The 57,671-nt window shown below is 46.6% G+C and carries 51 protein-coding genes and 5 tRNA genes (1 of these 56 running past the window's edge); 11 read left to right on the top strand and 45 right to left on the bottom strand.

Features of this window, described 5'->3' with window-relative positions:
* From DW835_RS05445 to DW835_RS05430, 4 genes are all read right to left on the bottom strand, one after another.
* Positions 1-353 carry the 5' end (the start) of an O-antigen ligase family protein gene (locus DW835_RS05445; RefSeq protein WP_118730807.1) on the bottom strand. Its footprint begins 1,300 nt before the window's first position, so 353 of the gene's 1,653 nt are visible here — the first part of the coding sequence; the start codon lies at positions 351-353; its stop codon lies beyond the left edge, outside the window.
* Between the two features lie 75 nt (positions 354-428).
* On the bottom strand, positions 429-1,469 hold the full coding sequence (locus DW835_RS05440; protein ID WP_182430253.1) for an AI-2E family transporter: 1,041 nt from the start codon (positions 1,467-1,469) through the stop codon (positions 429-431).
* An 88-nt stretch (positions 1,470-1,557) separates the two neighbouring features.
* Positions 1,558-2,304, bottom strand: coding sequence for an RluA family pseudouridine synthase (locus DW835_RS05435; protein ID WP_118730805.1), 747 nt, complete (start codon positions 2,302-2,304; stop codon positions 1,558-1,560).
* Positions 2,305-2,377: 73 nt separating this feature from the next.
* The gene (locus tag DW835_RS05430) at positions 2,378-3,802 is read right to left on the bottom strand and encodes an RsmF rRNA methyltransferase first C-terminal domain-containing protein (RefSeq protein ID WP_118539928.1); all 1,425 of its coding nucleotides are present in this window, start codon (positions 3,800-3,802) and stop codon (positions 2,378-2,380) included.
* 200 nt (positions 3,803-4,002) lie between these two features.
* On the opposite strand from DW835_RS05430, the gene DW835_RS05425 reads away from it, so the two are divergent.
* A complete protein-coding gene (locus DW835_RS05425) occupies positions 4,003-5,175 on the top strand; it encodes a glycoside hydrolase family 5 protein (RefSeq protein WP_118539927.1) in 1,173 nt (390 codons plus the stop codon).
* Between the two features lie 15 nt (positions 5,176-5,190).
* On the opposite strand, the gene DW835_RS05420 is transcribed toward DW835_RS05425, so the two are convergent.
* On the bottom strand, positions 5,191-5,751 hold the full coding sequence (locus DW835_RS05420) for a TIGR01440 family protein (protein WP_117465343.1): 561 nt from the start codon (positions 5,749-5,751) through the stop codon (positions 5,191-5,193).
* Between the two features lie 77 nt (positions 5,752-5,828).
* On the bottom strand, positions 5,829-6,980 hold the full coding sequence (locus DW835_RS05415) for an SLC13 family permease (RefSeq protein ID WP_118539926.1): 1,152 nt from the start codon (positions 6,978-6,980) through the stop codon (positions 5,829-5,831).
* 80 nt (positions 6,981-7,060) lie between these two features.
* On the opposite strand from DW835_RS05415, the gene DW835_RS05410 reads away from it, so the two are divergent.
* From DW835_RS05410 to DW835_RS05400, 3 genes are all read left to right on the top strand, one after another.
* Positions 7,061-7,648, top strand: coding sequence for a manganese efflux pump (locus DW835_RS05410; RefSeq protein WP_118539925.1), 588 nt, complete (start codon positions 7,061-7,063; stop codon positions 7,646-7,648).
* 58 nt (positions 7,649-7,706) lie between these two features.
* Entirely contained in the window at positions 7,707-9,209 is a 1,503-nt protein-coding gene (locus DW835_RS05405) for a spore germination protein (RefSeq protein WP_243037059.1), read from the top strand.
* Between the two features lie 61 nt (positions 9,210-9,270).
* Positions 9,271-10,800 (top strand): hypothetical protein, encoded by a 1,530-nt coding sequence (locus tag DW835_RS05400; RefSeq protein WP_118669155.1) that lies wholly within the window; start codon positions 9,271-9,273, stop codon positions 10,798-10,800.
* Between the two features lie 230 nt (positions 10,801-11,030).
* Here the strand turns inward: DW835_RS05400 and DW835_RS05395 are convergent.
* Positions 11,031-11,102 (bottom strand) — tRNA-Gly (locus tag DW835_RS05395).
* Positions 11,103-11,273: 171 nt separating this feature from the next.
* Complete coding sequence (locus tag DW835_RS05390) at positions 11,274-11,996, bottom strand: hypothetical protein (protein ID WP_118669156.1); 723 nt, start codon at positions 11,994-11,996, stop codon at positions 11,274-11,276.
* A 261-nt stretch (positions 11,997-12,257) separates the two neighbouring features.
* Here DW835_RS05390 and DW835_RS05385 point away from each other — a divergent pair, with 261 nt between their 5' ends.
* From DW835_RS05385 to dinD, 3 genes are all read left to right on the top strand, one after another.
* Positions 12,258-12,440, top strand: a complete 183-nt coding sequence (locus DW835_RS05385; RefSeq protein ID WP_118669157.1) for a hypothetical protein — start codon at positions 12,258-12,260, stop codon at positions 12,438-12,440.
* Positions 12,441-12,492: 52 nt separating this feature from the next.
* Positions 12,493-12,702: a DUF4177 domain-containing protein gene (locus DW835_RS05380; RefSeq protein ID WP_172594829.1), complete on the top strand. Its 210-nt coding sequence runs from the start codon at positions 12,493-12,495 to the stop codon at positions 12,700-12,702.
* A 168-nt stretch (positions 12,703-12,870) separates the two neighbouring features.
* Positions 12,871-13,764 (top strand): DNA damage-inducible protein D, encoded by an 894-nt coding sequence (dinD, locus tag DW835_RS05375; RefSeq protein ID WP_118669158.1) that lies wholly within the window; start codon positions 12,871-12,873, stop codon positions 13,762-13,764.
* 199 nt (positions 13,765-13,963) lie between these two features.
* Here dinD and DW835_RS05370 read toward each other — a convergent pair.
* From DW835_RS05370 to DW835_RS05330, 9 genes are all read right to left on the bottom strand, one after another.
* Positions 13,964-14,034 (bottom strand) — tRNA-Gly (locus DW835_RS05370).
* Positions 14,035-14,087: 53 nt separating this feature from the next.
* A tRNA-Phe gene (locus tag DW835_RS05365) sits at positions 14,088-14,160 on the bottom strand.
* 151 nt (positions 14,161-14,311) lie between these two features.
* Positions 14,312-15,511 carry a DUF3810 domain-containing protein gene (locus DW835_RS05360; RefSeq protein ID WP_118669159.1) on the bottom strand — a complete coding sequence of 400 codons (1,200 nt, stop codon included), beginning with the start codon at positions 15,509-15,511 and terminating at the stop codon, positions 14,312-14,314.
* Between the two features lie 8 nt (positions 15,512-15,519).
* Positions 15,520-16,902: an MATE family efflux transporter gene (locus tag DW835_RS05355; RefSeq protein WP_118669160.1), complete on the bottom strand. Its 1,383-nt coding sequence runs from the start codon at positions 16,900-16,902 to the stop codon at positions 15,520-15,522.
* A 284-nt stretch (positions 16,903-17,186) separates the two neighbouring features.
* Positions 17,187-18,323 (bottom strand): DUF3048 domain-containing protein, encoded by a 1,137-nt coding sequence (locus DW835_RS05350; protein ID WP_118669161.1) that lies wholly within the window; start codon positions 18,321-18,323, stop codon positions 17,187-17,189.
* Between the two features lie 176 nt (positions 18,324-18,499).
* The gene (locus tag DW835_RS05345; RefSeq protein WP_118669162.1) at positions 18,500-19,339 is read right to left on the bottom strand and encodes a carbohydrate ABC transporter permease; all 840 of its coding nucleotides are present in this window, start codon (positions 19,337-19,339) and stop codon (positions 18,500-18,502) included.
* Positions 19,336-20,265 carry an ABC transporter permease subunit gene (locus DW835_RS05340; RefSeq protein WP_243037058.1) on the bottom strand — a complete coding sequence of 310 codons (930 nt, stop codon included), beginning with the start codon at positions 20,263-20,265 and terminating at the stop codon, positions 19,336-19,338. The genes DW835_RS05345 and DW835_RS05340 overlap by 4 nt, the downstream gene beginning before the upstream one ends.
* Before the next feature lie 56 nt (positions 20,266-20,321).
* Positions 20,322-21,659 carry a serine hydrolase domain-containing protein gene (locus DW835_RS05335; RefSeq protein WP_182430252.1) on the bottom strand — a complete coding sequence of 446 codons (1,338 nt, stop codon included), beginning with the start codon at positions 21,657-21,659 and terminating at the stop codon, positions 20,322-20,324.
* Between the two features lie 27 nt (positions 21,660-21,686).
* Positions 21,687-23,264: an extracellular solute-binding protein gene (locus DW835_RS05330; protein WP_022312530.1), complete on the bottom strand. Its 1,578-nt coding sequence runs from the start codon at positions 23,262-23,264 to the stop codon at positions 21,687-21,689.
* A gap of 307 nt (positions 23,265-23,571) precedes the next feature.
* On the opposite strand from DW835_RS05330, the gene DW835_RS05325 reads away from it, so the two are divergent.
* The gene (locus DW835_RS05325; RefSeq protein WP_118537145.1) at positions 23,572-25,773 is read left to right on the top strand and encodes a helix-turn-helix domain-containing protein; all 2,202 of its coding nucleotides are present in this window, start codon (positions 23,572-23,574) and stop codon (positions 25,771-25,773) included.
* A 4-nt stretch (positions 25,774-25,777) separates the two neighbouring features.
* Here DW835_RS05325 and DW835_RS05320 read toward each other — a convergent pair whose 3' ends face one another.
* Positions 25,778-27,472: an EAL domain-containing protein gene (locus tag DW835_RS05320; protein ID WP_118669164.1), complete on the bottom strand. Its 1,695-nt coding sequence runs from the start codon at positions 27,470-27,472 to the stop codon at positions 25,778-25,780.
* Positions 27,473-27,728: 256 nt separating this feature from the next.
* Between DW835_RS05320 and DW835_RS05315 the strand changes: the two genes are divergently transcribed.
* Together DW835_RS05315 and DW835_RS05310 are read left to right on the top strand one after the other, a co-directional pair.
* Entirely contained in the window at positions 27,729-28,163 is a 435-nt protein-coding gene (locus DW835_RS05315) for a MarR family winged helix-turn-helix transcriptional regulator (protein WP_022312542.1), read from the top strand.
* Entirely contained in the window at positions 28,164-28,940 is a 777-nt protein-coding gene (locus DW835_RS05310) for a sulfite exporter TauE/SafE family protein (RefSeq protein ID WP_118537144.1), read from the top strand.
* On the opposite strand, the gene DW835_RS05305 is transcribed toward DW835_RS05310, so the two are convergent.
* From DW835_RS05305 to DW835_RS05180, 26 genes are all read right to left on the bottom strand, one after another.
* Entirely contained in the window at positions 28,932-29,528 is a 597-nt protein-coding gene (locus DW835_RS05305) for a TIGR00730 family Rossman fold protein (RefSeq protein WP_118537143.1), read from the bottom strand. The two genes, DW835_RS05310 and DW835_RS05305, sit on opposite strands and share 9 nt — an antisense overlap.
* 98 nt (positions 29,529-29,626) lie before the next feature.
* Positions 29,627-30,529, bottom strand: coding sequence for a LysR family transcriptional regulator (locus DW835_RS05300; protein ID WP_118730803.1), 903 nt, complete (start codon positions 30,527-30,529; stop codon positions 29,627-29,629).
* Between the two features lie 383 nt (positions 30,530-30,912).
* A complete protein-coding gene (locus tag DW835_RS17925; protein WP_022312546.1) occupies positions 30,913-31,074 on the bottom strand; it encodes a hypothetical protein in 162 nt (53 codons plus the stop codon).
* A gap of 5 nt (positions 31,075-31,079) precedes the next feature.
* Positions 31,080-31,940 carry a hypothetical protein gene (locus tag DW835_RS05295; protein WP_118537141.1) on the bottom strand — a complete coding sequence of 287 codons (861 nt, stop codon included), beginning with the start codon at positions 31,938-31,940 and terminating at the stop codon, positions 31,080-31,082.
* A gap of 182 nt (positions 31,941-32,122) precedes the next feature.
* Positions 32,123-32,698 (bottom strand): metallophosphoesterase, encoded by a 576-nt coding sequence (locus DW835_RS05290; RefSeq protein ID WP_118537140.1) that lies wholly within the window; start codon positions 32,696-32,698, stop codon positions 32,123-32,125.
* 41 nt (positions 32,699-32,739) lie between these two features.
* A complete protein-coding gene (locus DW835_RS05285) occupies positions 32,740-33,261 on the bottom strand; it encodes a hypothetical protein (protein WP_118537139.1) in 522 nt (173 codons plus the stop codon).
* Positions 33,258-33,854: a hypothetical protein gene (locus DW835_RS05280; RefSeq protein WP_118669166.1), complete on the bottom strand. Its 597-nt coding sequence runs from the start codon at positions 33,852-33,854 to the stop codon at positions 33,258-33,260. Before DW835_RS05280 ends, DW835_RS05285 begins: the two co-directional genes overlap by 4 nt.
* Positions 33,855-33,871: 17 nt before the next feature.
* The gene (locus tag DW835_RS05275) at positions 33,872-34,168 is read right to left on the bottom strand and encodes a nucleotidyltransferase domain-containing protein (protein ID WP_118537137.1); all 297 of its coding nucleotides are present in this window, start codon (positions 34,166-34,168) and stop codon (positions 33,872-33,874) included.
* A gap of 130 nt (positions 34,169-34,298) precedes the next feature.
* Positions 34,299-34,382, bottom strand: a tRNA-Leu gene (locus DW835_RS05270).
* A 35-nt stretch (positions 34,383-34,417) separates the two neighbouring features.
* Positions 34,418-34,499 (bottom strand) — tRNA-Tyr (locus DW835_RS05265).
* Positions 34,500-34,708: 209 nt separating this feature from the next.
* Positions 34,709-36,598 carry a glycosyltransferase family 39 protein gene (locus DW835_RS05260; protein ID WP_182430251.1) on the bottom strand — a complete coding sequence of 630 codons (1,890 nt, stop codon included), beginning with the start codon at positions 36,596-36,598 and terminating at the stop codon, positions 34,709-34,711.
* Positions 36,599-36,785: 187 nt separating this feature from the next.
* Positions 36,786-38,834 carry a glycoside hydrolase family 13 protein gene (locus DW835_RS05255; protein ID WP_243037057.1) on the bottom strand — a complete coding sequence of 683 codons (2,049 nt, stop codon included), beginning with the start codon at positions 38,832-38,834 and terminating at the stop codon, positions 36,786-36,788.
* A gap of 484 nt (positions 38,835-39,318) precedes the next feature.
* Positions 39,319-41,124, bottom strand: coding sequence for an ATP-dependent zinc metalloprotease FtsH (ftsH, locus tag DW835_RS05250; protein WP_118730800.1), 1,806 nt, complete (start codon positions 41,122-41,124; stop codon positions 39,319-39,321).
* 30 nt (positions 41,125-41,154) lie between these two features.
* Positions 41,155-41,679: a hypoxanthine phosphoribosyltransferase gene (gene hpt / locus DW835_RS05245; RefSeq protein ID WP_022313253.1), complete on the bottom strand. Its 525-nt coding sequence runs from the start codon at positions 41,677-41,679 to the stop codon at positions 41,155-41,157.
* Between the two features lie 20 nt (positions 41,680-41,699).
* A complete protein-coding gene (tilS, locus tag DW835_RS05240) occupies positions 41,700-43,193 on the bottom strand; it encodes a tRNA lysidine(34) synthetase TilS (protein ID WP_118730799.1) in 1,494 nt (497 codons plus the stop codon).
* 42 nt (positions 43,194-43,235) lie between these two features.
* On the bottom strand, positions 43,236-44,429 hold the full coding sequence (locus DW835_RS05235) for a SpoIIE family protein phosphatase (protein WP_118730798.1): 1,194 nt from the start codon (positions 44,427-44,429) through the stop codon (positions 43,236-43,238).
* Positions 44,430-44,560: 131 nt separating this feature from the next.
* Positions 44,561-44,869 carry a septum formation initiator family protein gene (locus DW835_RS05230; RefSeq protein ID WP_118503031.1) on the bottom strand — a complete coding sequence of 103 codons (309 nt, stop codon included), beginning with the start codon at positions 44,867-44,869 and terminating at the stop codon, positions 44,561-44,563.
* 402 nt (positions 44,870-45,271) lie between these two features.
* Positions 45,272-45,559: a sporulation protein YabP gene (gene yabP, locus DW835_RS05220; protein WP_117465441.1), complete on the bottom strand. Its 288-nt coding sequence runs from the start codon at positions 45,557-45,559 to the stop codon at positions 45,272-45,274.
* 96 nt (positions 45,560-45,655) lie between these two features.
* Positions 45,656-45,895, bottom strand: coding sequence for an RNA-binding S4 domain-containing protein (locus tag DW835_RS05215; protein ID WP_022313248.1), 240 nt, complete (start codon positions 45,893-45,895; stop codon positions 45,656-45,658).
* An 86-nt stretch (positions 45,896-45,981) separates the two neighbouring features.
* Positions 45,982-46,332, bottom strand: a complete 351-nt coding sequence (locus DW835_RS05210) for an HU family DNA-binding protein (RefSeq protein WP_255713168.1) — start codon at positions 46,330-46,332, stop codon at positions 45,982-45,984.
* A 75-nt stretch (positions 46,333-46,407) separates the two neighbouring features.
* Positions 46,408-47,781, bottom strand: a complete 1,374-nt coding sequence (locus tag DW835_RS05205) for a PEGA domain-containing protein (RefSeq protein WP_118730797.1) — start codon at positions 47,779-47,781, stop codon at positions 46,408-46,410.
* An 81-nt stretch (positions 47,782-47,862) separates the two neighbouring features.
* A complete protein-coding gene (locus DW835_RS05200) occupies positions 47,863-48,864 on the bottom strand; it encodes a CotS family spore coat protein (RefSeq protein ID WP_118730796.1) in 1,002 nt (333 codons plus the stop codon).
* A 79-nt stretch (positions 48,865-48,943) separates the two neighbouring features.
* On the bottom strand, positions 48,944-50,293 hold the full coding sequence (locus tag DW835_RS05195; protein ID WP_022313244.1) for a CCA tRNA nucleotidyltransferase: 1,350 nt from the start codon (positions 50,291-50,293) through the stop codon (positions 48,944-48,946).
* A gap of 93 nt (positions 50,294-50,386) precedes the next feature.
* Positions 50,387-51,208, bottom strand: a complete 822-nt coding sequence (locus DW835_RS05190; protein WP_022313243.1) for a Cof-type HAD-IIB family hydrolase — start codon at positions 51,206-51,208, stop codon at positions 50,387-50,389.
* A 182-nt stretch (positions 51,209-51,390) separates the two neighbouring features.
* Complete coding sequence (locus tag DW835_RS05185; RefSeq protein WP_117465377.1) at positions 51,391-53,031, bottom strand: peptidylprolyl isomerase; 1,641 nt, start codon at positions 53,029-53,031, stop codon at positions 51,391-51,393.
* A gap of 76 nt (positions 53,032-53,107) precedes the next feature.
* Positions 53,108-54,781: a M3 family oligoendopeptidase gene (locus DW835_RS05180; protein ID WP_118730795.1), complete on the bottom strand. Its 1,674-nt coding sequence runs from the start codon at positions 54,779-54,781 to the stop codon at positions 53,108-53,110.
* Between the two features lie 305 nt (positions 54,782-55,086).
* Between DW835_RS05180 and DW835_RS05175 the strand changes: the two genes are divergently transcribed.
* Entirely contained in the window at positions 55,087-56,130 is a 1,044-nt protein-coding gene (locus DW835_RS05175; protein WP_118730794.1) for a hypothetical protein, read from the top strand.
* Between the two features lie 239 nt (positions 56,131-56,369).
* Here DW835_RS05175 and DW835_RS05170 read toward each other — a convergent pair.
* Positions 56,370-57,671, bottom strand: a 1,302-nt coding sequence (locus DW835_RS05170; protein ID WP_243037056.1) for a flagellin, incomplete at its 5' end; no start/stop codon positions are given.

Below are 57,671 nucleotides of genomic sequence, written 5' to 3'. Positions count from 1 at the left end.
GCAATCCCGTATAGAGCAGCAAATTTATCCGTGGTGTTCAAAGCCTGCCAGATGCTTTTCGGAATAGTCCGAAATTCCGGAAGCTCCTGTTTCTGCTTTGCCACAATGAGGCGAAGGATCAGCCACAACACAAATACCGGAAGCAGACATTTCCCCGCATAAGTCATAGTCTTAATAAAAAAATTCTCCTTGTCTGTTCCGATCTGGGCATAGCCCCTGTTGTACAACGGCAGTACAGCCAATATCACAAACAGATACACGCTGATCACGATATCACACAGGAACCGGCTGAAATTGCATAGCGTTTCTGCCACCGATTCCACAGAATTTTTCCCTTTTGTTTTTTTTGCCATAGATCCGTCTCTCCTAAGCTTCCTTTGTCTAATACTTTTATGATAGCTTTCGACACTTCTTTCGTCAATCTTTTCTCATTCCTGTTGTTCCTGCTCCCTCTGGCGGTCAAACATCCGGGCGAGACTGTGATAAGTCTCATAAATGAGCACAAATCCCAGGGGTCCCTTAATGATCCCCCAGACGCCGAACAGCCGGATTCCCGCATACAGTGACACCAATACGGCTATGGGTGACACTCCTATTTTCCTGCCGATAAGACGAGGCTCCATGATTTCCCGCAGGAAAATACAGACCAAATACAATACACCGCAGACAATGGCTCTTCCCCAATTTCCTTCCAAAATCTGAAAAACTCCCAGCGGCACCAACACGATGCCCGTTCCGATAAAAGGCAGCGCATCTAAAATCCCCGCCAGGATCCCCCACAAAATACCATGATTTATTCCGGCGATTCCTAATGTTGCCGCAGCTGTCATGGCAATCGTGGTCATAATGATCCCCTGGGCCTTTACAAAAGTGGCAATATAACGGACGATCCCGCAGATCACCTCCAGAAGTACATGACAGGCCTCCTGATCCAGCAGACGGTTCATAATACCGTCATAGTCTTTCGCCAGCAGCACCGAAGCGATCAAAAACGTCACCAGAAATCCTCCCAGCTCCGCGAACCACTGCACATACTGCATAGACTGGGAAAGCATTCCCGGCAGAATATTTTCTTCCAGTGAATCCAGCCCCTCCTGTAGTCTGCCACTGACCGTATTTTCCAGATACGCAGTGTCCACACCAATAATCTCTCCCACGCTGCGACACAGCCCCCGGACGACTTCCAGCCACTCCTGCTCCCGCAGTTCCAGATTGCCGATCCATACCGGCAGGCTGCCTAGCATCCAGGACACCAGAATCCAGAGTAACCCCACCAACAACACTGTTGCCACGATGAGAAGCACTATGGCACTGAGGGGTCTGGGAAAATGCAGACGCTGATTCATCCGCTTCATCATTGGCCCAAAAATTGTGACAAACAGCATGGCCAACAGTACCGGTGCCGACAGAGGTGTCAGATATTGCAGAAAAAAATAGACTGCCCCCGTTACCAGAAGCAGTACTATCATCTTTTTTCCTATTATTTTTTTGCCAAATTCTCCCCAATCCATGCCGCACACTTCCTTTTTGGGATTAGTGTGTGCCGGACAGGCTTTTTTATCCTTCGAAAATATCCTCCGAAGGAATTTTTGTAAATTTTTCAAATGCAGGATTCTGCGGTTTCACCCGGAATGACATCTTTTTGCCGTTGCCGGGATGGGTAAAATCCAGAGAATATGCGCAAAGTGCCACGCCGCGATATGCCGGACTCCCCGCCGTTCCGGCGACTGTAGTGTTCCCGTATTTGGTATCTCCCAACAACGGCCATCCCGCATGGGCAAACTGCACGCGGATCTGGTGGAACCGTCCGGTCTCAATGCAGACATCTGCCAGTGCCAGCGGCATAGGCTGATTAATTTTCTCCAAAATGCTATAATGCAGTTTTGCGATCTTTGCGTCCGGAAAATTCTTCTCTCTGCCGGTGACTGCCACTGCCACGCTGCCCTCTTTCCGTAGATAATCCACAAGCTCCCCTTCCGAAGCATCAGGATATCCACAGAGTACCGCATAATACTGTTTATTCAATGTGCCCGCCGACAATTGTTTCGTCAGAACTGCTGCCGACTTTTTCTCTTTGGCGAATACCAGCACACCCTCCACCGGCTGATCCAGTCTGTGGACTATGCCCAGATATGGCTCTCCTTTTCCCGGTCCCAGCCTCCCTGTGTCGGGAAGCTTTGCAAGATGGGATTTCAACTCGCTGACCACATCCGGTTGTCCGATCCCGGCGGACTGTACCGCCAGTCCTGCCGGTTTGCGGATGACCAGTATGCTGTTATCTTCATATAATATTTCCGTTTTCATAACCTATTCCTCTGTCATCCCCCTAACCGTTGTTCCGGATGTTAATCTATACCGTTGCATCTCTATTACCTAATCACTTTCTCAGTCCTTTAGGATAATGATTCTTCATGACGCCTCCGGCCAGCTTCCCCCAGCCAAGGCTACAGCCGTCCACGCAGATCAGATACCAGCCCTTCTCGCCTTCCGCGGAAAAAGTCTGTCCCTTCAGATAAGCAGCGGCTTCCTCCTCAGACAGCTTCCACACATGCTTCACATCCTCCGGGCGCAGTGCCAGTGCTAACGCGTGCGCCGGTTCAAAACGGTTCTTTTTCAAGGTGCCCAGATGCAGTCCGGGACGCAATACCTTCAGTCCTTTCAACCCGGGCATTCTCTCCGGCATGCGGTACAGGTTATCACCAAATGCCAAAAAGCCTTCTCCGGCAGTGCATAGTCCTGCTTTGATCGTCTGCTCCTCCGAAAAAGTCTCTTTTGCGAAGTTAAAATACTCTGCCCAGTCCTTTGTCAGATTCTTCGCCGGAATTCCCTTCTCTGGTCCGGTGGCACTCACCGGCTGACAGCCTTCCGGAAGCTCTCCCTTTTTCTGTAATACTGCGGCATAATGCCCCTCGCCACGTAACTTATGGGGCCACAGGCGCAAGGTGCCTTCGATACCCGGCGCCGGGTTCTCCACACAGCCCGGAATACCGTCACACCCCTCCGGGATCCCCAGTGTTTTTTTATCTATGGGGACAATCTCGAATTCCTCATGCTTTGCCAGGAAACGGCTGATACTTCCCTCATTTTCCGCAGGTGCAAAGGTGCAGGTAGAATACACCAGTCTGCCGCCGGGTACCAGCATCCGGGCGGCACATTCCAGAATGCCGTCCTGTCTGTCCGCACAGAGCTGTACATTCTCCGGGCTCCATTCCTCACAGGCCACTTCATTCTTCCGGAACATTCCCTCTCCGGAGCAGGGTGCATCCACCAGGATCCGGTCAAAATATTCCTCGAAAATATCCGCCAGGTGCTCCGGCGTCTCATTCAATACACAGGCGTTGCGGATGCCCATGCGCTCCACGTTCTCCGAGAGTATTTTCGCCCTCGCCGGGTGGATCTCATTCGTGACAAGCAGTCCTTCTCCCTCCATCGCTGATGCGATCTGGGTACTTTTCCCTCCGGGAGCAGCACATAGATCGAGGATCCGCTCTCCGGGCTGTGGTGACAGTAGTGTCACAGGTGCCATGGCACTGGGTTCCTGAATATAATAAAGTCCCGCTTCATGCCAGGGATGTTTTCCCGGCTGGTCCTCTTTGGTATAGTAATATCCGTTCTCCGCCCAGGGAACCGGCTGCAGCTGAAAAGTCTGCTTAACTTTTTCTGTTATGACAGACATGTCATCCTTTTTTAACGGATTCAGACGCAATGCCTGATATTTTTCATGCTCAAAGCTTGCCAGGAACTCTTCATATTCCGATTCCAAAAGTCCCTGCATTCTCTCTGTAAATGACTGCGGAAGCATAAGTTTCCTCCATCTCTGTCCTCTATTCCGGACTCTGTTCCCATTAACTGTATCACAGCTCCTATTCGGGGGCAATCATTTCTTGCCAACCGTAACCCGGGCAACTATAATATTTCCTGTAAGTGTTTGTATTGTTGTAGTTCTGAAAGAGTAACCCATTGTTTATATTTTTATTATTTTCATTAAGAAAAGAGGTTCCTATGTCTATCTTCAAAAAAACACTGAGCTGTGCCGTTCTGGCGGCTCTGAGTACCTGTGCACTGGCCGGCTGTGGCAAACAGGATGCAGCCAATGAAACCGCAGCGACCTCCTCTGAGGCACCTTCCGCTGCCATCACCGAGACCATCTCCGAAAGCACAACCGCTCCCGAACAGACATCCGTCCCCGAAACAGTCGAAGCCCAGCCTGTGGAAACTGAACCCCCATCTTCCGAAGCACTCTCCGTGGATGCCTCCACGCCCTATGGGCAGCATGGCGCTCTCCATGTAGAAAACGGTAAGCTGACAGACGAAAACGGCAACACCGTTCAGCTTTACGGCATGTCTACCCACGGTATTGCCTGGTTCCCCCAGTATATCAATTATGATTCCTTCCGTACCCTGCGGGACGACTGGAATACTAACTGTATCCGCCTCGCCATGTATACAGCGGAATACGGCGGTTATTGTGCCGGCGGTGATAAGGAACAGCTGAAGCAGCTGGTAAGAGACGGTGTATCCTACGCCACAGAGCTTGGAATGTACGTGATCGTAGACTGGCATATTTTAAGTGATTGCGACCCGAATCAGAACAAAGATGAGGCGATCGCCTTTTTCCGGGAAATGGCGGAAGCTTTTGCCGACAACGACAATGTGCTCTATGAGATCTGCAATGAACCCAACGGCGGTACTTCCTGGGACAGCATCAAGTCTTACGCAGAAGAAGTCATCCCGGTGATCCGGGCGCAGAAGCCGGATGCCGTAATTCTCGTGGGAACACCAACCTGGAGTCAGGAGATCGACAAGGCTGCCGCTTCTCCGCTGGATGACAGCAATGTAATGTATACGCTACATTTCTACGCAGGCACCCATAAAGACGACCTGCGGAACCGCTTAGAGACCTGTGTTCAGAACAATCTTCCGGTCTTCGTCAGCGAATTCGGTATGTGTGAGGCCTCCGGCAATGGTGCCAACGATTTTGTTTCCACCACCAAGTGGCTGGATCTGCTGAACAAGTACCAGATCAGCTTCTGTTGCTGGAATCTCGCCAACAAAGACGAAAGCAGCAGCGTCTTCAAGGCTTCCAGCACGGCACTTTCCGACTGGACCGACGATGATTTCAATGAATCCGGACGCTGGATCCGTGACTACTTCCGCGGAATGCCACAGAAATAGCCACATATCATTTCTTTACAATAATTCTTCGTCATAAACCGCTCTGCCGCCACCAATGAATTTCGGTCTGGTGCGGGCGCATACCACATGGGCGTCTCCGATCTGTCCGGACCGGAGGCGCACCGGTACTGCCACATCTCTCAGATGCATTCCGATCAGCGTATCCCCGATATCCATTCCTGCTGCCGCCTGAATATGTTCCACAGCCACCGGATGCTCGAAGGCTTTATACGCCGCCGTCGCAAAAGATCCGCCTGCCTTAGGCTGAGGTACCACATTTACCATGGGATAACCATATTTTACCGCAGCCTCTTTTTCCAGAATCAGTGCGCGGTTCAGATGCTCACAACACTGCGCAGCCAGATATACCCCGGCTTCCTGCGTGGCCTGGTAAATACCGCCGAAGACCATCTCCGCCAGCTCCGGGCTGGAATAGGTACCGATAGTAGCACCTCCCACCTCACTGGTAGAACAGCCTACCACAAACAGCTCTCCCTGCTCCAGCCTCGCCTTTTCCAAAATCTCCTTGGCCGCCAGATAAGCCTCTTCTGCAATGATTGTCATATCTTCTGTCATGACGAATACCTCCCAGATTATTTTTTAGTTATTGCCATCTTTTCTGCCTTTCCCGGCAGACAGACTGCTTTCTATAGTTACAGCAGACAGTTTTCCAATACCAATATCATTAAAAAAACGATATTTGCTATGGTAAACCATCCAAAATACTTCTTTTTCTCTCCCGGAATCTGTCTGGCCACCTGTTTATAAGAGATCAGACTGGCCATGGATGCGATCAGCGTCCCCAACCCTCCCAGATTCGTACCGATGATCAATGCCGTTATATTTTCCGTAAATCCGGATAACAGCAGGGCCGCCGGAACATTACTGATCACCTGACTGGCAATCACGGCTGTCATCACTTCTCTACCTCCGATGATCTTCTGCAGGAAATCACAGAAAGCAGGCATTCTTCCCATATTTCCTATAAAAATAAAGAAGCCCACAAACGTCAGCAAAAGCGAATAATCCACTTTTATAAGAGTACCACGATCTAAAAGGAGAACCGCCAATGCCACAGTTCCCAATGTCACCGGATAAGGAATCATATGAGCCACAGTCAGCAGACACAACACAAATAACAGCAAATATGCCGGAAGTAAATATTTCTTTTGTTCCAGCTTCTCATCTTCTGTCAGCAAAACTTCTGCTCCCCGGACTTCGATTCCGCTTCGTTTTGCCACAATTACCACACAGATCATCAGTAAAAGCAGTGACACCAGAGAATAAGGCAGCATCAAAAGTATAAATGTTCCAGCGGACATCTGTGTTTTCCCATATAAATACAGATTCTGCGGATTTCCGATCGGCGTCAGCATACTTCCCAGATTGGCAGCTATCGTCTGCAGAACGATCACAGGTACTGTCAGTTTTTTCACAGCTTCTTCGCCTGTCAGCTGCAGCACAATGAAGGTAAACGGTACAAACGTTATCAATGACACATCATTGGTGATGATCATACTGAAAAAGAAACACAAAAGTACCAATACCTCTGCCAACTGTATGGTATTCTGTGTATGCCTCAACAGCGTTTTTGCAATATTACGGAAAACACCCAGTTTCTGCAAGCCTGCCATCACCGTCATCAGGCAGAAAAGGATCGAAAGTGTGCGGAAATCAATATATCCTACATATTCTCTGTCCGGCGGAATCATCACCGCGGACACTATTGCCAGCAGGATCGCTACGGTCAGAACCGTCTCTCTTTTTAGGAATTCACTCAGTTTTCTCTTTACTTCCATACTCATTTGTTCCTTTGCCCCACAACCTCACAAAATAATTTCAGAGGAATATAGTAAAATTAAGAATATTTTCTACGGAGCATGTTATGTCTATTCTGCCCCCTCTGCTCTTCGGCATCTCAGCCAGTCTGGATGCCCTTCTGGTAGGTATGGCTCTGGGCCTCCAGAAAGTCCCTCTGCCTGCCAGACATAATCTGCTGATCAGCACAGTCACCCTGATCGGGACTGTGATCTCTATAGGTCTTGGCAACCTGTTGTTACCCTTGTTTCCCATCGGCATCGGTACCCGGATCGGAAGCAGTGTACTGATCCTTTTCGGTCTTTACTACGTGGGAAAATGGCTGCTTTCCAGATGGTGCTGCAATTTTTCCCCGGATAATAATCTGTGCCAGAAAAAGAAAAAATTTGCCGGGCACCGGGAATTATCCCTGTCGCAGATACTGGCGCTGGGCTGTGCCCTTTCCATGAACAATATCGGCATCGGTTTCTCCGCCAGTATTACGGGACTTCCTTTCCTTCCGGCATCGGTGTCCACCTTTTTCTGCTCCTTCGGATTTCTGGCTTTCGGAAGCCGTCTGGGCAGGTCTGCTTTCCTGCAGCAGATCGGGGAATATACGGATCCCGTCTCAGGTTTATTGTTGATCCTGCTGGGGTTGTGTCAATTATACCACTGATCCGTATAGTTCCGAAAAACTTGGGGAATCTATCTGAATAATAATACCATATACCTGTTTGGCAGTCTATGCAAGTGATCAGAAAGGATTCCCCACTATGGTACAACGCTCCTTATCCACAAATCTATCCAAAAATACGGCACTTTTCCACGCTCTGCTGCCACTGGATGACAGTTTTGACCTGATCACCCGTGACCTGAAGCTGGGAAATACGCCGGCTTACTGGATCGGTGTCAATGGTTTTTGTAAGACGGAGATCCTTCAACAAATTTTTTCCGACTTGCAGGACCCCCTCTATACACTGGATTCCGAAATCCGGGATCTCCCTCGCTATGTGCAGAGCAAACTGGGGTATGCCCAGGTGTCACTGACTTCCTCTATAGATACGATTCTGCAAAATATTCTCAGTGGCCCCTCTGTCCTTCTGGTAGAAGGTTTTGCACAGGCCGTGATCATCGATGTCCGTACCTATCCTGTCCGCAGCATTTCCGAACCTGACACCGAACGGATCACCCGTGGTGCCCGGGACGGTTTTGTGGAGACGTTGTTGTTCAATACCAATCTGATCCGCCGGAGAGTGCGTTCTCCGAAACTGACATTCTCTATCTGTTCTCTGGGTGCAGAAAGCCGCACGGATGTAGCTATCGCCTATCTGGCGGATCAGGTCAATGAGGAATTATTAGATACCTTAAAGAAAAAGCTTTCCCAATTACAGATCACTTCCCTGACCATGGGCAGCAAAAGTCTGGAAGAACTCCTGATCAAAAAACGCTGGTGGAATCCTCTGCCCAGTATCCAGCTGACGGAACGGCCCGATGTGGCCTGCAGCTATCTGTGCGAAGGGCATATTCTGCTCATCGTGGACAACTCCCCTGCCGTTCTGCTGCTTCCCGGTACGATCTTCCAGTTTACCCAGAGTGCGGAGGACTATTACAACAATCCCCTGACCGGAACCTACTTCCGCATGATCCGTTTTCTGTGCATCCCGGTCAGTCTCCTACTCCTTCCGGTATTTTTACTTCTCTCCGCCTACTATCCCGAGATTACTGCCTCGCTACAGCTCACACCCGTCAGCGATCTGTCACCCTTCCGCCTTTTTTTCTATGTGCTGGCGGTGGAGTTCCTGCTGGATCTTTTCAAGTATTCAGCGGCACTCAGCTCCAGCCGCGTCTCCGGTGCTCTGTCCATTGTCGGCGGACTATTAATCGGTGACATTGCTGTCAGTCTTAACTGGGCCTCCACGGAAGTCCTCTTCTATGCTGCTGTCACCATGCTGGCGAATCTGTCCCTCTCCAGTATCGAATTTGCTGATGCTCTGCGGATCTATCGAATTCTCCTTGTGGTCACCACCGGATTATGGGGTCTGCCCGGCTTTATTATCGGTCTGACGCTTGTGTCACTCTCCATGATTACCACACCAACCTTCGCGGGCTTCAGCTACTTCTGGCCCCTCTTTCCTTTTAACGGCCCGGCTCTCCGAAGCCTCCTGTTCCGCCGCCCCACCTATAAGGCACAGCCCAGTAAAGTCTGGTCCCGCGGACATGTGCACCACACAAAATAAACGTTATAGCGTTATTCCCCCTTCTGTGGTACAATACCATTAACTCATGAAAAAATAACAGATGGGAGCATTTATGAAAAAAGCAACTATTTTAACCTTGATAACCTTATGTATTTTATCTTTTGCTTCCTGTGGCAAGCAGGAAACCACATCCGGCAATGAATCCATCACTGCTACTGTTGAATCCGCACAGGCAGAAACCACAGTGCCGGAGGAAACAGAAACAGAAGAATCAAAAACGGTGTCACTCCCCTGGATTCCACTCTCAAGTTTAGAAACACATCCGGAGTTAAGAGCAGCCTTTGAGGAATATGTAGAAGTAACAGGAACCACAGGCAACAAAGAGGGTAACTTATATACGAATCCATTAACAACACGGCCAGACCAGAATATCACGTTACTTTTAGCAATAAAAAATCAATATTTTCGAGGCTATATGATGGTAGTGTCGTCTGTTTTAGAGCTTGGTGAAATGGCAATAGAATATTATGCAGATATAGATGCAGATTATGCGAATGCTCCCTATGCAACTATCAATGCCTACTTTGAATTGCTTCCAGACCAAGAAGAAAGACAGTTTGATGAAGATGTCCCCCTTTCAAGAGCACAGGCAATGACGTTAATAATGAGAGCAATGACTCAGGTAAATGAAGCACAGGCACCAGAAACAGACAGTGACTTCACAGCAAAAGTAGGAGAAACACAATATACCAATTTTGCCGCACCAATGGATGAATATGCCTATGTGAATACTTCGACTGGTTTAAATGAAGAGACTTTTACGTCAGCAATGTCAAGAGGAGAGTACATTTATCTGTTAGCAAACTATTATAGCCAAGACTACCAGGCATATATGGATAACAATGGTTTTAAGAATAACACCTATCTTGAAGATGTAGCAATATCAACAGTATCCGATGCAGGAGACATCAGCTTTACAGAAGCAATCTCTGATCCGGGTAAGGGAGTTCCATCTGATATGTATAAAGCATTTGAAATAGCTACTAATATGGAGTTAATTTCAGAATCAGACTTAGAAGATTGGGATGCAGCAATTACAAAAGGTGAAGCGGTCAGATTATTTACGACAATGTCATTCATGTATTATCATGTAGCAGGTGATGGTAGTTTAATGGATGAAATTGCCGAGAACATCATTTATCCTGATGTAAATCCGGAGGATGTAGATCCCAAGGCAACCAACATAGATGGAGACATCGCCTTTGCCCTTGGAAAACAAGAATTTAATGAAGTGACAGAAGAATATGGTGGTTATGAACCGTGGACGGGATATGCACAATCTCAAGGAGCAGATGGAACTATAGGTTGGTGCTGGGTTTACGACACTGGCAAAGGAGCAGGTTCCGAAGAAAGCTATGCCGTTTACATGAAAGAAGGCTCCCCACGATATGGAGAAGTTTTCCACGTAGGAGATTACTTACCTGATGGTTCCCTATTCACAGGAGCCAACCATCAGGAATATCGTATCGCTGAAAACAGGATATTATTAAGAATGTATGAAAATGGTGAATTGGGTGGAACAATAGTAACAGAAGATGAAAATGGCATGTTACATATCATAGTAGAATAGAAAATAGAATGGGAAAGTCACCAGTGGCTTTCCCATTCATCATTTTAGAAAAATACAAACCCCGATATATTATGTCACCCACTGTACGATCAGACACAGGTATTGCGAAACACAGAATTTATTAGAAAGAAGTGCTGACCGGAGCGGAGCGTAGACATCGAACTTTCGAGCCCTGGCAGGGCTCAAAAAAAAGAACGATACCGATTTGGTATCGTTCTTTTTTTCATGAGAGCGCGAGACGGGGATCGAACCCGCGACCCCCTCCTTGGCAAGGAGGTGCTCCACCGCTGAGCCACTCGCGCATAATGTACAGGTCAAAACCTGTATCTTGAAGGTATGAAATTAATTGTGTTGACATTCATCCGCAATCTGATGAATGTCTGCTGTGTGTCTCACAGCAAAGACTATATTACATGATGAATGCCAAACTGTCAAGAAAATTTTTGAAATTTTACGAAAAATTTCACCACATCCTATTTATCCGTAGTAAGATGGCTGTATTCTCCCTTTCGATTATAGGAATCTGTCAGGTAGCTTTCATCCGTAAGAATGCATTCGATCTCCTGATCGTCCTCTTTGTACTGGCTTCTCTTCCGCAGATCCTCTTTAGTATGCTGTTGCTTTGTCTGCAGGAAATCTCCGCTATGGGATCCCAGGAATCGTCCCGGCAGCCGGTCCATCAGTCTTCTGGCTACCTTCTGTACCTGATAACGCACTTTCTGCAACGGTGTTGTCGGCACAGCCTCTCGTGTCTCTATCGGCTGGAAATAGGTATGCGTCGCCGCCGTCTCCACCGCCGCCCTGTTCAACGTAGTCTTCACGCCCACAGAATTTCCCGTAACAAGCGTCTCCTGACCCGCGATATGATTACCGCTGCCATCCTTCTGCGAACTTATCGCATCATTGGATTCTTTACTGTCTCCCCAGATCTTCTGTAAGAGCTGTTTTCCACTATTCCCAATATTCTGTACCCAGGACAACAGGTTTCCCTTAGAATTCTCCTGCAAGGCTTCTGTAGCCATCTGCGCCGTCTGCGCGGCTCCGGACTTAGCCCCCATACTGCCCGTATCCGTATTTGCCCCATGTTCATGAAGGCATGATGTTACATGATGAGAATATGTGTCATGTCCGCTTCCGACTCCACCGACCTGCATAAGCCCCTCCGTTCCTGTTTCCGGGTCTACCTGTTCTATCATGTATATCGGAGGTATTCACTATTTTATTCAGTCTCCCGGGGCACCTTGTTATAATTGGTCATCCGCACACAGCTCTTTCACGTACTTATCAACAAAGCATCATTCTGCTTAGACAAGATCTCTTGAAAGTCAAACCTAATTTTGGGTTTTATGTAATTGTTCCAGGTCAAAAAATGCTGCTTTTTTTCTTGACACGGGAACATATGTTTTCTACAATTATTGTAGTGCAGCTCTACTAATTTAATTGGAAGGAAACACCTCATGGGTGATTTACTCAATGTCGACATGAATTACCTTATTGGAAAAAAAGAATCTACTGAAATTATTCCGGATAGCTATTATCTCAATCCAGAAGCCCGTGACATGGCTCAGTTCCTCTTCGAGAATCCGGAATACAAGGTCCTCTTCGATGCCTCACGGAAAGTGAAGCCGGAGGACATTTAGTTTGTAAAAGAGATGATCGAGATCGGGGCGCACAAAAGAAATGGGAATCACTATGAATCAGTATGTAGTATTACAAGTGACACTTAAGGAGAAACTTATCGGAACTGCATCCAAGAATCTGAAGGAGCTCGAGGATGTGATCAACGCCCAGGCTGCAAAGGGATACCGCCTGCACCACACTATTACCACCGCTTCTGCCAATAGTACCGGCTTCGGCGGCGGAGACCGGATCCAGGCTACTATGGTATTCGAGAAACTCTGATGTTGTTGCACCGGTGCAATTTTTCAAAAATATAAATTTTAGGAATAACTTGACAAGGCTTGCACATAATGGTATTATTCCGCTAATTAGCGAATGACTGGTGTCCGGTCGCGAAAGAGTCTTGGAATTGTATTCCAGGGCTCTTTTTACATACAAAGGAGAATTGTAATGAACGAACAAGAATTTGAAAAACAGTTAAATGCTTTGCACGACCGCGTGCTCTCGAAAGCTCTTTCTGACGAAGAGAAAAATAATTATACCGAGTCACTATTTGAATCTATTCGTCATGTAAATAAATACGGGCAAGAATTTTGGTATGCCAGAGATTTACAAATCGCTCTGGAATATACTGAGTGGAGAAACTTTTGCAAGGTTATTGAAAAGGCAAAAGAAGCCTGCCGAGGTAGTAATAACGCGGTATCTGACCATTTTGTTGACGTCAACAAAATCGTAAATGCTGGTGCCACCAGTAAGGATATCGGAGATATTCAACTTTCACGATATGCTTGTTATCTTATTGTGCAAAATGGTGATCCTCGAAAAAAGGTTATTGCACTTGGACAAACCTACTTTGCAGTAAAAACCAGACAGCAAGAACTAATTGAAAATTATGAAAATCTTTCCGAAGATCAAAAACGTATCGCCATCCGGCAGGAAATGAAAGAGCATAATAAAATGTTAGTAGCTGCTGCCAAGGATGCTGGTGTTGAAACTACCCTGGATTATGCTATATTTCAAAATTACGGATATATGGGACTATATGGTGGTTTAAAGGCTAGCGATATAAAGGAGCGTAAAGGCTTAAAGAAATCACAAGACATACTCGATTACATGGGATATGAAGAATTAGCTGCCAACCTCTTCCGTGCTACTCAGACGGAAGCAAAACTCCGCCGTGAAAATATTCAAGGCAAACAGGAAGCGAATAAAACCCACTTTGAGGTTGGTAAAAAGGTGCGTGACACCATTAAAGATCTTGGTGGCACAATGCCGGAAGATTTGCCTACACCGGAAAAAAGTATTCAGCAATTAGAGAGAGAGCAAAAGAAAAAATTGAAATAAAAAATCAGCCCAGTGCACCAACACCAGCGCTGATTACCGGGCAAACCGATAAATCACCTTGAACAAGTTTTTAATTATGAAAAATATAATGCCTGGAGACTTTTGTTTGATAAAAAGGATACTAAAGAGAATCGACGTACCTTTTTGGAATGGATGCAACATGAAAATTAAAACCCTTGAAAAATCAAGGGTTTTTAAAAGCGGGTGATGGGAATCGAACCCACGTATCCAGCTTGGAAGGCTGGTGTTCTACCATTGAACTACACCCGCATGTTTATATATGAAGCAGGGCGGCCATTTTAAGAAATGGTGTCCTGCGAAAATGCCCAGAACCGGAATCGAACCAGTGACACGAGGATTTTCAGTCCTCTGCTCTACCAACTGAGCTATCTGGGCCCGCGACTTAATCCTACTTGCAATCTTGTTTCATGACTGCTCTGCGTCACAACAATCGTAGTCTACACAAATTTCGTCCAAATGTCAAGTACCTTATCAAAAAAATTTTAAATTTTTGCAATTATTCCTCTATCTCCTACAAATGATACGGTTAAAACTCCTCTTTTTCCCCGTACCATTGCAGTAAAAGCTCCACCACCCGGTTGTAGCTGATCATGCCATCCGAAACACCATTCAATTTCAGTGAAGCATTGGTCAGGGTATCTGAAACACTGTCCACCGTCTCCGTATTCACCACAGCTTTTCCGTTGATTCTCTCCCATTGCTCTTCTGTGACAAAGATATTGTCCTCCTGCACCTGCTGTAATACCTGTAACGGATGTACCGCCTCTCTGGCCGCCGCATAGCTGTCCGGATCCGCCAGTCTTGTCTTATGCAGATCGTTTGCCACATAATTCAGCACACTTAAGTAACCCGCATATTGAAAAGTATTGTCATCCGACTCTACGCAGGCCAGAAATGCAATAAAATTCGCCTCATCCTCATAGATATACCCCCGGATGTGAGCCAGCTCATGACACATGGTTGCCGGTTTTTCCATGATGTACATGACATCATTGTAATTTGCCTCCATGGAAAACGGGAAATAATAGCCACACATATACATCTGACACATGAAATCCGAGAAAAACATAGCCTTCGGCCGGGGATAATAACCATCCAGCTGGTCATACCTTTTCCCCAGGCTCTGCATCACATCGATGGCTTTATCCTCCATATCCACCGCATTACCCCGGCTGTCCACACCACCCGAGTACACCACGGCACCACTGTCATCCCGTTCCATGACCTCACTGAGCTCATTACAGTGCCGGACGATATCATTATAGATCCGAAGCAGTTCCTCCGTTCGTTCCTGTGTTGTCTGCTCCTGCGCTTCCTCTTCACCGAAATATTTCTCCGAAAATGTAGACCCATGATAGATCATGGTACAATTTAGCGTCATAATGGCAAATACGGCAAGCAACGTCCAAGCAAAAAAAACAAAATATTCCTTCACTCCCCGGCAGTACTTTTCCGAATGTCTGCACGCCGGAATCAGCAAACTGCATCCCAGCACAACCGCAGCAAGCACCACCAGAATCCCTGCCACAATCAACCATTCGCCCACGGAAAAGGGAAACAACCCTGTAATCCTTCCGTAGGTATTGACCCAGATTGGGAAAATATAATCAATATAAGCATCGCTGAGGCTTCTGCTGCTCCAGGCAACGACCTGAAGCAGTAAAAGAACTGCAACGATGCTTAAATAAACTCGAAAACTTTTCTTATGGGATTTCTTTTTCTCCATAGTACTCCTTAAGCGGCTTCCTCTTTTCCCACCTTGATCCTGGTCTTCTTCCAGATACCACAGCGGTACAGAACATACAGAATCAGGGATGAGATGCTGTTACTGATCACCACGGAATACCAGACGCTGCGTACACCCATATGTAGCACACTTTCACAGAACCATAGCGTCAGGAAACGGAATACCCACAATCTGGTCACATCAATAGCCATGGTCACCTCCGTGTGTCCGGTTCCCTGGAACAATCCGGATGTCGTATTGTACACACCATTGGTAAAGCACCAAAATGCCATAACACTTAAAAAGTCTGCCGCCATGCCCACAACTTCCGCATCCTTGGAAAAGATTCCGACAATTGCCGTGGAAATCATATCTCTTGATAAGATCATACCACCTATGAACAAAAATACAACCGATATCCACATGGAAAACCGATATCCCTTCTCCGCACGGTCCTGCTGCTTTGCTCCCATATTCTGCCCCACGATAGTGGCCGTTGCCGAACCAATGGCATTGGAGGGTAGCGTGATCAGTCCATTCACCTTGTTGCCAATACCGTAAGCCGCCATGGCTTCCGTCCCGTAGACAAACACGTTTTTACTCATCAGCAGAAATCCCAGCTGCATGGTACTTCCGCCGATAGCGGTAGGCAGACCGATCTTAAGGATCATTCCCAGTTTTTCCCTCTGTAATCGCATGTACGCACGGTTCAGGCAGATATCATTTTCCTGTCTGCACAGAAGTCCGAAAGCCACCATGGCCGGAATCGCTTTCGCCAATAGCGTAGCCAGTGCTGCACCGGCAGTTCCCAGATCCAGGATGATCATGAAAAACGGATCCAGGAACAGATTCAGCGTAATACCTCCCAGATTAAGGAACATGGGGCGCACCGTATCTCCCTGTGCCTGATGTACTGCGGAAAAAATGTTGACCATATATAAAAAGGGCATATCCCAGATGACCACCCGCAGATAAACTCTTGCATAATATGCAGTTCCTCCGTCAGCTCCCAGCCAGTTGATGATAGCGGGTGTTCCCAGAAAACACAGTGTGGCACAGACCACGGCAAATCCCATGGCACAGGCAAATATCTGATTTGCCATGGATCTGGCATCCTCTTTTTCCCCGGCACCGATATACTGCGCAATGAGGACTGCACCGGCCACAGTGATGCCGCTGCCGAAATTCGTAATAATATTCTGCATCGGTGTCACAAGATTGATTGCCGCCAGCTGCTCTGTTCCAATTTTTCCCAGCCAGTAAGTATCCGTCAGGTTATACATCGTCTGCAGGAAGCTGTTAATCACTACGGGAATTGCCAGAGACAGGATCGCTCTGATCAGATTTCCGTGCAATATCAGATCCGGATTATATTTTTTAGCCGTTTTCATCGCCATCACTCCTAAGTTGTTCTTATCTATGTCTTTCCAAATCTAAGTCGTATTATACGTCAATTTTTCAGTGGTTTCCACGGAGATTTTAGGGTTATATGTATTAAAACACTTTTTTATTATCTTTTTTATTTACATCATGGAAAGGCGCATCGCCAGACGGCAATGCAGATTCTTGTGCAGGCACAAATCAGTACTTGGCTCATCGTATACGCAAAAAAACCCTCCCACAGCATCTGCCTGCGGAAGGGATCTTTTTCTTAATTCTGAAGTCATGGTCAGACTTATTTGATTACAAGGCTGCTCCAACCATCGCTGGGGATCAGAGAGATATAGGTCTTACCGGTATTGATCTGGATCTCCTCACCGGTCTTCGCATCATAGTAATGTGTAATAGCGTTCTCGGAAGACTTGGTCCAGGTAACTTCGATAGCCTTACCCTGAGTAATGTAGTAACCGGAGCGTCCGGAGTCGATGGCATTGTAGATCAGGTAGCCTTCACCCAGTTCTGCAAAAGTGGTATCCTGCAGAATAACGTTCTCGAAAGTGAGCTGTGCATTGCTGTCAGCATCCTTGTGTGCAGAACCATACTCATAGTAATCATAGGTTCCGGTCTCTTCGTTGTACTTCAGAGTAGAACCGTTGTGCTTGAAAGGAAGCTCAATGGTAGTAGCGCTGATAGCATCACTTCTATCATCAAAGGTAACTTCTCCGTCTGCAAATTTGAAGTGAGGTCCCTGATAGTAATCATTGTAAGTAGTGGTATACTTGGAATTTGCAAAACGCTGCTTCAGACCGTCATAGGTCTTGCCCTTCTGGCTGTTGGTATAGGTATCATAAGTAATATACTCGGTAAACTCAGTTGCCTTACCATTGTTGAAACGGGCGAAACCACCACTGAAGTTAGCGGAATAATCTTTTGCTACCCAGTCATTGATGAAGTAAGGGCCACCATCATGGCAGAGAACTGCGTTCCACTCAGCTGCCAGCATGAAGTTGGTAGGACGTGCACTACGAATACTACCCAGCTGCTCGATCTTCTCCCAGTCCTTTACGACTACCATGAAACGTGTAATTCTGTCGTTCAGAGTACTGTTCATGATCTCATATACAACATCTGCATCTGCGGTGCCGAAATGAGGCAGTGCGGTTCTCTCGTTATCTACCATTACCGCGATGGGACGCTGATCCTTCAGATCCTCATCGATCCACTCGTTGGTAAGTTCGCTGCGATAGGAGTGCTCCGGTGCAACTTCATCCGCGGAAGACTCAGTTGCGGCAGGCTGCTCTACCTCCTTGGTATCGGTAGCAATAGGCTCTGCTTCTACGGTCTGGATCGGAGAAGAGATCGGCTCACTGTTTCCACAGCCGGTCAGAACGCCTACTGCAATTAAAATTGCTGCAAGTACTTTCTTTTTCATGAATGCTTCCTTTCATCTGTTTGTTCTATCCGGTCTCTCGACCGGCACTCTAAAATACATTGTATCCCTAAAGTCCTATGTTTGTCCACCGAAAATTCTTAAGATTTTCTTGAGATTTTCTTTCATAAAAAATGACACCTGGCAATTATATGCTGGTGTCATTTTTGTTTTCTTTATTATTCCTTTACTGCTCCGATATTTACACCCTGTACAAAATATTTCTGGCAGAATGGATAAATGATCATAAACGGCAGGATTGCTACGATAACTGATGCATTTTTTACTGTATTTTCTGTAGCTCCTTCTATCGCTGACGGCAGATCACTTCCCATGATCAATGCACGCAGCTTCATCTGGAAGTTATACAGATTTGAATTCGTGATATACAGCTTATAATTGGTGTAATCGTTCCAATATCCTACCGCATACATAAGTCCGATAGATGCAAGTGCTGCTTTCGACAGCGGTAATACAATCTTGTACAAGATCCGGAAATGTGAACAGCCATCAATCTCTGCCGATTCCATCAGGCTCACAGGAATTCCTTCAAAGAAATTCTTCATCAACACCAGATTGTAGACATTTATGGCAGGCAGCAGAATTACCCCCCACAGATTATTTGTCAGATGGAAATCCTTCATAACCAGATAAGTCGGGATCATACCTCCATTAAATATCATTGTAAACAGCAGTACATTGGCAATAAATGCCCGCCCCGGCATCTTCCACTGGATCAATACATACGCTCCCAGCACAGAGATCAGCAGTCCCATGACCGTACCCATAACAGTAGTATAACAGGAGATTAGAAACGGTCTGAACATCGTCGGATTGGTAAAAATTGTTTTATACCCTGCGAACCCGAACTGCTCCGGAAACAGTTTCATGCCATAAGCCGTCTTCAGATCAAAAGAGTCCACCAGTACTTTATATACCGGGATGATCATCACCAGCGAAAATACTGTAAATATCACGATCAATACGATATCAAAAATTTTCACTTTCTTTTTCATCATACAATACCTCTTCCCCTCGTCTTATGGCTTACCCTGTTACATACCAGCACCAGAATACAGCTTATAATAGAGGAAAACATACCGACCGCTGTGGTATATCCATAGTCCGGTATTGCACCGGAGTTAAATGTCTGCGTATAAATATAAGTCTGCAATACATCTGATACTTTGATCACTGCATCATTCTGTAATACAAAAACTGACTCAAACAGATTCATAACCTTCGCCAGATTCAATACAAGTACCGTTACGATCGTATTGTTCAACGCAGGCAGGGTAATATAAATCATCTTCTGGAAACGGTTTGCCCCATCCATCGACGCTGCTTCATACAATTCCGGGCTGATTCCTGCCAGCGTTGCCATGAAAATAATCGTTCCCCAGCCGGTATCTTTCCAGACATTGATTATGTAATACGAAAATCTCCACCATTTCTGGTCTCCGAGGAAATAGATATTATCCGTGATCAAGTGTAATTTCATCAGAACATCATTGACCAATCCTGCGGATGTCGGAGACAGGATCATGGAAAATATGGATGCTGCCACTACCCAGGACATGAAATGCGGAATGTATACAATCGTCTGAAATACCTTTTTCAATTTTAAAAAAACTAATTCATTTAACAATACGGAAATGATCACCGCAGCACCGGTATTCAGAATCAGCTTTGTAATACTCAGCACCAACGTATTGCTGAACGCCTTCCAAAACCCCGGCATACTGAACATTTTTACAAAGTGCTTTATTCCTATGAAAATCGGATCATTGATTCCTTTATATGTAAAAAAGGCATAACGGATACCAAACATAGGAAGATAATAAAATATCAAAGCTGACACCAATACCGGTGTCGCCATCAGATAGACTCCCCGATATGCACGGGCGTGCTTGAACAGGGTTCCTCCAGGCGTCCTCTTAGGCAAAGTTTTTCCTTTTTCTTTCACATTCAACGTTTACCCTCCGTTCCGGCTGCTCTATCTCAGCTATTCAAAAATCCCATATATTCGTTGTACTTTGTCTCTTCTGTTTTATTCATATGTATGGTCAGTCCATCTTCCGAGAAATAGAGGCGGAAGCGGATGGACGCAACACTTTCTCCGATCAGCCAGCAAAGGATAAACAGCGTATGTTGATCTATCCAGGCTCCGGAAGAAGCACATTTCTCCTTGTATATAGGGAACTCTCCCTCTTCCAGATGTCCGATTCCAAAGGGAAGCTGACATTCTCTTCCTTCTATTTCATACGAGAGTACTCCTTTTTGATCCGCATCGGAAAAAGTCACACCACACCATGTAAATCCATACTTATTTCGGAGCAGCGGATATTTTTTCCCGAAATCTGCACAAGGTTTTCCTTCAAATACCGTACGCAGCACAGGCAACGTTGTTTTCTCCACATCGTTTTCCGGGAAACAATCCTTCAGCAGCACTTCTCTCACTGCGGCAAGTATCATCTGCTCGGCTCCGCCCATACCCTGTGTATCTGCTGTCGTTACAACGACGAGATCCATTTCCGGAACTGCCAGCATTATCTGACCGCCCAGCCCCAGCATTGCAAAAGTCCCCTCCATCGGGATCCAGAACTGATATCCATACCAGCGATCATCGCCATCAAGCTGTGTTGCCGTTCTCGGTTCTGTCGCTCTCGCTGCATAGGATCCCTTTTCCTGCTTTAACAGCATACAGCCGGTACGCAGCAGATCCTCGGGAGTAGCCATCAGGCCACTCCCTCCCATAGAGGTTCCAAAGGGATCCTCTATGATATAAGACTCCTCGCTGAAGCCATTCTGGCGCAGCAACTTTTCTTTCAGGTAATCCAGCATCTTTTCACCGGTCAGTTTTTCTACCAGCGCACAGAGCACATGGGAGGATGAGGTATCATACATAAAGAGAGTTCCGGGTCTGTGGGTGGGTTCTGTCTGGAAAAAGCTCCTCACCCAGTTTTCCGTTGTGCTGGTCTTGTTATAAGTTGTCATATTGTAACATGTCTGCATTTTCAACATATTTTCTATCGTCATCTCTGCCAGCCAAGGATGCACTCTCCCGGGCAGATATTCCGGGAAATAATCACAGATAGGATCCTGCAGGGAAATTTTCCCTTCCTGCTCCAGCAATCCGATTGCCAGTGAAGTAAAACTTTTAGTCACAGAAAACATTCTCTGCAACTTATTACGGCAATAGGGTGCATAATATTTTTCAAACAATAGGTTCCCATGTTGTGCGATCAGCACACTGTGTAAAGGAATTTTTCTTTTTTCCACTTCTTTTACAAATTCCTGCATATTCTGTTCCGTCAGTTCTCTCATTTTAGCTGCCATACCATAACCTCCCATGCTGTCGCCTTTTTATTTATTATTCAGGGAATCTACGATTGCCTGAGACCATTCGGCTCCGCCTTCCTGTTCAAACCGCTTGTATCCCTCTTCCACAGAAACACCCTGTACCACGCAGTCCGCAATAATAGAGTTCTTCAGGCTGGTCAGATCGCCGTTATACTGGCTCATCATATCTGTTGTTACCGGCAAAGGTGCCGTCTTGTTATTGGCATTAAAGATTTCCATCGATTCCTCTGTATATTTCTTTACGGGAACCAGTCTCTCGGTCAACGGACAGATATTGGTATCTCCCATAATGATGGTCGTATACTGTACTCCGGGCTGGGAACGCATCTCCATCATATGGAACTCTCCATCCTGATACGTATTGCCACATACTGTTTCTGCCTGTCTGGACCAATGAACGCCTTCTACTCCATAGATCCACAATGTTTCCATGTCTCCATCATCAAAAATGCTTTCCAGAAAATATTTGAATACGCCTTCCGGATTCTTACAGGAAGAAGTAATCGCATACACCGGTGCACATCTCTGCCAGTATTTTCCAACCTCTGCGATAGGCGGCATAAATACCAGTTCGCTGTCCTGTCCATTCGCAGCCAGTCCATCCGACAGCTGATCAGACCATCCGCCTGCCCAGTAAGTAAATGCTCCGAACTCCCCTTCCATGAATTTGGTACGGCAGTTGCTGGTCGCATTCGTCAGAGATTCCTTATCGATATAACCCTTGTTGTAAGCATCCTGTAATCTCTTGATCGCTTCCTTCATGGAATCCTCGGTAAATCCATCTCTCCATACGCCATCCTCTCCCTGATAGAAAGAAGGATATGCATCCTGATAGAATTCCGGCAGATAATTGGTATAAGGAGCTTCATTTCCTACAAATCCGGCTGCGGATACACCAATGGTATTTCCATTGATACCGTCTCCATCCGGATCACCGTTGCTGAAAGCATCCAACATTTCCAGATACTCTTCATACGTCGTCGGAATGTCCAGTCCACAGTTATCCAGCCACTGTTTTCTGAGGAAAGTCATACATCCGCCACCTCCGCCAAGTGCCAGTCCGTACAGATGTCCATCCAACATATTGCCTTCTACGACACTCACATCCGTGTTGGGATTCTTCTTCAGCTCTGAATTGTTCCAGGCATCCGTCATATCCCAGAGAGCTCCCTCTCCCGCATATCCGGAATAATAGGAAGATCCAAGGATAACGACATCTGGCCAGTTCTCCGGTCCGCTGGCAAAGGTCTGTCCCAACACATCATAGTAGGCATTGTGATCCGGTTGGATGACTTCCAGTTCGATTCCTGTCAGTTCTTCCCATTTATTGACCCATTCTTCCTGACCGTCTGCCAATGTCGCCTGGAAAGTTCCGTCTACCATAATCGTAATCTTTTCCGGTTTCTCTACATCATCTGCAACATCTGCAACATCCCCGGCAGTATTTCCTGCCTGTGCATCGCTATCTGTCTTTCCTGTATCATTTCCCGTATTTTCCGCAGAGCTCCCACACCCTGTAAATATCATGGAACATACGGTAACCGCAACCAGTGCGACTGATAATAACTTTTTCTTTACCATAAATAACCTCCGTCCATATTCTGTTATCTTCTCTGTTGTTTCTTGTTTCTTATTTTGTTTTGTTTCTTTGCTGCTTGATTTGTTGATTATTGTCACTTCGGCGCCGGAAGTATCAATGTGCTTTCATTATATCTGTCATTTTGCACAATTTAAAGTCACATATTTCAAGATTTAGTGTATATATTTTTTGTTATTAGAGGCTCATTTTTTATGTCAATGATACACATTTTATTTTATTACATTCCATTTCATTGCCTTTTTCACCTATTATGATACTATAATAATATCTCTCAGGAGGGTTTTTGTTATGAATTCCAGAAAAAATAAATACTTCATAAAATTGATAACATCCTACAGTCTGCTCTTGGTCATTGTGCTCATTCTGGGAATTGTTTTCCATTTTATTCTTTCGCATAATGCAAAGCAGGAACTATTGAATGAAAATATGCTTTCTCTTAAAAATGTATCCGAGCAATACAGCAACTGCTATGCGAATATTTATCTGATTTCCAAGCGAATGGCAAATAATTCCAGCCTTTCCCGCCTGGCGGAAGCCGATCAGGGGGAACGAGCGTTTTATTATAATGCCTATATTACCAAACAGGCTCTGGTAGATATGTATTCTGACTATTCACTCCAGCCAATTCAGACCTATTATATCCATCTGCGTCATACAGACTACATAATCAGCTATAATGATTTTGAGAATCTCTATTCCTTTTATAAAAACAATCAAATGCTGGATCCCTCAAAATATGAGGAATGGAAGGAGACTCTGGAATCCTCAGACAATTATAACCATTTTCTTTCTCTTGACCATTTTGCGACCGAATATACACCACACAGAAAAAACTATTGTTATGCTGTCTCTCTGCAGAATTATACCTTCAAAAATATCAATGCTGACATCATTTTTGAGCTGAATGCTGATTATATGCAGCAAATGGTGGATTCTGTCGATCTGATGAAGAATGGCTGTCTCATCATCCAGGATAGCAGCAGTGACACTATGCTTACTTTCAGTAACAATGAAGCGCTGTTAAAAAAAATAGATGTTTCTCTGCTTTCCTCGTTAGATTATTCCGAACGGGGATATTCCAGCACAGTATTTCAGGGTGCTCCCGTCACAGTACTCTATACCTCCGCACAGACACCGAATCTGAACTATTATCTGATTGTTCCCACGTCCTACCTGAAAGCACCGGGAAACGGACTGCAGTTACTGTCTCTATTCGTTATCTTTCTCGGTGTCGTAGGAAGCTTTTTGATTATTGTTCTGTTGTCCAAGGCCAATTATAAACCCTATGAAGCAATGGAATATCGCCTGCGGGAAGTGAATTTCAACCACGAAGAGCTCATGCGGTTAAATGAGTCCCAAAAGATCACCCTCCGCAATTATTATTTTGATCAATTGATTCATGGTACGATTCTGAGTGAGGAAGAAGCTGCGTATGCCCAAAATTATCTTTCCATTTCCGCTAATGCCAATTCCTTTGCTATCTTATACTGTAATGTCTACCTGGATACTTTGGAGCTAAATAATGACCCTCAGGGAATGATCAACATCCTCTCCCCTGATTATGCGGATGTTATTTCCGATATCCTTTCCAGTTATTTTATACATTCCTATATCATGCAGGGTTCCCGAAATAGTGTTTATACTATTTTATTATATGACAGGGAAGAACTGGACAAGGTCGAAGATTTATTTTCACATGTTCATACTACACTATTGCAAGAATACAATATCTGGATTTATGGTGGATTAGGCTGTACAACCGACACCATCTCCTCCGTCTGGAAATCGTATCGCCAATCCAAAGAGGCTGTAAAACGTATCTCCAGCCCAGTGTACCTGTGTCTGTATCGTGAGATTTTGGAATTTCAGGATTCCTTCTTTTATCCTAATGAGGTTGCGGATCAGCTATATAATTTTGTAAAATCCGGTAACTTCAAACAGACAAAAACAATTTTTAATTTTATAAAGGACGAAAATTTTAAGAAACGAAAACTTAATTCCAGACAAGTGAAATGGCTTTTAGAAAATATAGAAATTACGTTATTGAAAGTAATCAGGGATAACGACATTTCCTATGATGACTCAAGCTTAGCCGGTCTGTCCGAAGATTCTACCCTGAAAAATTACGAGCAGATTGCTCTGGAATTATGTGAAAAAAACAAGCAACCGGAAAACGACAACCAGCTGATTGTGCGCATTCAGGCTTATATTGATGAGAATTATGGGGATCCATCCTTATGTTTAAGCAGAATATCGGACCTGTTCCACATCTCCGAGAGTTACTTTTCCTTCCTTTTCAAAAAAACAGTAGGGGTAAACTTCTCTACGTATCTGGAACAGGTCCGCATGACGCAGGCAAAACATCTGCTGGAAACAACGAATATTAAAATAACAGATTTATACGTGGCGGTCGGTTACAACAATCTGACCAGCTTCCGCCGTGCATTTAAGAAAAAATACGGTGTAGCACCCAATGCCCTTCGAGAATAACTACTTATTCTTTTTCGGTTGCTTTCTCGCGCAGCACTTCCTCAAACTGTTCGATGGGTACCGGTTTGGAATAGTAATATCCCTGCTGCCAGGTAGATCCAAATTTCTCGATATAGTCGCTGACTTCCTTATCCTCAATACCCTCAATACAGGTTTCGGTGTTTGTCCTCCTGGCATAATCCACGATAGACTGCACCATGGCCTGATTCTGAGGTTTTTGCTTAATATCACGGATGAAACTCATATCTACCTTCAGTTCGTCAAAAGGCAGCTCCAGCGCCAGACTTAAGGAACTGTTGCCTGTTCCGAAGTCATCCAGTGCGATCTTGATCCCCTGGGAATGGAAAAATTCTACCTCTCCGCGCAGGAAATGAATATCCAGATCTCTGCATCGTTCTGTCAATTCGAGGCAAAGCTCCTCCGGCTTCGCACCGGTCTCTTTTAAAATATTCATGACAGCACTGCGGAACTCTCTGCGCTCCAGCTGTGCCGCCGCCACATTGACATTGACGAAAAAGCCTTCCGTCTCCTTGCGCAGCTTCTGTACATCCGTAAGTGCTGTCCGCAGGATCCAGTTCCCCAGATCAAAAATACAGGGGTCCTGTTCCAGCCATTCCATGAACACACCGGGGGACACCATTCCGTAAGGCTCCAGTTCCCAACGGAGCAGCGCTTCCATTCCCCGGATCTTGCCGGTCTTCGTATCGGCAATCGGCTGATAGAACATCCGAAAGCCTTCAAAGTTATGCGTAGCACACTGATGGATCACACCGATCAGTTCAAACTGGTTCTCGTCACTGCCACAGACCTCATCATTAAAAATCACCAGCTCTCCGTGATGCTCAAGCCGGGAATGGTTCAACGCGTAGGTCAGACGGCTGCGGACCGCATTTGTCTCCTTCATATAAGGTTCCATAAATATTGCGCCGGCAGATACCTTCAGAGGGATCTTTTTCCCCTCTACCTCTGTATTTTCAAACGCTTCTACGATCTCATCGTATATCTTCTGCAGTTCCTCTTTGGATACATTTTTAAAGCTGATTACAAATTTCGCACCGGAGAGCCGGTATACATATCCCTTTCCCTTTAACAGGCGGAGCAGCTCCTGTGCCGCACAGTTCAGAATCTTATCCGAAAAAGCAGCACCGTACATAACATTGATATGACTGAACTGATCCAGTCCGATCTTCAGCAGAGTCCCCTGTCCGCTTTCCTCCAGGAATTCCCTGATCTCCCGGTCCAGCGCAGGTTCCGTATGCAATCCGGTGGTCGCGTCCACCTCGTCGGAAATACCGTAGTTGTTATATCGTATTACGATCACAAAAGGCTTTCCATCCTTATCATTCAGCATTTTCGCCCTGGCGCTGATCCGGTTGTAGGTGCTTCCGTCACGCACCCGGTACTCCCAGGGCTCGTCCATATTTTTCCCGGCAACTCTCTCCTGGAATCCCCTCCGGAAATCCTCCAGATCATCCGGATGAATCGATCTTTTTGATTTTTCTTGTCCGCGGATGGTATAGTTCTCCTGCATACCAAAATATTCCATCGTCTTCTCGGACCACCATGTCACGCCGTTCCGCAGATTGGTTATGGATATGTAGGACTTTTTCGCCAGAGAAGTAATGGCTTTTACAATATCCGGGAACAGGATATCCATTTCCTCCCAGAATTTCTGTTCATCATATGTATTGATACTCATGTCTCCTCCCGACACTTTCTTCTGTATGCCCACAGTCTCTGAATGCACCCTAGCATCAAATAAATTATAACATACCAAAATGATGTTTACGATAGGATAATTAATATAAATTTTTTATGAAATAAAATATCTTATGATTGACTTCGAAAACTATCTGTAATACTATGCAATATAGCAATTATTTCAAATTTGAAATATTCACTTTTGTAATTTCAGTAATTACACTTTGTATAATACTAAGTAAGGAGGCCTTCGGATGAATACTGATATCGAATTCGTACAAAAATTCAATCTGGCTTACAACGCCATGTGCAAACCTCTGTGCCAGCAGTTAAAGCTGCCACAGACAGCTTTTGATATTCTCATGTTCTTCGGCAATAATCCGGAATACCACACTGCCAGTGATGTCGTGGAGATCCGCCGGATCAAGGCGAATCTGGTGTCCGTCAATGTGGACAAGCTGGTGTGCGAGGGGTACCTGGAACGCAGAGAGGCTCCGGATGACCGTCGGAAGACTCTGCTGTTCTGCACGGAGAAAGCACAGGATGTCATCGAAAAAGGCCGCATGATACAGAGCATTTTCAAAGATACTCTGCTAGATGGCACCGATGAGACAAGCAAAGAGATCTTTTACCACATGCTTCATGTCATGGAGAGAAATATGGACAATATCCTGAAAGGAGATAAATAAATGCAGATTTTAATCACGATTCTTGTCACTTTTTTCGCCGGCATGGGAGCCGGCCTGGGCACCGGATTTGCCGGAATGAGCGCTGCTGCCGTCATCAGTCCCATGCTGATCACTTTCCTCGGCATGGATCCGTATCTGGCCGTCGGCATTGCGCTGTCCTCGGACGTTCTGGCCAGTGCCGTATCCGCTTATACCTATGCGAAAAATAAAAATATTGATGTCAAAAACGGCCTGATCATGATGGGAAGTGTGCTGGTATTCACCGTCGTAGGCAGCTACGTATCCAGCCTGGTGCCTTCCGCTACCATGGGGAATTTCTCCGTGTTCATGACTTTCCTGTTAGGTATCAAATTCATCGTCCGGCCCGTAATGACCACCAAAGAAGCCATGCAGGGCGTCTCCGCGAAAAAAAGAGCCATTCAGTCTCTGGTATGCGGTATGCTGATCGGCTTTATCTGCGGTTTCGTCGGTGCCGGCGGCGGCATGATGATGCTGTTGATCCTGACTTCTGTTCTGGGCTATGAGCTGAAAACTGCTGTGGGAACCAGCGTCTTTATTATGGCTTTTACCGCTCTGACCGGTGCAGTTTCCCATTTTGCCATTGGGGGCATGCCCGACTGGACCGTATGGATCCTGTGCGTCATCTTTACCCTGATCTGGGCCCGGATTGCCGCACTGTTCGCCAACAAGGCCACACCCAAGACTCTGAACCGTGTCACCGGTGTGATCCTGGTGGTGCTGGGCATTGCAGTTATGTGTTTTCACCTGTTAGCCTAGCTGATTTCCTATACCGTGTGTATTTTCCGGCGGAGTGATCGTTGCATTGCTCCGCTGATTTTCTATGATCTTGCGGATTTCCGACAGATCCCTGGCAAAATAAATGCCTTCCTGTCTCTCCGGGGAGGACAATCCCATCTCCGTCATATGTGATAACAGTGCTTTCAGGCTGTCATAATAGCCGTTAAGGTTATAGAGAATGCAAGGTGCCTCCAGGTGCTTTAATGACACTTTGGACATCACTTCAGCGATCTCTTCCAGTGTTCCGGTTCCGCCGGGAAAAGCAATAAATACATCTCCCAGTTCGATCATTTTCGTCTTGCGTTCTGTCATGTCCTTTGTGACGATCAGCTCCGTAATGGCATCATACTGGTATTCCATATCAATGAAAAACTGCGGTTCCACGCCGGTCACCTCGCCGCCTGCCTGTAATACGCTCTCCGCGATCTCTCCCATAAGACCGGATTTGGATCCACCGTACACCAGGCGGTTACCGCTTTCACCGATCCAGGTTCCCAGCTCACGCACCGCTTTTCTAAGAGAAGGATCATTTCCTTCATTTGCTCCCAGATATACTGTAATGTTCATCGTATTTTCCTCCTGCTTCCAAGTATAAGGGCTTTCCTTTCTTTTGACAAGGCAGGAGCTACCGGCACAAATGTGAATGACGTATCGGTTGCGTTAATTCAGGCATAGTACACCTGCTGTCCGGATTCTTCTTTTACATAAGCAATAAATTCTTCCGCCACATGGGACAGGGTATGATTTTTATTCCAGATCAAAGCATAATCCGCATGGGCATTCGGATGCTCCACCGGCCGCACGCAGACGTCCTTGTCTCGGATCAGGGAGGAAATCGATGCCGGATAGATCGAGATGCCGACGCCGTGGAGGCTCAGTTCGTAGGCATTCATCATATGTGCGATCCTTCCCCGGATCACCGGAGCATGCCCTGTGCCATCGAACCATTTATCGATTTCACCTTTTCTGGATTCTCTGGAGGGAATCAACAGATCATAGGGCAACAACTCCGAGGGCTTAACCGGATCATTTTCCCAGGAATACAATGCATGTCCCTTGGGGATCACTGCCACCCAGGGTTCTTCATACACCGGCAGCACGTGGAATTCCTCTGTGTTATAAGGGGCCGTGATCATGGCAATCTCACACAATCCCTTCGTTACGCGGTTATTCACATCATCTGTGTTGCCGTTCCACAGATTGTACTGTACATGAGGATGTCTCTGCTGAAATCCAGCGATCCACTCCGCGAAAAGTCTGGGTCCGCAGCCCTCTACCGACGCAATGTATAATGTCCCCTGCAGTCCTTCCTTGCGTTCTCTGACATCCTCCTCCGACCGGTTCACCAGGTCCAGGATCTGATTCGCATACTGCAGGAACAGCTCTCCCTCTTCTGTCAGGGACACTTTATGGGGTGTGCGAAGGAACAATGTCGTCCCCAGCTCCGCCTCCAGATCCTGGATCTGACGGCTCAGGGGCGGCTGCGCGATCGCCAGATGCTCCGCGGCTTTCGTGAAGCTTTTCTCCTCCGCCACTGCCTTGAAATACCGGATATGCCGCAATTCCATCTTTCCAGCATCCTCCTTCCATGCTTTTTCCAAAAACCAGCTTAATCTTTCTATTTTGTAACATGTTGTATTTTCTTTTATTATACCTTTTAGGTATTATTATACTTCTATTATATGTATTTCACATTATAAGCGCAATATGGTAAATTATAATCATCAAAAGGAAGTCAGGCCTGACCCCTTAAGCGTAACAACAAAGTCAACAGTTCATTTGTCTTGGAAAGGTTAAGGGTGAATATTATGAAGAAGATCATGGAAAAGGTTAACGAGTTTTTTGACGAGTATTACAAGAGCTTCGCTGAAAAATTCTGATAGAAGTGTGTTTTTCACGCTCATATACACAGAAAAAGCAGCAGATCTGGCGGGATCTGCTGTTTTTTTGTTCAGGTATGAAAATAATATCCGTCTCCATCACTCCCGTCATCCCATTCCTCATTGTCGTCAGATCCTATATATTCTCCGCAATTAGGGCAGTCCCCTTCATAGATTGGGTTCACAAATTCTCCACAATGTGGACAAAATACATCAATAAATGGATTATTCATTTTTCTTATCCCCTTTTCAAGATTTTATCCGCATCCAGCCCATAGGCTTCGATGCACTTTCTCAAATACGCCGGATTCGCCTGTTCGGTCTTATACCTCTCGTACTTATGCTTCTCGTAATACTCCCGCTCGAATTTCTCAGGCGGTGTTCCGTAGCGTTTATTATATCCCTTATACTTTGCTATGGTATTTGGCGGATTCAGGATCTCTATTTTCCTGTCATGGACATATATCCCCACGGCAACCTCTTTGCAGAATTCCTCCTCCGATACCGTTTCGTCACCCCAGGGTCCTTCGTTCCACCCCGTAACCGCAATGATCAGATTCAGATAAGGAAATGCATAGAGCAGTTTATACCATTCTTCGATAAATTCCCTGACCGTGGGGTATTTTTGCGTAGTCGCATTCGCCCCAATCGTTCCATCCGCACGGATCCAGCCATATCCCGTGGGATAATGATTCTTCTGAATGAGACAGTTCTCAAAATTCACACATCCGATATAATCTTCATGGCTGCGAACAGCACTCACGTAAAAATTTAAAAATCTGTCCGTCCTTCGGATAATATCAAATGCCTGCTCTGCCGTTACGGGTACTCCTCTCATCCGGTAATAGGGCCTGCGGACATTTCGAACGGGATTGACTGACTCATCCCCGGCAATAGCGATCTCAATTTCCGAATGCTTTTCATAAACTTCTTTCGGTATCAGCCAGACAATAGCATCGTCTGCTTTATTGCTGATTTCTATGGCTCCGGAAATAATTTTTTCATACTCCCATTCCTTCGTCTCCATATAGGTATTCCCGTATTCATCCGTATATATCGCCACTTCACAATTCTTTTTCAGATAATCAAATATTGTCATTTTCTATTCCCTCATCTGATGTAACTGTATGTGTTTTCTGCCTCCTTCCTTATGCTGCAATCATAGCATAAGAAATCATGTAATCATTCACTATATCTAGGGCTGCGCTTTCTGGCCGCAAAAAGCCCATCGATTATTATTCATCGACGGGCTTTTCCTTCTCTTATTCTCTTATTTCTTTATCAGGATTCCTTTAGGATCTCCTGCAGGCTTCTCGGTTCGTAATCCATCCAGGGTTTCATACAGCCGACATTGCAGGCCCGTATGGGGCTGTCACCAATATGGCGGCAGTCGTTATCCTTCATCCCTGCCAGACATTTCTGAAAATATTCGTCCTCCGGGCTGTTGTGGGTGTGTCCGTAGAGCAGAATGGTGCCGCGGCTCATGTGCTTCCAGCTAAAGATCGGGTAATGGCATAATACCAGCTCATAGCTTTTACCGGCTATGGAGTCCCGAATCTCCTTATAATCACAGACTTCCGAAAAAAGCTGTCGGTATCTGAGGTCGGACACGTCATCGTGATTGCCACGGATCAGGACCTTTTTTCCCTTCAGGATTGCCACCAGAGCGATTAGATCCTCGTTCTTACCGCGCATGCTCACATCCCCCAGGATATACACGGTATCGCCGTTATTCACCTTTTCATTCCACCGTTTTACGATCTCGGTGTGCATTTCCTCCAGATCCCGGAACGGACGGTCATCGAAACGTATTGCCGCTTCATGAAACAAATGCAGATCACTGATATAATAATTCATATTGTTCCCTCCCGTTCCACATTCGCTACAGATAAAACATCTCAATAGTTGAGCGTTCTCATTATCGTTTCAAATTCTAATTCCGCATTTTCATCCAACAGTTTTGCGCAAAACAAAACTTTATTCTTAGAAAATCCAAAATACCATATTTCATCCTTTGGAAGAGCTGCTCCATTTTCAGTCTCAGCAGCACTTAATTCCCATGCAACCGCAAGTTTTCGGATTTTTTCTTCTTTCCTACCTAATTGTAGCTCACTACTGCTCTTTAGTTCTGCATGCTGACCTAAATATACTTGCACAAATTCATCTGCTGTTGTCTCCCGATCAATCCATGATGGTTCTGCAAATTTTGAAATTTCCACATTTGCTATTTCCCGGTCTTGATATAATAGTGTGAAGTTGGCATAATCATCTCTAATATCAATTTCATTTATTGTCCAACCATCATCTGGCGTCCATGATGCAATATTATTAATTGGCTCTGTTTTACTTTTACAGCTTACTAAGCTCAAACATAAAATTGCAATAACGAATATCAGTTTTTGTTTATATCTATTCTTCATAACTTAGCAGTACAGCCTCCTTTTATTGGGAATATCGTTAATATTCCTTTTTCCGTTGCATGCTTTTCCCAGTCATTTTCCGTCAATATCTCTAGCGGTAATAATCTCTGTGGACCGTTTTCATCCTCTTCATATCCCCAGGAGTATCCACCTAAGAATTTCAGTTTATTGCTATTCATGCGGGAGGGCAGATCTACTAGATAGGTATAAGCTGTCCATTTCAAATGTCTACACCCAGCCAAATTACAACAGGGAGCATCAAATATTTCTGCCGGATAACCATACGCAAAATATGGATTCCCTTTTCCCAGATTTTCATCACTGACATCTATGGAAAGCTCTCTGTTTTCCCCATAATTTTCAATTCTTTCCACGAATTGAATAAATCCACAGGATCTCCGATAACCGGTCGCATTCATATGTTCAAAGTAACCATGCATTACTGGATAACCTATGCAACATATTTTGTCTATCGGAAATCCCTGAAGGGCATCATAGCCAATTTCCCTGGGATCTGTACCTTGCGTGTATTCTACGGTGAGATTTTCTTCTATTCCATGAAGTGTAAAAGGAATTGTTATTCTGCTTTCCAAAGAATTATCCCCTCCTTCTATATATTCTGATAAAACGGCAAAACATTTCCCCATTTCTCCATGTTTTCTTCCTGAATATCAATGATAGAAAATACTCTGTCATATCGAAGATCTAATTCCGCTGACCAATGAATGAACTGTTCCTTTGTTGCATCATCCATTTCATTTTTTATGATAATTACAATATCAATATCACTCTCATCCGTATTATCATTTCTGGCGACAGATCCGTACAATATGATTGCCAAAATACTATCCGAAAAAAGATCTACTACCCCTTGGGTCAAATCCTCTTTCATTGTATTTGTCAGCATACTGTCACCCCTTCGTCTTGAGAATATATTACTGTTATTTGTATACAATTATATTCCTTCTTTTTATCATTCACAATAAAAAATAAGAGAAACACGGCATTTCTACCGTGTTCCTCTCACTAATTAAGTATGCTGGTGGCCGGACTTGAACCGGCACGGGGTTGCCCCCGAGGGATTTTAAGTCCCTTGCGTCTGCCTATTCCGCCACACCAGCGGACGCATCGCAACGCGCAAACCGCAACGTGCGAATGGATGGAGGTGGATTCGAACCACCGAAGCAAATTGCAGCAGATTTACAGTCTGTCCCCTTTGGCCACTCGGGAATCCATCCATGTCAGGCAAGAGTGCCTTAACAATGTGAAATTGTAGCATATGTTCACACAAATTGCAAGATGTTTTTATTATTTTAGTGTAAAAGTTCAGCCATAGGATGACAGAAGCGACGATTGGGTGCTCGCACACAAAGCGTCAATTCTGTCATCCTATGAGCAGAGCGCCAATCTATGAGCAAAAGTAGTCACGAAGTGACGAAAAAGCGTGCTAACGCAACTTTGCGAATGACGCAGGCTGAACTGCTTCAATATAATATAAATAGAAAGGATACTGCGACAGTTGCATCAGTCCGTAATCGGTTACCTGATATCCATCCTGCTGCAATCCGGCGATGGCATCTGCGCCAAGTTCGGTCGGTGTAAAATACCAGAACCTGTCGGAATCCGCCTGGTTGTAATCTCCGTTCACGATTTCATTATCCGGATAGTAATAATACAGCACGGTCCAACCCAGATGTTTTACACCATTCGTGACCATATTTACATCCTCATCGGGGGTACCGATCAGATCCAGTGTCTTTTCGGTCTCCACCTTCTGCTGTTCATAGCTGTCATAGCATTCCCGATAGTTCTGAATTCCCAGGCCGAATAATACTACCAGCAATACCGCCAGCACAATTCTGCTTACAGCCTCCAGGCCCTTCCAGGACTTCTTCTCCAGCTCTGCAGCCAGTTCCAGCACACGGCTGCTGCCCACCGCCAGCATGACGATTGCCACCGCGCTTAACGGATACAGATATCTCTGTGCCAGCATCGGTGCCATAACAACACTTAACAAATAAGCAAATGCCAAAGTTCCAAGGATTGTGCAGGCTCCCACTGCCATGGCATATGTCTTGTCAGACCAGTTTCTCACAGAAGGCTTCTGCATATGTACTCCGTCTTTTTCCACAGAGAATACAGAAGAATCCACTGCCAGGGTCACCACCAGAAACAGAATCACCAACGGGAATACGATACCATTCATCCCTCTGCCGCCCATAACGATCTCCAGACTCTGGTCCAGTCCCAGGATCTCTGTCATCCACCAGCCTCTGCTGACATTTTTCAAGCCGGCATAGAAGAAATATAGCCAGGGTGCATAACCTATGAAAAATGCTACGATGGCCAGAACACCCTTTATCCATGTTTTCCCACGGTATTTGATCCATACGGCCACTCCGGTGAAAAACATCATAATGCCTACAGCCACCAGTGCATAATAGTGAGAATACGCTGCTGCCAGTGCCCACAGCACCATGCCTGCCCAGGTCTTCCTGCTGCCGTCAGCAATGACTCTGTAGGAACAATAGAAGCAACCCATTACACACAGGAAAGCCAGCGCATACATGCGGACTTCCAGATTGTACTCCAGACACGCCTGTCCCAGACCGGAGATCATCACAAAAAATGTTGCCGCAAGCATTCCGAAATGTTTCCGCACAACGGTCAGTGCCAGTACGATCCCGATCACGAAGGGCACCAGAGAGGCCAGGTGGAATACCGGTACCTTATATCCGAACAGGGTCCCGAATAATTTCAGCCAGTAATAATACAGTGGCGGATGATTGTCCCAGTAATACAATACCTGCAAAATGCCATCCACATCCTTGTGGGCCGTATTCGCAGAAAACGCCTCATCCCCCCACAGTACGCGGTCGGACATCATGCTGAAATTCAGACACACCACCAGCACTGTCAATGCCAGTACTGCCACCGGTCCTATGTATTTGCGAAATACGCTCCACGCCTTGCTGTCGGTAATCTTGCTCAGGACGCTCCGGATCTTCTCATGCTTTCCGGCTTTCGCTTCTTCCACGAACAATTCCGCAATGGCATAGACCAGCATCATGCTGATCTCCAGACATAGAACTTTCACTGCATATTCTCTGGATTCCAACAGCTTTCTCAAGATCGTATTGCCGTCATTGCCGGTCAGCGACAACAGGATCCAGGGAATGACCAGCATACAGAGCAGGCAGGTGAGATAGCGAAGGACATATTCTCCCTTCCCGATCGTGACAGACTGTCCGCTTTTTTTGTTATTTTTTAAAATAGATTGCCGCCAGATCCCAATGGATACCAGCGGCAACAGCAGGGTAATAATGATGGTGAACATCGAATATCCTCTCTGTCTTTTGTATTTGTAACTATTCAGAGCCATGTAAATAGTATCGAATGAGCGTCGAATCCTTGCATTCGTAAGAGCATTTGATACTATTTATAGGGCGAAGTAACCACCATGAGCAAAAAGGAAGCCTCGCAGAGGCGGTTTTGCGAATGGTGTTCTGAATAGTTACATATATTTATTCTTCTACGTATTTCAGGATCGTTGCCGAGGTCTGTGGCATCTCGATCAGAACCTTGCCTGCCCTGATCTCATACTCCGCACCTTCCATGCAATACCCGTCATCCCTGGACTGCAGGATCACTTTCATCTTACCTGTCTTAGGGGTTCCGATCTCCCACACATGAATCTCTTTGGTGATGGGATGATAATTATTGTTGATCAGGATCGCACACTGCCCCTTGCGGTTAAAACGTCCGTAAGAAATAAAATTGTAGTCATTTTCCAGCATTTTCAAGGAGCCGATCCGCAGCTCCTCGTTCTCCCGGCGCAGACGGATAATGTCCTTATGAAATGCCAGCAGCACCTGATCCTCATGTCCCCAGGGATACGTTCTGCGGTTGTCAGGATCTGTGAAACCACAGACACCGGCCTCATCTCCGTAATAGATTGTAGGAGCACCCGTCCATGTCATCTGGATCACAACGCCTTCCCGGAAGACTGCCTTATTGATACCCTGTTCCGCAGCCTGCGGTCCCAGTGTATTGGTACGTCCCACCTTATGATTTGTTCTCGTCAGAAAACGGGAATGATCATGGTTGGACAGTTCATTCATAGCCACCTGCCAGCTGGGCATGGAGAAACTGGAGGTATGATGCCGCATGGCTCCCCAGAAGCTCTCTGCATTGCCGAGCAGATCCTCTCTGTAGTCATCACTGTGTTTCTCCATACCGGTGAGGAACCAGGTCACGGGCTCCATGAACGCATCGTAGTTCATAACGGTATCCCATTCATTTCCCTGTAACCAGTCTCTGGTGTTGCCGTAATGCTCTGCCAGAATAATGGCTTCCGGATTGGCCTCTTTTACCGCTTTCCGGAATTCCTGCCAGAAATGATGGTTGAATTCCTGACTGTGGCCTAAGTCTGCTGCCACATCCAGTCTCCATCCATCCACATTGTAGGGCGGAGATACCCATTTTTTCGCTACATGAAGGACATAGTCCATCAGTTCCTGGGATCCCTCGTAGTTCAGCTTCGGCAGTGTGTCATGTCCCCACCATCCGTCATAGGAATTGTTATAGGGCCATGCTGCCTGATTGTGGAAATCAAAGTAATTCCGATAAGGGCTGTCAGCACTGACATAGGCACCCTTGTCATATCCTTCCGCATTCTCATAGATGCGCTCTCTGTCCATCCATTTATTAAAGGAACCACAGTGATTGAACACGCCATCCAGAATGACTCTCATGTCTCTGCGGTGTGCCTCTGCCACCACCTGAGCAAACAGCTCGTTGCTGGCTTCCAGATTCGCCTTGTTAGTCACACGGTCGATGTAACGGGAAGCAAAACGGTTCTCCCGCTGTCCGTCGGGAAGCAGATCCCCTTCATCACTGACAATCTTTCCAATATGGGGATCAATATAATCATAATCCTGAATATCGTATTTGTGGTTGGAAGGGGAGACAAACAGAGGATTAAAATAAATCACCTCAACTCCCAGATCCTGCAGGTAGTCCATCTTGTCCAGCACACCCTGCAGGTCTCCGCCGTAGAACTCACGGACATCCATCTGTGCGGGATAACGTCCCCAGTCCTCTACGCGGTGTACCGGTTCTCCGATGTAGCAATATTCATTGGTCAACACATCATTGGAAGAATCTCCATTACAGAAACGATCCGCATAGATCTGGTACATGACCGCTCCCTTGGCCCAGTCGGGGGTGTGGAAACCGGGAATGATAATGAAATCATAATATTCATTAACTTCCTGCACCAGGCCCCGCATATCAAAGATGCCGGTAATTCTGCCGGTCTGCACCTCAAAATAATAAGATACCTTCTGATCATCCAGACGCATTACGTAGGCATAATAGTCAAAATCATTTTTGCTCTCCACACGTACCATAAGATGCTTCTGTCCGCCGCATACCAGGAACACTCTGTCCACATTATTTCTGGCGGTCCGGAAGCGGATCGTCACTTCGGAAAAACAGGCCGGCTCTTCCGGAATCACATATTCCGCACTGGTATCTGTAAAAAGTGCTCTCCTGTTAAATACAGGTCTCATGGCCGCAATGTATTGCTGATTATATTCTGTTCGACGTAATAGCTCCAGATCCATAGTATCTACCCTTTCTGAGACTAATGTCTTACTATCTATATTATGACACTGCTTCTGCCAAAGTGCTTTGTTGTCTTGTGCGCTCCGGCAGTATGACATGTTCCAAGCTCAAAAGCTCTATTTATTATACCCTTTTTCCTTACATCTGACAACTGCCCGCCTCTTTATTCAGCGATTTTTAGACAGTAAAAAGGACAGTCTTGGGAGGACTGCCCTTTTTAGAGAAGGTATTTCTTTCTTATGGGGTATAGCAAAAAACTATATAATGTATTGGGGGGGTTACGAGTATTATAATAGCATGCACTCCTATTTTTGACTATTCTCAAAATTCACAAATATCACAAAAGTGAATATTCATTTTTGTATATTTTTCACAAAATCGGTTTGTACAATACTACCAATTCCACGAAACTCCCGCGAAAACCTTTTCCTATACGAAAAGACCCTCGAATTCTTCTCTGGTGATCTTCTCCTTCTCCAACAGCAGCTGTGCACAGCTATGCAGCACATCCTCATGCTGTAAGATAATATCCTTGGCTTTGGTATAGCAGTCATCGATGATACTCTTGACTTCCTTGTCGATTTCGCCGGATATCTCTTCACTGTGAGCCTTGGCATGAGCCAGATCCTTACCGATGAAGACTTCATCATCGTCATCGTCATAGCAGATGACACCGATATTATCAGACATTCCGTAACGGGTTACCATACGGCGGGCTGTCTTGGTGGCTTTCTTAATATCACTGGATGCTCCGGTGGTAATATCTCCGAAGATGATCTCCTCTGCGATACGTCCGCCCAAAGATACCATGATATCCTGGAGCATACGGCTCTTGGTGGCGAACATCTCATCCTTTTCCGGCAGAGGCATGGTGTAACCGGCGGCTCCCACACCGGTAGGAATAATGGATACGGTGTAGACAGGTCCCACATCCGGCAGCACATGGAACAGGATCGCATGACCTGCCTCGTGATATGCCGTAATCTTCTTCTCCTTGTCGGAAATAATGCGGCTCTTCTTCTCTGCACCGATTCCTACTTTGACAAATGCCCTCTTAACATCTTTATTTGCGATAAAGGAGCGATTCTCCTTCGCTGCGATGATCGCTGCCTCGTTCAACAGATTCTCCAGATCCGCTCCGGTGAATCCTGCGGTAGTCTGTGCAAGCTGCTGTAAATTTACATCATCTCCCAGGGGCTTATTCTTCGCATGTACCTTCAGTATTTCTTCTCTGCCACCCACATCCGGAGTCCCTACCGCTACCTTACGGTCAAATCGTCCGGGACGCAGGATCGCGGGATCGAGAATATCCACACGGTTCGTAGCTGCCATGACGATAATGCCTTCGTTGACACCGAAACCGTCCATTTCTACCAGTAACTGGTTCAGGGTCTGCTCTCTCTCATCGTGTCCGCCGCCCATACCGGTACCACGCCGTCTTGCCACGGCATCGATCTCATCGATAAATACGATACAAGGTGCATTATGCTTTGCTTCTTCAAACAGGTCACGCACACGGGAAGCGCCCACACCGACGAACATTTCCACGAAATCAGATCCGGAGATGCTAAAAAAAGGTACTCCGGCTTCTCCGGCCACTGCCTTGGCCAACAGGGTCTTACCGGTTCCGGGAGGGCCCTCCAACAGGACACCCTTGGGGATTCTGGCTCCGACACCGGTGTATTTTCCCGGCTCCTTCAGGAAATCAACGATCTCCTCCAGTTCTTCCTTTTCCTCTTTCAGACCGGCTACCTGAGCGAATGTGACACTCTTGTCACCCAGTGTCATCTTGGCGCGGCTTTTGCCGAAGTTCATCATCTTGCCGTTACCGCCGCCTGCTTGTTGGGCATTCATCATCATGAACAGGAAAATTCCCACCGCCAGCACGACCAGCATCGGCAGCATATAGGTCAGGAACCAGTTCTCCCTTTCAATGTCATTGACCACCGGATCAAACCCATACTCACGTACCAGGGTCTCCAGTTCTGTAATGTCCGTTGCGTACAGCTTATGAGATACACCGTTCTTCATCTGGATCTCCAGATATCCGGTAGGTGCTTCTCCGTTGGGCTGCACCACGACTTCCGATACATTGCCGGCATCCAGATCCGCAATGAACTCTGCCTTGGTGTATTCATCTGTACGGTTGTTCAACAGGTTGAGGCCGAAGATCACCAGAAGCAGAAGTATGATAAATATAAAATATGAATTGATTGTTTTGCCGTTTTGTTTCAACTTCACGGGCCTCCTACATCTTTGTATCGCTTAATCGAATTCTACCACACCGATGTAAGGCAGATTACGATATCTCTGATCATAATCCAGACCATAGCCCACTACAAACTCATCGGGAATATTAAATCCGGTATAATCCACATGGACATCGATCACTCTTCTCTCGGGTTTGTCCAACAGGGTGCACAGACGTAAAGAAGCCGGACCTCTGTCCTTCAGCATCTCCAGCAGATAGCTCAGGGTTCTTCCGCTGTCCACGATATCCTCTACTACAATAACTTCCTTATCTTTCAGAGATTCGTCCAGATCCTTCACGATCTTGACTACACCGCTGGACTTGGTATCGCTGCCATAGCTGGATACGGACATAAAGTCCAGAGATACGGGAACAGTGATACGCTTTGCCAGTTCACACATGAAAAAGCTGCCACCCTTCAGTACACATACAAGGTGTACCTGCTTACCCGCATAATCCTTGCTGATCTGCTCACCGATCTCCTGGATTCTCTTATCTACTTCCTCTTCTGTCAACAGTACTCTGATATGCTCTGCCATTTTCTTTTGTCTTTTCGCTTTTAAGCGAACTCCTTTCTTATTAATTGTACCTTTAAAATACGTTTTGTATTCTCCCTTACTTTATAATATTCGCTGATACGGTATCCCACGACCCACAGTACATGCTCTCCCTCTGCCAGGATCGGCAGTCTGTCGCGTTCCGCCTGTGGGATCTTTTGATCGACCAGATAACTTTTCAGCGATTTATGGATCATCCCGCCTCTGCCGTCAGCAATGGTCAGATAATCACCCGGCTTTCTTGTCCGTATCACCGGACATTTTTTTATTTTATCATAATCAAACCATTTCGTATACTGATTTGTGGGAACTTCTTGGTTTTTTTCATGGGCAGCGGCCAGGTCACACACACAGTATTCCACCGTTCCCACTTCACATTCCACTGTCCCTGTCTGTCCGGGGGAAAGCTGCAGAGTTGGTTGATATTTCTCAGCCACTTCCGTCTTCTCCAAAAGCTCCCTGTCTGTCCTCTCTACTGTCAGCAGGACTTCCTCATATTGCCGTCTACCCCGGATGCCGAACGGAAGACAGATCTGTCGGTTGCCTTCCCTGGTAAACAAGGTCAGCAGCTCCTGAATATGCTGGTAAGTGATGTCTTTCTGCCCGGGAGACAATTGCTTCACTTCTTCATACAAGAGGCGCTTACGGATCACAGGATGCAACGACAGAAAAGACTCCACAGCAATACAGATCACCGCGTTCCGGCTGTCCCCCGTCTCTGCGGACTCTCCGTCACCGTCCGTTGCCCGGATACATCGGCCAGCTGCTTCTTTTGTCTGCAGTTCCAGATAGTCCTCCGTCTCCGCCAGCAGCTCCGCCGTCTGATTCATATGCGCTACACAGCCCTTTACAATATTCTCCTCCGCATAAGGCAAAATATGATGCCGAATACGATTTCTTGTGTAGTCATCCTCCTCATTGGTGGCATCCTTGCAATAGACAATTCCTCGCTGTTGTAAAAACTTCTCGATCTCCCACCGTTCCAGACATAGGAGCGGTCGTATAATCCGATCTCTCACAGGCAAAATGCTGGCCAGTCCCCGGATTCCACTGCCCCGGAACAAATGGAACAGCTGGGTCTCGCTGCGGTCATTGCTGTTGTGGGCCACTGCGATCTTCGTGGCTCCCCACTCCTTTGCCGCCTTTTCAAACGCCTCATATCTCGTTCTGCGCCCGGCTTCTTCCTCAGAGATTTTCTCCATGCGGGCTCTGTTCCTTACCTCTGCCCTGGTCAGGAAAAAAGGGATTCCTCTCTCCTCGCAGAGCTGCTCCACATACCGCGCATCTTCTCCGGCCTCCGCGCGAATGCCGTGATCCACATGCACTACGGCAATGTCTGTAGGTACTTCCTTCTGCCATTCCAGCAACAAAAATAAGAGGCAAACCGAGTCTGCCCCTCCAGAAACACCGGCTACCACACGGTCGCCGGCCTGCAGCATGTGATGCTCTCTGATATATGCAAATACTTTTTCTTGCGTATCCATCCATGTATTCATGTTTTTACTCTATCCTAATTATGAGGAAAAATCAAGGCGGCATCACGTGTTTTCCCACAGGCAGAGCACAAATACCGTCATATCGTCCCGAATCCGTCCCTCTGAGGCACAGATGGCATAGGACAATATTTTCTCTGCGATCTCCTGCGGGTTCTGTTCCTGCAACCCTTCCAGCACCTGTGCCATGCGCTCTTCCCCGTCTTCCATCATATCCAGAACCCCGTCCGTCATCATGACCAGCAGATCTCCCGGCCGGATCTGACACATCTGTCGTTCTATCTGCACTTTTTGAAAAATACCTAACGGCAGGCTTTCGCCGCCGACACAGAGAACCCTTCCGGAGGTCTTCCAGAACGTGGCAACACCGCCCACCTTGCAGATCTCACATTCGCCGGTATACAGATCCAGGCTGCAAAGGTCTATCGTAGGATGATCGTCCTCTTCATTTTGCGCATACAACGCGGAATTCAGGAGATTCACAGATGCCTCGGTCCCGAAGCCCGCCTCCAGCATTTTTTCCATGAGATCCATGACTCTGCCGCTGCCCCGGCTGGCATCCTCCCCGGAGCCTGTCCCATCAGACAACATCAGGATCAGCTTCCCTTTTTCCGATTCCATGGTGGCATACTGATCCCCCGAGACTTTCTCCCCTTCTTTTACCGCCCGGCTCACCCCCGTCAGTGCTATGTATTTCGGTTCCTCTGTGAACAGAAAACAATGCGGCTCCTGCTCCACGAGATAAGGGCTTCCTGAAGAGACCTGCAGCTTTTTTCCCAATAATACCGTCAGCATGTCCGCCACCTGTGCCGCCTTATAGTGCCTTTTTTCGGTGGACAGTGTCATACTGATCCCTGCTTCTGTCCCGGAGCTGCTGCCGTCCTTCTCCACATAGCAGAGGTCTCTGGCGATGATCCCTTCACTCTTGAGCGCCTGTACCAGGCTTTTCCTCTTTTTCTCTTCCAGCGGACAATACCCCAGTTCCTCTCCTGCCACCCGTTCCATGATCCGGGCCACTTCCTGCAGATGGTCTCCCATGATCTGTCTGCTCTGCCACAGCATACATTTTTCCAGAATATTCTGCCTGTCCTCTCCTGTAATCTGTATCTCCTGCCGAAAGCTCTTCCCCAGTTCCTCAAAACTCTCCGCATATCCCATCAGTTTCTGTCTGCACAGCAGTGAGATCTGTGCACACTGTTCTCTCTCCAGCCGTTCCTGCTCCTTTTTCCCTATGATCATGGCATCCTCCCCTTTCTGTTTTCACGATTATAGGGCAGTTTTCCTCTTTCTTTTGTCAAATCGAGGGAGGGAGAGACTTCATTTTTTGCGACAAAAAAAGCAGGTTCACTGTTGAGAAACAGTTTCCCTGCTTAATTGTCTTCCTGAAAAAGGATCTCACCTTCGTATACCAGTCCCAGCTTATCCTTCGCCACCTCTTCCACATAAGCTTTCGTCTGAGTGTACTTACCGAATTCCTCGATCTGTTCCGCTCTGGCCTGCTCTGCTTCGATCTGCGCGCCAAGGCTTGCGATCTGGGTATCATAGCCCGCAATCTTCTGTTGTAATTCCACGCTCCGCACCGCAACGACCACCATGATCATCAACACGACCAGGGTCACCAGGAACATACTGAACCGGTTCTGGTGTCTCTTGCGGTAGGCTGCTTTTCTTCTTGCCATACGCGCATCTCCTTTTAATGAATATTTTAAGCATTTTCCTAAGTATAGTCAACTGCTTTTTCAGCCAATTTCCCGTTATCCGCAAGGCTTTCCGGATTGGGTGCAGAAGAGTATTCAGGCCCAGTGCCACATACTTTACAAAAAAGGGACTGATTGTCCTGTGATACAGGTACATTCCCGCCAATGCCCCCAGCACGGCAAACCATCGCAGGTTCCCGTTACTTTCATGAAACATCAGCAGAAAGACCTTTCCCGCACAGTAGATCCAGAATGCCAGATCTTCCAGAGATACCATGCTGGTACTGTGAGCGAACACTCTTCGCAGGATCCGCAGAATATCATACAGAAAAGTGATCCCCACACCCAGCAGAAAGGAATGCAGCAGAAAAACATTTTCATCCATCAGCGGAACAGCCTGCCCAGGAAGGATTCCTGTTTTTCTCCGGATGCTGCGGTATCCGAATATACAAGGCTGTCGATCCGGCCGTCAATATCCACTTCCCCCTTGTCTAATGTCAGGCGGTTCACATGGAGCTCGTTGCCACGGATCATCAGCATCCCCTGTTCCGTCTCCAGCAGGATCTCCCGCAGATCAAAGGAAAGGACGTCATTTACCCCATTCACGGTACATGTCCGTCTGTTGGTCATGGTCACTTTATGCATACGTCCTGTCGCGTTTAAATCTTCCATTCTCTCCATAGCCTCCCATCCTCCGCTCCTTCCGGAACCGGACTTACAATGTATTGTATGGGAAAATGTGGAAATTTATACATAGAGAACCTGATATTATATATAACGGAAAAGTTCTTTGGCTTCTTCTTTTTTCACGGTCTCCTGTACATCCAGGACCTCGACTTTTACTTCCTTGTTGCCGAAAGAGATGGAAATGATATCTCCCTCTTTGACATTGGCGGACGCCTTTGCCGGCTTATCATTAATCAGCACTCTGCCGCTGTCGCAGGCTTCATTAGCCACAGTACGGCGCTTGATCAGTCGGGATACCTTCAAATATTTGTCTAATCTCATGCTTTTAACCTCACGATCATCCGTTTCTGAAAAACAAAAGAGACCCGAAAGGTTGTCCTATCGAGTCTCTGAAAATTCAGCTTCTATTATGCGTTCAGCATATCCTTTAATGCCTTACCAGCCTTGAACTTAGGAGCCTTGGAAGCAGCGATCTTCATAGGTGCGCCGCTCTGAGGATTTCTACCCTCTCTAGCTGCTCTGCTGGATACTTCGAAAGTACCGAAGCCAACTAACTGAACCTTACCATCCTTCTTTAACTCTTCAGCAACAACATCGGTGAATGCCTTTAATGCCTTCTCTGCGTCCTTCTTGGAAAGACCTGCCTGATCAGCCATAGCTGCAACTAATTCTGTTTTGTTCATATTGAACTCCTCCTGTAATGAGTTTTCGTTATTAATTTTACGCTCGAAAATAGTTCTTTTGAAACGTCTATACATATATATATCTGTTTTTATCCCTTTTGTCAAGGTTTTTCCGCATATTTACGGCATTTCTTCCCCTCCCGGAAAGGATCATTCTGTCGATGAAGAACTGGCCGTCAGGTCTACGAATGAGTAGGATACATCCTTTTCTTCTTCATCCACCTGTACCGTATAACTTCTGGTTTCATAACCGGATTTTCGCAGGGTGATCACATGACTTCCTGCGGTCTTCTTAAAACTGCAGGGGGAAATTCCCACATAGTTGCCGTCCAGATATACCTCCACATTTTCCGGAGCATCAATATGCACGCGGTAATAGGTCGTAGTCGTATCTGCGGTGGAGGTAGATTCCGTTGCGGAAGAGCTGGAAGAACTGCTGCTTTCCGTACTGTCTTCACTGTCGGAGTCCGCCTTATCCAGCTGGACATCCACTCCCGCGGATTCCTGTCCCACCCTGAGATACTGTGTAAGCGACTTATAGCCGTCCGCCTTTGCTATAATCTGGTGAATACCGTATTCCAACGTGATCGGCTGGGAAGCATCCACCTGACTTCCATCGATATACAATTCTGCATCGGAAGGATTCAGCGAAAACAGCACCATACCGTACTGTGCCTCTGCCACTTCCAGATCACCGATATCCAGTGTTGTTTCCTCGTTGCGGTTGATTACGACATTTTTCGTGCCACCACCGCCGTTATAGCTGATATCTACCTGATAGCTTCCCTCTGACACCGTCACCAGCATGTCCTCTGTGATCCGCACGATCTGTGTCTGGCCGATTTCCAGCCAGCCACCCACAAAGTTCTCATCGTTGACCAGTCTGAGGTATCCATGGCCTTTTTCCACTGTTACGCTGAGCACTGTGCTGTCAATGCCGTGAAATGTCAGGATATCCGCCGGATTCAGATCCATTTTTTCAATGCTGTGTCCCTGGGAAAAATACTGGGTATCCCTGGACAACTGGAACACCTCTTCCCCGATGGCCACCTCATTCCGTACGGTATTCATCTCGTAGTGCTCTACATCGTCATACTGCCATGCTGTCTGCGCCAGCTGCATGGAGGTCAGATGCTTCTGACTTTTCAAAAAAGTCACATCCACGATGTCCCCCTCCTGCAGCTGACTCAGGGAAATTGCCTTTCCATATTTATCTGCGAACCGCGTTGTTCCGTCCATGGACAGCGTGTAACGTTTGCCTAAATCCAAATTTAACAGTGTGACAGTGTTGTCAACATTATTGATATCCACCAGTACCGCCGTATCTGCGGAATCATAGCTGTCCGGATTGGTGACAACAAAGCCGGTATCTATCCGCTCTGCCTGTGCCGTTGGCGCAGGTGTTGCCGCCGTCCCGGAGGATTCTGTCTGCCCGCATCCAGCAAATGACATTGCTGTCACAAGCAAAAGGATTACCACTGTCTGTTTCGTTTTCGAATACTTTTTGTCTTCGAATCTTTTCAACGTTTTGCTTCTCCTTTGTCTTCTGACGCTGCGATCCTGCCGCAACGTCTCTTCCGTTGTCTGCCGTTCATTGCCCGGCTTTTATCTTTGCAGCAGTTTCAGGAATTTCTTTCTGGCCGCTTCCTGTTCCAACAGGCGGTCCAGTTTCTCCTGATTCTTCTCCGGGATCCAGGCCTTGCCGGAATTATAATAAAAGTTTACGATCTTCCACAATTTCTCAGGATAGGACAGGCGGTAGACCAGATCCTGTCTCTCATAGGGCTTTAACGGTCTGACACTTTCATAAGCCGCCAGAAGCACTCTGCCCCATTCGGCATCCCATTCACTTTTTTCCAAAAGCTTTCGCAACAGCAGATACAGGTCTCTCACCGGCCCGTCTGCCTGACATTTTTCGAAGTTTACCAGGAAAAATCCACGGTCCTGCCGCAGAATATTATGATATTGGTAATCTCCGTGGCAGAAACACAGCGGTACTTCCTCTCCGCTGTCGGAGGCAGCCAGCTCGATCTCTTTCCATTCTTCACACAGTTGTCTTGCTTCCTCTAAAAAAGGATCAATCACTGCAGACAACCGGATCTCGAACCAGGTCTTCTGGCTGCGCTGTTTCAAGAACCTGCGGGCTCTCTTGAGCTCCCGGTTATGCTTTTCATAGTCCCGGCTGGGGAGATATCTCTCTATGACCGGTGCCGAAGCCTCCTCCGTCTCCGGAAATACAGGTGTAAATTCCAGATCACCGTGCAGTCTCGCCAGAAGCCGCATGGCTTCCATACATTCTTCCCTGTCACGGATATTACATTCTCGGCCTTCCCACCAGGTCTTCAGAATATATCTGACACCGTCCCGGTCTGTCACCGATAACGCACCTTCCTTTGTGGCAAGCAATCGCTCCGCAGGAACGGTTCCCCGTTCCTCCAGGTGCTTCAGGACCTGCTCCTGCAGACGCAGCTGTTCCTCGCGTCCTGTATATTCCTTGAAGATCAGGCAGCCCTGCTGTGTATCGCACAGAATCGCTCCCCTTCCTTTTCGGGTACGCAATACTTCTATCTCATACTGCTCCAGCAGTGCCACTGCTCTGTCATTCACTTACAATCCCTCCTAAGATACGTCCTTAACCGTTTTCCGGTTCCTACGCTATCTTATGAGGAAAGCCTGTAAAGTATGCTCAATCTTTGTCTGCCGACAGTTCCTTTACCTTTTCCAGCAGCTGTTCTCTGGTATTCTGCTCGGGATGTTCCAATACCAGTTCCAGCAGCTGTTGCAGCATCTCTCCCAGCTCTCTGCCCGGTTTCATACCGGTGTCGATCAGATCCCTGCCGGTGACCGCCAGTGTTTTCAGGGAGACGCACTGCTTCTTTTCCAGCATTTCCTGATACAGTTTCTTCCAGAGTTCGAGATTCTCCAGTTTTTCTGTTCTCAGGTAATCGCTCTGTGCCAGAATATCTGCCCGTTTCACCGGGAACAACAGTGGGAAAATATCTTCCCCGATCTTATTCACCGCCCGGCGGACAATCCGCAGATCCGGTATCACATCATTGCCATAATCATGGTATCTCACCAGACGGGTGACCACCGCAACGGTATCATTATCAAATCGCAGTCTCCGCAAAATCTTCCGCGCCATCTCTTCTCCCACCGCCGGATGTCCGTAGAAATGAGTGATTCCGGCTTCATCCACAGTAAGTGTGGCCGGCTTGCCGATGTCATGGAGCAGCATGGCATAACGCATATTCTTGTCCGGCCCGATCTCCATAAGTGCATGTAATGTATGCTCACCCACATTGTATTTATGATGCTTGTGCTTCTGTGGTGTCTCCATCATGGCATCGAATTCCGGTAGGATCACCTTGGTGACACCCATGTCATAAGCTTCTCTGAGGGTGTCGGGATGAGGGGACACCAACAGTTTAGTCAGTTCCACCTGAATCCGCTCCGCACTGATCTTCTGCAGGGTCGGTGCCAGCTTCCGGATTGCCGCCTCAGTATCTTCGTGGATCTCGTAGCCCAGCTGGGCTGAAAAACGAATTGCCCGCATGATCCGCAGGGCATCTTCTCCGAATCGTTCCTCCGGGTTGCCCACACAGCGGATCATCTTCGCCTCGATGTCTTTTAATCCGCCGAAAATGTCGATCAGGCCTTCCGTTTCATTATAAGCCATGGCATTGATGGTAAAATCCCGGCGTTTCAGGTCCTCCTCCAGGTTCGGAGTAAACGTCACTTCTTTGGGATGTCGGCTGTCCTCGTATTTTCCATCCACACGGTAGGTCGTAACCTCAAAGCCTTCCTTGTCCAGCATGACGGTTACGGTGCCATGCTGGATTCCGGTGTCGATGGTGCGACGAAACAGCTGCTTTACCTGCTCCGGTCTCGCCGAGGTGGTGATATCCCAGTCCTCCGGGGGTCTGCCCAGAATGGAATCCCGCACGCAGCCGCCTACCACATAGGCTTCAAATCCGGCATTCTGTATGGTTTCTATGATATATTTCGCTTTTTCAGGTATTTGTATCTGAATCATATATATCCTCTTTTGCAAAAATCACATACGCTCATTGCTCTGTGAGTTTTCGCTTGTTACTGCTTTGTGTCTATTGTTTGTTTCTAAGAAAGGCTATGCCTGCTCCGGGTTCATGATGAACTTATCGATGACTTCCACCAGTCCGTCTTCATCGTTGGTGCCGGTGATATAGTCCGCCGCATCCTTGACCGCCGGCTGGGCATTCCCCATTGCTACGCCGGTTCCCGCATATTCGATCATGGAGATGTCGTTGTAACCGTCCCCGCAGCAGATCGCATTCTCTCTGGTCAGTCCCATGCCTTCCAGCATATGATCCAAAGAGGTGGCTTTGTTCACATCTTTCGGCATGATCTCGATGAAATAGGGTTCGGAACGGTAGATGCTTGCCACATCGCTGTATTTTTCCTGCAGCTGTTTCTCCAGCTCCGGTGCGATCTCTTCCGGTGCTGTCATCAGGCATTTATTAATATCGAAATTCACATATTCGACGAAATTGTCAACGACCTTTATAGGAATTCCGTTGATTCTGGCTTCCAGCTGCACATAGTCATCCGGCTCGAACGCAGAGATGACGCCAGGACCCTGATAAGTGATCAGTCCGCAGCCATTCGCTTTGGCGAATTCGTACAATCCGGGCACAATGGACAGGGGCAGTGTTCTCTGATAGACCACTTCTCCTGTCTTACACTCCACGATACGGGCTCCGTTAAATGACAGTAGGTATCCGCCGTATTTTTTCAGTTCCAGCTCCTCTTCGCATTTCCGCATGCCGGGGGTGGGACGACCCGAAGCCAGGATCACCTTGTGACCATGCTGTAAAATATTCCAGATTCCCTGTTTGGTAGCTTCCGTGATCTCTTTTTTTGAATTGGTCAATGTTCCGTCAATATCCAGTACCAGAACTTTTTCCTGCATGTTTATTCATACCTTTCTCAAAGTTATTCTCTGTTCAGCTCACGTAACTGGCAGAGTCACATTATCATGTTTCCCGCCCTTTTGCGACTATTTTTGCTCATAACCTAACAGTACCTGTCTCTTCTGCTTGTGCAGTGAAACAGGTACTTGTCTGTTGTCTATGTTCTGTTCCTGAGCAAGCTTTACTGTGCCTGTGTTGCGGTCTCTTCGGTAGCAGCAGTCTGCTCCTCGGTGATCTCCTGGGTCTCTGCGGTCGCGGTCTCAGCGGCTGCGGATTCCTCTGCCTGCACCTTCAGGTAATTCAGTTTACCCTTGGGATCCTCTACTGTTACATCTGCGGTAATATCCTGCATATGCTGACTCATTGTATCGGATACCAGCGTATTCTTGATGTTGATCTTCCACTCGGGCTGATCCTGTCCGATGTAGTAAAGTACATAGGTGGTGTCACTGACAGTGATGGCTACGGTATCTCCTGCCTGACGGCTGTTGTCGAAGATCCAGTTGCTCAGCTCCTCTGTCATACCGGTCTTGGTCACCTGCTCGAACAGACCGCCGTTCTCTACTGCAGAAGTATCCTGTGTATACTTCTTGCACAATTCTGCGAAGCTGTCCTCGGTAGCTGCACCGCTCTTCCACTCCTCCAGGATCTCTTCACCGGTCTTATCCTCGGTGGGAATAATCACACGTACATCTGCGGAAGGAGTCTCATCCAGATATCTCTTCTCAAATGCCACGGCATAGTAGCAATGGCTGTTGTCGTTAGTAATGACGGTGGTGTCTCCTGCCTTTCTGGCATCATCAAACAGCCAGTCGGAGATCAGGTAGTTCACGGAAGACTTCTTCTCATTCTCGTGTGCTTCGCCGTCTTTTGCCACGGTCTTCTCCGCATCATCTGCCAGTACCTTCGCATCTTCCATTGCCTTGGCGATCTCAGCATCGGAAGGCTGGTAAGCGGTATCGGTGCTGTCGGAAGCTGTTGCATCTGTAGCTGCCGTTCCGTCTGTTGCAGTGGTATCGGTGGTTGCAGCAGTCTCCTCTACGGGATCTGCCAGTTCGGTAGGTTCTGTAGGCAATTCTGCCTCAATGGTCGTCAGGCGATAGTCTACGGAATCGTAGGTTGCCTTATTTTCCTCATAATAGCTCTGGATCTCATCATCACTGGGAGCATTATCCTCCTGCAGCTTCTGATAATAAGCGTTCATTACCATGTCGTTCTTCACATATTCTTCGATACGGCCCATGGTTGCATAGCTTCCGTAGATGGAACGTACATATTCCTTCTCGGAGATGCCTGCGGATGCAGCGGAGGTTTTGATGGTCTCCTTGAAAGTGTTGTACTCATCCGTGGTATCGTAGGTGAAGCCGGCTGCTTTGGCTTCTGCCATCAGCGCCTTATTCTGCTTCAGGCTCTCTACAGCATTCTGCTCAAAATAGTCCTGCCAGGTCAGAGTATCGGAATACATCTGGGTGGACAGATCCTTGCTGGTATCCAGTCCGAAGTATGTCAGATAGCTGCCGTACTGGGTGATATAATTGTTCTTGGTCAGGTTGTATTGGTAATCGAACTCTACCTTGTTTACAGCTTCTCCATTGACCACCACATAGGTCTCATGAGTTGCCAGATAGGTACGGATGGGGAAAGATGCTACCAGACATACCAGAGCCACAAGCACTACGATGCCGATGGCCGTGCTGATGCGCTCTTCCTTTTTCTCCTTTTCCTTCTCCTCTTTACGCTTCTGTACCTTACGGTCATATTTGGTCATGACCTTCTGTTCTGTTTGTTCTTTATTTTCTGTAACTTTTTCATTCTTAGACATTGCTTACATGTCTCCTTCCTGGTGTCTTAAGTCCCAATGACTCCTTATTTTACCGTATTTCTGCGGAAAAAGAAAGCTATTTCACATATTTTTCAAGTTTTTCCACGATATTTTTCACACATCCGGGCTCAAAAGGACTGTCCAGTCCGACTTCTTTGATCATATTAGTGTAAAAATCACTGGCGGACAGCCTGCACAGCTTCAGATAGCTCTTCCACGCCTCTGTAAAATCGGCATCCATCTTCACCTTGTACTGTAGTGCGCAGGTCTGTGCCAGACAATAATCGATATAATACAGAGGGTAGTCGTAAATGTGCAGCTGCTTCTGCCAGAAGCCTCCCTGTCCGAAGAAAGGATCTCCCTCGTAATCCAGGTGGGGCTTGTACTCCCGCTCCAGACGGCTCCATGCCTGCTTTCTCTCGGCCGGGGTCAGCTCCGGGTGCTCATAGACGATATGCTGGAACTCATCCACCATACAGCCGTAAGGAATAAACGCAGCCGCATCCTCCAGATGCATTTCCACGTAATCCTGCGCTCTGTTGCCGAAGAACAGGTTCATCCACTTTTCCGTGAAAAATTCCATGGACATGGAATGGATCTCTGCAGTCTCCATGCCGATATCCGCATGCTCTCTGATAGGATCCTGTGCAGCGAGATACCCCTGAAACGCATGACCACACTCATGCGTGATGACGTCCACATCACCGCTGGTACCGTTAAAGTTAGCGAAGATAAACGGTGCATGGTACAGAGGCAGATAAGTCATGTAACCTCCCGCCTTCTTCGTCTTGCGCCCCAGGACATCAAATAACTGGTTCTCCATCATGAAATCAAAAAATTCCGCAGTCTCCGGGGACAGCTCACGGTACATCTTCTGTCCGGCTGCCATGATCTCTTCGGGGGTTCCGGTGGGTGCCGGGTTGCCATCCTTGAAATATACCTGCTCGTCGATATAGCTGAGCTTCTCCAGACCCAGACGTTGTCTTCTGCGGTCATGCAGCTTCTCTGCAAAGGGTACGAAATACTCCTTGATCTGCCTGCGGAAAGCTTCTACCTCGTCCTTACCATAGCAGTTACGATTCATACGGTAATAGCCCAGTTCCAGATAATTTTCATATCCCATGGCTCTGGCCTGCGCGGTACGGTTTTTCACCAGTTTATCGTAGATGGTATCCAGCTGTTCCTCATTTCCCAAGAAAAACGCGCTCATCTTCTCCCAGGCCTGTCTGCGGACGCTGCGGTCAGAGTTTACCAGATAGGGCCGTAACAAGGACAGGTTCAGTTCCTTGCCATCGAAGTCGATCTTCGCACTGGCAATGAGTTTATCATACTCCATGGTCAGAGCATTCTCCTCCTGCATCAGCGGGATCAACGCCTCGCTCATGGACTTCTGTGCCAGCTCCATATTCTTGAACGCTACCGGACCGATCTTCTCCTCCAGATAAGCTCTGTAGGGGGATTCATATAATTTCTTCTGATAAGCCAGCACCAGATTGCTGAATACCGGTCCCTGCTCATCGTAGTATTTATGCTCTTCCTCGTAGAATTTATCGGAAGTATCGATGTCGAAGCGGATATTCGCAATGGTCATCAGCGTCATAACACGATCCGTCAGCGCATAATATTTCTTATGCACCTCGAACTGTTCCTCCCCGCTCTTCGCCGCATCCAGCTCCCGGATCAGTTCTCCCATCTCTTCCTGCACTTTGGCAAAATCTATTCTCTCGTAAGGCATGTCCTGAAATCTCATAATTATAGTAATCCTCTCTTTCTGTGTCCTTAGGAACCTATACTGCTTATCTTACCCCAAAATGCCGGGAAAGTAAAACTTTAGAAGCGTTCTGGAACATTTTTCTGGATTTTTTGTAGCCTTTTTGTAACATTTTTCAGACTTGCCAATAAGGAATCCCTATGGTATGGTGGTATTAGAAGTAATTTTTCTTCTTTCAAAAATTCTTATAGACCCGTCAGTGGTCAAAGTTTCCCTTATTATTTATTTTATATGGAAAATATTTGTTTTATTTTTACATTTATTTTGCAACAGAAAGGAGATTTATGGAGTTAAAACAAAATAATATAACCGGCAACTATTTCTCGGAGGAGTATTTGATGAATACTGTGTCGAGATTCTGGAAAAATTTTGTTGCGGAAGAAATTTCGTATGGGAATGCGATAGCTGCTGCGCCGGGGAATGTGGCTGTGTCAATACCGGCTTCCGGAAAGCGGAATTATAAGGATCTGGTGTTCCGGAAAATATTTCATGACAAGGAGAAGCTGCTCTCGCTGTACAATGCGCTGAATCACTCGCATTATGAAGATCCGGAGCTACTGCATATTACAACTTTGGAAAATGCGGTTTACCTAAGCTTGCAGAACGACCTGTCATTTGTGGTGGATTTTGATCTATGGTTTTTTGAGCACCAGTCCACCCTGAATCCCAATATGCCGTATCGCTTTTTGCTGTATCTGGCAAGTGAATATTCAAAGATGAACTCAGATGACCTGCTTTATTCCAACAAGTTACAGATGCTGGATACTCCGCATTTCGTAGTGTTTTATAACGGGACGGATCCTCTCCCGGAATACAGCACCCTGAAGCTGTCCAGCGCCTACCGGAATAAGGAAGAGACTCCTCAGCTTGAATTACAGGTACAGGTAATCAATATCAATCTCGGGTTCAACTCCGAGCTGATGGATGCCTGCCAGATTTTAAAAGAGTATGCCCAGTTTGTCGCAGAAGTCCGTGAGCAGGCAAAGGTGTATCCAAACCGGCAGGCCATCGTTCAGGCCGTGGACGTATGTATCAGGAGGGATATTTTGAAGGAATTTTTGCTTGAGAATAAGAAGGAGGTTATTGATATGGTGTTTTTCGAATATGATGCCGAGGCGGAAAAGAGAGTTATTTATAAGGATGGCGTAGAGGAAGGCAGAGCAAAAGAAATTGTTCGGTCATGTAAGGACTTTAACTTGTCAAAAGAGGATGCAATCCACAAGTTAGAGACTCTACTATCAATCCCTACACAATCTGCCATTGACTATTACGAAAAATTTTCAAAGGAATTTGAAAATGAATTCTCAAAAGCACAAAAAATTATGTAAAAGGGGCACATTGATATGAACTTTTTCGAATATGATGCTGAGCTTTCTATTTCTACACAGGCAGCCATGGATTACTATGATAATTTTTCGAAGGAATTGGAAAGGAAATCTTTGGATGATCAAAAGGTCTTATAAGAACCCAAAAAGGGCAGCCCGTCATGGACTGCCCTTTGGTTCTTACATAACTCTTACAGATATGGTTCGTTCCTCTTAGGAAACAACCTGATCTCAGCTTAAGCTTACTGTAACAGAGACAGTACGCCCTGGTTAGCCTGATTGGACTGAGCCAGCATAGCCTGACCTGCCTGAGCCAGGATGTTGTTGTTGGAGTACTTAACCATCTCAGTAGCCATATTGGTATCACGGATCTGGCTCTCTGCGCTGGTGGTATTCTCTACAACGTTATCCAGGTTGTTGATGGTGTGCTCCAGACGGTTCTGAACAGCACCAAGTGCGGAACGCTGAGTGGATACCTTCTGGATTGCAGTTGCGATAGTCTTAACAGCCGCATCAGCATTCGTGGAATCTGTGCCATTTACCTGCAGTCCGTTTACACCAATGCCCTTAGCGCTCATAGACTCTAAGGATACTTCAATCTTGTTCTCAGCGGTGGTATCAGCGCCTACCTGGAAGCTTAAGATCAAAGCTTTCTCAGAAGAACTCAGTGCAGTGCTTCCGGATGCTCCAATTGCCAGTTTCACTTTAACTTCAGCCTCCGGATCAAGATCATTCAAATTTCCGGTATAATTACCCGTTACCGCTGCATTAGTATTCTCGTTCTCTAATTGTTTGCTAATTGTAGCAGATCCTTTGAAATTAGCTTTTGCTTCTATACCATAGGTGGTTGTAATGTTAGCAATTGTATCTGTAACTTCTGTACCATCTTTTAAAGTTACTGTAGCATTGGTTCCATCAGATGTAATTTTAGTGACATCTTTAGCCTTTTTCTGTGCTGCAACATCTGCAATTTTAAAATTAGTATTATCACTTGATACTACTTTTACTTTTCCAATAGTAATTTCAGCACCATCCGTCAATGTAGCCTCCGTGTTACCCTTTGCTGCTACAGTTACTCCATCAACCGTTCCTAATACGGCGCCTGCCGCAAAAGTCTTCTGATTGCCATTTGCGGTTGCGTCACCCTTTAACAGATAAGTCTCGTTGAATTTCGTGGTTTCAGATACACGGTCGATTTCATTTACAAGCTGATCGATCTCATTCTGTACATAGTTTCTGTCATCAGCAGACATAGTACCATTTCCAGCCTTAACTGCCAGTTCGTTCATTCTCTGTAGCATATCGTGTACTTCGGTCAGAGCGCCTTCAGCGGTCTGTACTGCGGAGATACCGTCCTGTGCGTTCAGGGATGCCTGTGTCAGACCTCTGATCTGCTTTCTCATCTTTTCACTGATGGACAGGCCTGCTGCGTCATCAGCTGCACGGTTGATCTTGTAACCGGAAGACAGTTTCTCGGTGGATTTTGCCTGAGAAGCGGTGGTCAGACCTAACATTCTGTTAGAGTTCATAGCTGTAAGATTGTG

The organism is Clostridium sp. AM34-9AC (assembly GCF_003480225.1).
In the GTDB taxonomy this organism is placed as follows: domain Bacteria; phylum Bacillota; class Clostridia; order Lachnospirales; family Lachnospiraceae; genus Acetatifactor; species Acetatifactor acetigignens.
This window is presented reverse-complemented; position numbering and strand designations above follow the sequence as displayed.

Excerpts from the sequence above, each read along its gene's own strand:
- DW835_RS05440 (WP_182430253.1), bottom strand. The coding sequence starts at position 1,469 with ATGATAGTACTGCTTCTGGTAACGGGGGCAGTCTATTTTTTTCTGCAA.
- DW835_RS05435 (WP_118730805.1), bottom strand. The coding sequence starts at position 2,304 with ATGAAAACGGAAATATTATATGAAGATAACAGCATACTGGTCATCCGC.
- DW835_RS05430 (WP_118539928.1), bottom strand. The coding sequence starts at position 3,802 with ATGCTTCCGCAGTCATTTACAGAGAGAATGCAGGGACTTTTGGAATCG.
- DW835_RS05425 (WP_118539927.1), top strand. The coding sequence starts at position 4,003 with ATGTCTATCTTCAAAAAAACACTGAGCTGTGCCGTTCTGGCGGCTCTG.
- DW835_RS05420 (WP_117465343.1), bottom strand. The coding sequence starts at position 5,751 with ATGACAGAAGATATGACAATCATTGCAGAAGAGGCTTATCTGGCGGCC.
- DW835_RS05415 (WP_118539926.1), bottom strand. The coding sequence starts at position 6,980 with ATGAGTATGGAAGTAAAGAGAAAACTGAGTGAATTCCTAAAAAGAGAG.
- DW835_RS05410 (WP_118539925.1), top strand. The coding sequence starts at position 7,061 with ATGTCTATTCTGCCCCCTCTGCTCTTCGGCATCTCAGCCAGTCTGGAT.
- DW835_RS05400 (WP_118669155.1), top strand. The coding sequence starts at position 9,271 with ATGGGAGCATTTATGAAAAAAGCAACTATTTTAACCTTGATAACCTTA.
- DW835_RS05390 (WP_118669156.1), bottom strand. The coding sequence starts at position 11,996 with ATGATAGAACAGGTAGACCCGGAAACAGGAACGGAGGGGCTTATGCAG.
- DW835_RS05385 (WP_118669157.1), top strand. The coding sequence starts at position 12,258 with ATGGGTGATTTACTCAATGTCGACATGAATTACCTTATTGGAAAAAAA.
- DW835_RS05380 (WP_172594829.1), top strand. The coding sequence starts at position 12,493 with ATGAATCAGTATGTAGTATTACAAGTGACACTTAAGGAGAAACTTATC.
- dinD (WP_118669158.1), top strand. The coding sequence starts at position 12,871 with ATGAACGAACAAGAATTTGAAAAACAGTTAAATGCTTTGCACGACCGC.
- DW835_RS05360 (WP_118669159.1), bottom strand. The coding sequence starts at position 15,511 with ATGGAGAAAAAGAAATCCCATAAGAAAAGTTTTCGAGTTTATTTAAGC.
- DW835_RS05355 (WP_118669160.1), bottom strand. The coding sequence starts at position 16,902 with ATGAAAACGGCTAAAAAATATAATCCGGATCTGATATTGCACGGAAAT.
- DW835_RS05350 (WP_118669161.1), bottom strand. The coding sequence starts at position 18,323 with ATGAAAAAGAAAGTACTTGCAGCAATTTTAATTGCAGTAGGCGTTCTG.
- DW835_RS05345 (WP_118669162.1), bottom strand. The coding sequence starts at position 19,339 with ATGATGAAAAAGAAAGTGAAAATTTTTGATATCGTATTGATCGTGATA.
- DW835_RS05335 (WP_182430252.1), bottom strand. The coding sequence starts at position 21,659 with ATGGCAGCTAAAATGAGAGAACTGACGGAACAGAATATGCAGGAATTT.
- DW835_RS05330 (WP_022312530.1), bottom strand. The coding sequence starts at position 23,264 with ATGGTAAAGAAAAAGTTATTATCAGTCGCACTGGTTGCGGTTACCGTA.
- DW835_RS05325 (WP_118537145.1), top strand. The coding sequence starts at position 23,572 with ATGAATTCCAGAAAAAATAAATACTTCATAAAATTGATAACATCCTAC.
- DW835_RS05320 (WP_118669164.1), bottom strand. The coding sequence starts at position 27,472 with ATGAGTATCAATACATATGATGAACAGAAATTCTGGGAGGAAATGGAT.
- DW835_RS05315 (WP_022312542.1), top strand. The coding sequence starts at position 27,729 with ATGAATACTGATATCGAATTCGTACAAAAATTCAATCTGGCTTACAAC.
- DW835_RS05310 (WP_118537144.1), top strand. The coding sequence starts at position 28,164 with ATGCAGATTTTAATCACGATTCTTGTCACTTTTTTCGCCGGCATGGGA.
- DW835_RS05305 (WP_118537143.1), bottom strand. The coding sequence starts at position 29,528 with ATGAACATTACAGTATATCTGGGAGCAAATGAAGGAAATGATCCTTCT.
- DW835_RS05300 (WP_118730803.1), bottom strand. The coding sequence starts at position 30,529 with ATGGAATTGCGGCATATCCGGTATTTCAAGGCAGTGGCGGAGGAGAAA.
- DW835_RS17925 (WP_022312546.1), bottom strand. The coding sequence starts at position 31,074 with ATGAATAATCCATTTATTGATGTATTTTGTCCACATTGTGGAGAATTT.
- DW835_RS05295 (WP_118537141.1), bottom strand. The coding sequence starts at position 31,940 with ATGACAATATTTGATTATCTGAAAAAGAATTGTGAAGTGGCGATATAT.
- DW835_RS05290 (WP_118537140.1), bottom strand. The coding sequence starts at position 32,698 with ATGAATTATTATATCAGTGATCTGCATTTGTTTCATGAAGCGGCAATA.
- DW835_RS05285 (WP_118537139.1), bottom strand. The coding sequence starts at position 33,261 with ATGAAGAATAGATATAAACAAAAACTGATATTCGTTATTGCAATTTTA.
- DW835_RS05275 (WP_118537137.1), bottom strand. The coding sequence starts at position 34,168 with ATGCTGACAAATACAATGAAAGAGGATTTGACCCAAGGGGTAGTAGAT.
- DW835_RS05260 (WP_182430251.1), bottom strand. The coding sequence starts at position 36,598 with ATGTTCACCATCATTATTACCCTGCTGTTGCCGCTGGTATCCATTGGG.
- DW835_RS05255 (WP_243037057.1), bottom strand. The coding sequence starts at position 38,834 with ATGAGACCTGTATTTAACAGGAGAGCACTTTTTACAGATACCAGTGCG.
- hpt (WP_022313253.1), bottom strand. The coding sequence starts at position 41,679 with ATGGCAGAGCATATCAGAGTACTGTTGACAGAAGAGGAAGTAGATAAG.
- tilS (WP_118730799.1), bottom strand. The coding sequence starts at position 43,193 with ATGAATACATGGATGGATACGCAAGAAAAAGTATTTGCATATATCAGA.
- DW835_RS05235 (WP_118730798.1), bottom strand. The coding sequence starts at position 44,429 with ATGATCATAGGGAAAAAGGAGCAGGAACGGCTGGAGAGAGAACAGTGT.
- DW835_RS05230 (WP_118503031.1), bottom strand. The coding sequence starts at position 44,869 with ATGGCAAGAAGAAAAGCAGCCTACCGCAAGAGACACCAGAACCGGTTC.
- yabP (WP_117465441.1), bottom strand. The coding sequence starts at position 45,559 with ATGGAAGATTTAAACGCGACAGGACGTATGCATAAAGTGACCATGACC.
- DW835_RS05215 (WP_022313248.1), bottom strand. The coding sequence starts at position 45,895 with ATGAGATTAGACAAATATTTGAAGGTATCCCGACTGATCAAGCGCCGT.
- DW835_RS05210 (WP_255713168.1), bottom strand. The coding sequence starts at position 46,332 with ATGTATAGACGTTTCAAAAGAACTATTTTCGAGCGTAAAATTAATAAC.
- DW835_RS05195 (WP_022313244.1), bottom strand. The coding sequence starts at position 50,293 with ATGATTCAGATACAAATACCTGAAAAAGCGAAATATATCATAGAAACC.
- DW835_RS05190 (WP_022313243.1), bottom strand. The coding sequence starts at position 51,208 with ATGCAGGAAAAAGTTCTGGTACTGGATATTGACGGAACATTGACCAAT.
- DW835_RS05185 (WP_117465377.1), bottom strand. The coding sequence starts at position 53,031 with ATGTCTAAGAATGAAAAAGTTACAGAAAATAAAGAACAAACAGAACAG.
- DW835_RS05180 (WP_118730795.1), bottom strand. The coding sequence starts at position 54,781 with ATGAGATTTCAGGACATGCCTTACGAGAGAATAGATTTTGCCAAAGTG.
- DW835_RS05175 (WP_118730794.1), top strand. The coding sequence starts at position 55,087 with ATGGAGTTAAAACAAAATAATATAACCGGCAACTATTTCTCGGAGGAG.